At 59.3% G+C, this 54,803-nt stretch carries 44 protein-coding genes and 1 pseudogene (1 of these 45 only partly in view); 19 read left to right on the forward strand and 26 right to left on the reverse strand.

Translation table 11 applies throughout. From position 1 onward, the window contains the following. The 12 genes from P0N66_RS11360 to folE2 all read right to left on the reverse strand — a co-directional run. On the reverse strand, nucleotides 1-1,058 hold the 5' portion of the coding sequence (locus tag P0N66_RS11360; RefSeq protein ID WP_275805479.1) for a class I adenylate cyclase. It extends 919 nt beyond the left edge of the window; 1,058 of the gene's 1,977 nt are visible here — the first part of the coding sequence; the start codon lies at nucleotides 1,056-1,058; its stop codon lies off the left edge, out of view. 131 nt (nucleotides 1,059-1,189) lie between these two features. Further along, nucleotides 1,190-2,062: a dihydropteroate synthase gene (gene folP / locus P0N66_RS11365; protein WP_275805481.1), complete on the reverse strand. Its 873-nt coding sequence runs from the start codon at nucleotides 2,060-2,062 to the stop codon at nucleotides 1,190-1,192. Then, complete coding sequence (gene ftsH, locus P0N66_RS11370) at nucleotides 2,062-4,014, reverse strand: ATP-dependent zinc metalloprotease FtsH (RefSeq protein ID WP_275805483.1); 1,953 nt, start codon at nucleotides 4,012-4,014, stop codon at nucleotides 2,062-2,064. Before ftsH ends, folP begins: the two co-directional genes overlap by 1 nt. 138 nt (nucleotides 4,015-4,152) lie before the next feature. Further along, entirely contained in the window at nucleotides 4,153-7,374 is a 3,222-nt protein-coding gene (gene carB / locus P0N66_RS11375; protein ID WP_275805485.1) for a carbamoyl-phosphate synthase large subunit, read from the reverse strand. 82 nt (nucleotides 7,375-7,456) lie between these two features. Next, nucleotides 7,457-8,566 carry a glutamine-hydrolyzing carbamoyl-phosphate synthase small subunit gene (carA, locus tag P0N66_RS11380; protein ID WP_275805487.1) on the reverse strand — a complete coding sequence of 370 codons (1,110 nt, stop codon included), beginning with the start codon at nucleotides 8,564-8,566 and terminating at the stop codon, nucleotides 7,457-7,459. 140 nt (nucleotides 8,567-8,706) lie between these two features. Beyond that, nucleotides 8,707-10,101 carry a 3-deoxy-D-manno-octulosonic acid transferase gene (locus P0N66_RS11385; protein WP_275805490.1) on the reverse strand — a complete coding sequence of 465 codons (1,395 nt, stop codon included), beginning with the start codon at nucleotides 10,099-10,101 and terminating at the stop codon, nucleotides 8,707-8,709. Between the two features lie 219 nt (nucleotides 10,102-10,320). Next, nucleotides 10,321-12,315, reverse strand: a complete 1,995-nt coding sequence (locus P0N66_RS11390; protein WP_275805492.1) for a hypothetical protein — start codon at nucleotides 12,313-12,315, stop codon at nucleotides 10,321-10,323. After that, nucleotides 12,305-12,886 (reverse strand): HyaD/HybD family hydrogenase maturation endopeptidase, encoded by a 582-nt coding sequence (locus P0N66_RS11395; protein ID WP_275805494.1) that lies wholly within the window; start codon nucleotides 12,884-12,886, stop codon nucleotides 12,305-12,307. The genes P0N66_RS11390 and P0N66_RS11395 overlap by 11 nt, the downstream gene beginning before the upstream one ends. Beyond that, nucleotides 12,883-13,572: a Ni/Fe-hydrogenase, b-type cytochrome subunit gene (gene cybH / locus P0N66_RS11400; RefSeq protein WP_275805496.1), complete on the reverse strand. Its 690-nt coding sequence runs from the start codon at nucleotides 13,570-13,572 to the stop codon at nucleotides 12,883-12,885. The genes P0N66_RS11395 and cybH overlap by 4 nt, the downstream gene beginning before the upstream one ends. A gap of 46 nt (nucleotides 13,573-13,618) precedes the next feature. After that, nucleotides 13,619-15,322: a nickel-dependent hydrogenase large subunit gene (locus P0N66_RS11405; RefSeq protein WP_275805498.1), complete on the reverse strand. Its 1,704-nt coding sequence runs from the start codon at nucleotides 15,320-15,322 to the stop codon at nucleotides 13,619-13,621. A 105-nt stretch (nucleotides 15,323-15,427) separates the two neighbouring features. Continuing rightward, nucleotides 15,428-16,666, reverse strand: a complete 1,239-nt coding sequence (locus tag P0N66_RS11410) for a hydrogenase small subunit (protein WP_275805500.1) — start codon at nucleotides 16,664-16,666, stop codon at nucleotides 15,428-15,430. A 229-nt stretch (nucleotides 16,667-16,895) separates the two neighbouring features. Further along, nucleotides 16,896-17,630, reverse strand: a complete 735-nt coding sequence (gene folE2 / locus P0N66_RS11415; protein WP_275805502.1) for a GTP cyclohydrolase FolE2 — start codon at nucleotides 17,628-17,630, stop codon at nucleotides 16,896-16,898. Between the two features lie 112 nt (nucleotides 17,631-17,742). On the opposite strand from folE2, the gene P0N66_RS11420 reads away from it, so the two are divergent. From P0N66_RS11420 to P0N66_RS11485, 14 genes and pseudogenes are all read left to right on the forward strand, one after another. After that, nucleotides 17,743-19,554 (forward strand): ABC transporter ATP-binding protein, encoded by a 1,812-nt coding sequence (locus P0N66_RS11420; RefSeq protein WP_275805504.1) that lies wholly within the window; start codon nucleotides 17,743-17,745, stop codon nucleotides 19,552-19,554. Nucleotides 19,555-19,792: 238 nt separating this feature from the next. Then, nucleotides 19,793-20,686: a hypothetical protein gene (locus P0N66_RS11425; protein WP_275805506.1), complete on the forward strand. Its 894-nt coding sequence runs from the start codon at nucleotides 19,793-19,795 to the stop codon at nucleotides 20,684-20,686. Between the two features lie 93 nt (nucleotides 20,687-20,779). Then, nucleotides 20,780-22,534, forward strand: a complete 1,755-nt coding sequence (locus P0N66_RS11430; protein ID WP_275805508.1) for an NAD-dependent malic enzyme — start codon at nucleotides 20,780-20,782, stop codon at nucleotides 22,532-22,534. Between the two features lie 83 nt (nucleotides 22,535-22,617). Continuing rightward, a complete protein-coding gene (locus P0N66_RS11435) occupies nucleotides 22,618-23,169 on the forward strand; it encodes an acyl-CoA thioesterase (RefSeq protein WP_275805510.1) in 552 nt (183 codons plus the stop codon). Between the two features lie 225 nt (nucleotides 23,170-23,394). Then, a complete protein-coding gene (locus tag P0N66_RS11440) occupies nucleotides 23,395-23,985 on the forward strand; it encodes an ABC transporter ATP-binding protein (protein ID WP_275805512.1) in 591 nt (196 codons plus the stop codon). Next, on the forward strand, nucleotides 23,982-24,779 hold the full coding sequence (locus P0N66_RS11445) for an ABC transporter permease (RefSeq protein WP_275805514.1): 798 nt from the start codon (nucleotides 23,982-23,984) through the stop codon (nucleotides 24,777-24,779). The genes P0N66_RS11440 and P0N66_RS11445 overlap by 4 nt, the downstream gene beginning before the upstream one ends. 23 nt (nucleotides 24,780-24,802) lie before the next feature. Next, nucleotides 24,803-25,771, forward strand: coding sequence for a carbon-nitrogen hydrolase family protein (locus P0N66_RS11450; RefSeq protein ID WP_275805516.1), 969 nt, complete (start codon nucleotides 24,803-24,805; stop codon nucleotides 25,769-25,771). Nucleotides 25,772-25,915: 144 nt separating this feature from the next. Next, complete coding sequence (locus P0N66_RS11455; protein WP_275805518.1) at nucleotides 25,916-26,323, forward strand: RNA-binding S4 domain-containing protein; 408 nt, start codon at nucleotides 25,916-25,918, stop codon at nucleotides 26,321-26,323. A 218-nt stretch (nucleotides 26,324-26,541) separates the two neighbouring features. Then, nucleotides 26,542-27,117: pseudogene (locus tag P0N66_RS11460) on the forward strand (IMP cyclohydrolase); the annotation flags it as partial. Nucleotides 27,118-27,243: 126 nt separating this feature from the next. After that, a complete protein-coding gene (purN, locus tag P0N66_RS11465) occupies nucleotides 27,244-27,810 on the forward strand; it encodes a phosphoribosylglycinamide formyltransferase (RefSeq protein ID WP_275805522.1) in 567 nt (188 codons plus the stop codon). 52 nt (nucleotides 27,811-27,862) lie between these two features. Further along, a complete protein-coding gene (pyrR, locus tag P0N66_RS11470) occupies nucleotides 27,863-28,405 on the forward strand; it encodes a bifunctional pyr operon transcriptional regulator/uracil phosphoribosyltransferase PyrR (protein ID WP_275805524.1) in 543 nt (180 codons plus the stop codon). Nucleotides 28,406-28,407: 2 nt separating this feature from the next. Further along, the gene (locus P0N66_RS11475; protein ID WP_275805525.1) at nucleotides 28,408-29,787 is read left to right on the forward strand and encodes a sensor histidine kinase; all 1,380 of its coding nucleotides are present in this window, start codon (nucleotides 28,408-28,410) and stop codon (nucleotides 29,785-29,787) included. Nucleotides 29,788-29,884: 97 nt separating this feature from the next. Beyond that, the gene (locus P0N66_RS11480) at nucleotides 29,885-32,260 is read left to right on the forward strand and encodes a peptidase U32 family protein (protein WP_275805527.1); all 2,376 of its coding nucleotides are present in this window, start codon (nucleotides 29,885-29,887) and stop codon (nucleotides 32,258-32,260) included. Between the two features lie 154 nt (nucleotides 32,261-32,414). After that, nucleotides 32,415-34,325, forward strand: coding sequence for a flagellar hook protein FlgE (locus P0N66_RS11485; protein ID WP_275805529.1), 1,911 nt, complete (start codon nucleotides 32,415-32,417; stop codon nucleotides 34,323-34,325). A gap of 57 nt (nucleotides 34,326-34,382) precedes the next feature. On the opposite strand, the gene P0N66_RS11490 is transcribed toward P0N66_RS11485, so the two are convergent. Together P0N66_RS11490 and gltX are read right to left on the reverse strand one after the other, a co-directional pair. Continuing rightward, nucleotides 34,383-36,074 (reverse strand): glutamine--tRNA ligase/YqeY domain fusion protein, encoded by a 1,692-nt coding sequence (locus P0N66_RS11490; RefSeq protein ID WP_275805531.1) that lies wholly within the window; start codon nucleotides 36,072-36,074, stop codon nucleotides 34,383-34,385. A 2-nt stretch (nucleotides 36,075-36,076) separates the two neighbouring features. Further along, nucleotides 36,077-37,564, reverse strand: a complete 1,488-nt coding sequence (gltX, locus tag P0N66_RS11495; protein ID WP_275805533.1) for a glutamate--tRNA ligase — start codon at nucleotides 37,562-37,564, stop codon at nucleotides 36,077-36,079. Nucleotides 37,565-37,992: 428 nt separating this feature from the next. On the opposite strand from gltX, the gene P0N66_RS11500 reads away from it, so the two are divergent. Continuing rightward, nucleotides 37,993-38,325 (forward strand): hypothetical protein, encoded by a 333-nt coding sequence (locus P0N66_RS11500; RefSeq protein ID WP_275805535.1) that lies wholly within the window; start codon nucleotides 37,993-37,995, stop codon nucleotides 38,323-38,325. 131 nt (nucleotides 38,326-38,456) lie between these two features. Here P0N66_RS11500 and era read toward each other — a convergent pair whose 3' ends face one another. After that, nucleotides 38,457-39,389 carry a GTPase Era gene (gene era, locus P0N66_RS11505; protein ID WP_275805537.1) on the reverse strand — a complete coding sequence of 311 codons (933 nt, stop codon included), beginning with the start codon at nucleotides 39,387-39,389 and terminating at the stop codon, nucleotides 38,457-38,459. A gap of 206 nt (nucleotides 39,390-39,595) precedes the next feature. Here era and P0N66_RS11510 point away from each other — a divergent pair, with 206 nt between their 5' ends. Further along, nucleotides 39,596-41,644: a ribonuclease catalytic domain-containing protein gene (locus tag P0N66_RS11510; RefSeq protein WP_275805539.1), complete on the forward strand. Its 2,049-nt coding sequence runs from the start codon at nucleotides 39,596-39,598 to the stop codon at nucleotides 41,642-41,644. 283 nt (nucleotides 41,645-41,927) lie between these two features. Here the strand turns inward: P0N66_RS11510 and P0N66_RS11515 are convergent, their stop codons facing one another. The 6 genes from P0N66_RS11515 to ychF form a co-directional block, all read right to left on the reverse strand. Next, nucleotides 41,928-42,128 (reverse strand): dual CXXC motif small (seleno)protein, encoded by a 201-nt coding sequence (locus tag P0N66_RS11515; RefSeq protein ID WP_275805541.1) that lies wholly within the window; start codon nucleotides 42,126-42,128, stop codon nucleotides 41,928-41,930. A 1-nt stretch (nucleotide 42,129) separates the two neighbouring features. Continuing rightward, a complete protein-coding gene (gene pyrE / locus P0N66_RS11520; protein WP_275805543.1) occupies nucleotides 42,130-42,684 on the reverse strand; it encodes an orotate phosphoribosyltransferase in 555 nt (184 codons plus the stop codon). A gap of 41 nt (nucleotides 42,685-42,725) precedes the next feature. After that, complete coding sequence (locus P0N66_RS11525; protein ID WP_275805545.1) at nucleotides 42,726-44,180, reverse strand: HD-GYP domain-containing protein; 1,455 nt, start codon at nucleotides 44,178-44,180, stop codon at nucleotides 42,726-42,728. Beyond that, nucleotides 44,177-44,560 carry a response regulator gene (locus P0N66_RS11530; protein ID WP_275805547.1) on the reverse strand — a complete coding sequence of 128 codons (384 nt, stop codon included), beginning with the start codon at nucleotides 44,558-44,560 and terminating at the stop codon, nucleotides 44,177-44,179. Before P0N66_RS11530 ends, P0N66_RS11525 begins: the two co-directional genes overlap by 4 nt. Before the next feature lie 209 nt (nucleotides 44,561-44,769). Next, nucleotides 44,770-45,651, reverse strand: a complete 882-nt coding sequence (locus P0N66_RS11535) for a DUF4438 domain-containing protein (RefSeq protein ID WP_275805549.1) — start codon at nucleotides 45,649-45,651, stop codon at nucleotides 44,770-44,772. Nucleotides 45,652-45,855: 204 nt separating this feature from the next. Continuing rightward, nucleotides 45,856-46,950 carry a redox-regulated ATPase YchF gene (ychF, locus tag P0N66_RS11540; RefSeq protein WP_275805551.1) on the reverse strand — a complete coding sequence of 365 codons (1,095 nt, stop codon included), beginning with the start codon at nucleotides 46,948-46,950 and terminating at the stop codon, nucleotides 45,856-45,858. A gap of 234 nt (nucleotides 46,951-47,184) precedes the next feature. Between ychF and P0N66_RS11545 the strand changes: the two genes are divergently transcribed. Then, complete coding sequence (locus P0N66_RS11545; RefSeq protein WP_275805553.1) at nucleotides 47,185-47,640, forward strand: DUF721 domain-containing protein; 456 nt, start codon at nucleotides 47,185-47,187, stop codon at nucleotides 47,638-47,640. Here the strand turns inward: P0N66_RS11545 and P0N66_RS11550 are convergent. From P0N66_RS11550 to prmA, 5 genes are all read right to left on the reverse strand, one after another. Next, complete coding sequence (locus P0N66_RS11550; RefSeq protein ID WP_275805555.1) at nucleotides 47,629-49,107, reverse strand: methyl-accepting chemotaxis protein; 1,479 nt, start codon at nucleotides 49,105-49,107, stop codon at nucleotides 47,629-47,631. The genes P0N66_RS11545 and P0N66_RS11550 overlap by 12 nt on opposite strands. 135 nt (nucleotides 49,108-49,242) lie before the next feature. Further along, nucleotides 49,243-50,160 (reverse strand): hydrogenase small subunit, encoded by a 918-nt coding sequence (locus tag P0N66_RS11555; RefSeq protein ID WP_275805557.1) that lies wholly within the window; start codon nucleotides 50,158-50,160, stop codon nucleotides 49,243-49,245. 16 nt (nucleotides 50,161-50,176) lie between these two features. Further along, a complete protein-coding gene (locus tag P0N66_RS11560) occupies nucleotides 50,177-51,688 on the reverse strand; it encodes a nickel-dependent hydrogenase large subunit (RefSeq protein ID WP_275805559.1) in 1,512 nt (503 codons plus the stop codon). A 296-nt stretch (nucleotides 51,689-51,984) separates the two neighbouring features. Further along, nucleotides 51,985-52,710: a 16S rRNA (uracil(1498)-N(3))-methyltransferase gene (locus tag P0N66_RS11565; RefSeq protein WP_275805561.1), complete on the reverse strand. Its 726-nt coding sequence runs from the start codon at nucleotides 52,708-52,710 to the stop codon at nucleotides 51,985-51,987. Next, on the reverse strand, nucleotides 52,707-53,627 hold the full coding sequence (gene prmA / locus P0N66_RS11570; protein WP_275805563.1) for a 50S ribosomal protein L11 methyltransferase: 921 nt from the start codon (nucleotides 53,625-53,627) through the stop codon (nucleotides 52,707-52,709). The genes P0N66_RS11565 and prmA overlap by 4 nt, the downstream gene beginning before the upstream one ends. Here prmA and P0N66_RS11575 point away from each other — a divergent pair. Both P0N66_RS11575 and larB read left to right on the forward strand, forming a co-directional pair. After that, the gene (locus P0N66_RS11575; RefSeq protein ID WP_275805565.1) at nucleotides 53,626-53,826 is read left to right on the forward strand and encodes a hypothetical protein; all 201 of its coding nucleotides are present in this window, start codon (nucleotides 53,626-53,628) and stop codon (nucleotides 53,824-53,826) included. The genes prmA and P0N66_RS11575 overlap by 2 nt on opposite strands. A gap of 9 nt (nucleotides 53,827-53,835) precedes the next feature. Continuing rightward, entirely contained in the window at nucleotides 53,836-54,591 is a 756-nt protein-coding gene (larB, locus tag P0N66_RS11580) for a nickel pincer cofactor biosynthesis protein LarB (protein WP_275805567.1), read from the forward strand. The last annotated feature ends 212 nt before the right edge of the window (nucleotides 54,592-54,803 follow it).

Genomic DNA, 54,803 nt, shown 5'->3' on the forward strand with positions numbered 1-54,803 from the left:
TCCAGGGTTTTGAGAAACAGGCATTCCCGGATCAGATCCGCCCATTGTCGCATTAATTGCTCTTCAGCCTGCTGGTAAAAGGCAATGATTTCCCGGGCCAGCAGCAGGTAGGGATCAATTTCGCCAAGGTCCAGCATCTCCATGCGATTGGGGAGCTTCTCCGGATAGGTTACCAGCCTCTTGATTTTATCGGAAAAAAGGGCCGGTGAACTTTGCCGTTGCTGGAGCAGAAGTTCCAGGTAGGCAAACTTGATCACCGACTTGAAGGGGCTGTCCAGAGCCTTGTTCATCTGCCACAGGCAGGCCCCGAAAATTTCTTCCTTGGGAATGGAAGCCACACAACCCAGGTCAACGTAGTCGTCAGGGTTGATTTTTCGTTCCCGCACCAGGCGTTTGACCAGCCCGTGGTACTGTGCTTCTTCCAGGCCGGGGGGCATAAACCACCAGAGCAGAGGTTTGCCGGCCACCAGCACATGGGTACGGAAAAGTTCGTCTTTGAGCAGAATTTTCAAGGAGGTGCCGGCGGATTCTTCCTCGGCGGCGGATGCGAAGCGGTTCTCTCTGGTTTCCTCGATGTCCATCAGGAAAAAATGGGTTTCCACCCCTTTTTTGGCAGTCCACGCTTCAATGGCGGCGCATTTTTCCGCCATCAGTTCCATGCCCTTGTCCCCCAGTTGAGAGCGATGGACGCTGACCCAGTAATCACAGTCGGACTTGTCCGACTGGCCGATGGTACCTACGCTGCCGATGGTCATCAGAGAGCGGACGGCACAGAGGTTGCCGGGCTGCACTTTTTCTTCGCCACGGGGTACCGACTGACCGGGGAAAAAGCGATGGAAAAGCTCAAAACTGAAGGCGGCGGCGGGGTCGTAATTACAGATCCCGCCGGGTGCGCCCGGGTCGCAGATATAACCGGGCAGGTCGGGATGATTGACATGCAGCAGATAAGGCACGGCCGCAAAAATGATATTGCTTTTGTGGGGGTTTAACAGCACCGACTTGGCAATCCGCTCTTCGTTGTACCGGCGGTATCTGGCTATTTTTTCCTTGAGGCCCATGTTCAAATCTTGTCGTCAATAATAATGATGGAATTGCCCGAAACAGCCCAAGGGTTAGCCGGCAATACAGCCTCAAAAGGTCGTGATGTATCGCCCGTCCGGTGTACGTTGGTATCTATGGTGATTGCCTGTCAAGTCCCGGTTTCCCCGGAAGATTGACAGGCCAGGGTTACTTTAATGGCCTGTGCTGTGGCCTGGACGTCATGCACCCGGATGATATCGGCGCCCTTCAGTACGCACAGGGCGGAAATCACCGCCGAGGGCAGATCGCGCTGGTTTACCGGCAGGTCATCCAGCAGTTTGCCGATGAAGGATTTACGCGAATGCCCCACCAGCAAGGGCTGGCCCAGGGTACGAAATTCGTCGAGCCGGCGGATGATCTCCAGATTGTGGAACAGCGTTTTGCCAAAACCGATGCCGGGATCAACGATCAGCCGTTCCCGGGTGATACCGGCGGTGACCAGTTCCTCGATCCGGCTGGCAAGCATGGCCTTGATATCCGTGACCACATCATCATACTGGGGGTTGATCTGCATGTCGGCCGGGGTGCCCTGCATGTGCATGATGATCACCGGCCAGTCACCCTGGGCGGCCAGTCCCGGCATGGCCGGGTCAAGACGCAGGGCACTGATATCGTTGATGATGCTGGCTCCGGCCGCCAGGGCTTCGCGGGCTACCACCGCCTTGGTGGTGTCCACCGAGATGGGGATGGAGGCGTGCAGTCGGCGGACGGCCCGGATCGCTGGCAGCACCCGGGCCAATTCTGCCTCCGCCGTCACCGCCGGGGCAAAAGGACGGGTTGATTCGCCGCCGATATCAATGATGTCGGCCCCGTCATGCAGCATTTGCTCCGCCTGGCGACTGACGGTCGCCTCTGTGGTCCACCGGCCGCCATCGGAAAAGGAGTCCGGGGTTACATTGAGGATGCCCATGATCAGTGGGCGGCGATGGCCGCCGTTGGCGGTGGCAGCCACTGTAAACAGCGCCTCAGCAACCATGTTCATCACTGTGGTGGTTCGTTTTTTCCCGAACTGTCCGGTTGCGGTTCCGAGGCGGAATCGCTGGCGGTCGCCGACGTCGGCGAGACGTTGTTGGCTGCCCCTGTCCCGTCTGTTTCCGGAGACTCCTCGGCCTGCGGTGATGACGGGGCCGACGGTGGGGCCTCCCCCCGCTCCTCGCGGATTATCCGTTCAATATCTTCAAGCATCAGGGTTTCTTTGTCCAGCAGTTCCTCTGCCACCCGGTGCAGGATGGTCAGGTTTTCCTCCAGCAGGTCGCGAACCTTGTCTTTGGACTCCATGATCATCCGCCTTACTTCGTTGTCGATCTGGATGGCGGTTGATTCGGAATAGTCACGGTGCTGGGAAATCTCCCGGCCCAGGAAGATCTGTTCCTCCTTTTTGCCGAAGGTCAGCGGTCCCATGGCATCGCTCATACCCCATTCGCACACCATCTTGCGGGCCATGGCGGTAGCCCGCTCGATGTCGTTGCCCGCTCCGGTGGTGATTTCATTGAAGACCAGTTCTTCGGCGGTTCTGCCGCCCAGCAGAATACAGAGGTTGTTGAGCAGATAACTTCTGGGGTAGGTGTATTTTTCTTCCAGGGGAAGTTGCTGGGTCAGACCCAAAGCCCGGCCCCGGGGGATAATGGTTACTTTGTGCAGCGGATCGGTGCCGGGCAGCAATTTGGCCACCAGGGCATGCCCCGCTTCGTGGTAGGCGGTGATCTTTTTTTCCTCTTCAGTGATGATCATACTGCGGCGTTCGGAGCCCATCATCACTTTGTCCTTGGCCTGCTCAAGGTGTTTTTCGGTGATGATCTCGGCGTTTTCCCGGGCCGCCAGCAAAGCCGCCTCGTTGACCATGTTCTCCAGATCAGCCCCGGAAAAACCGGGAGTGCCGCGGGCGATTCGGACCCAGTCGACGTTGGTGTCCATCTGGGTCTTTTTGGCGTGCACCTTGAGAATCTGCTCACGGCCCCGTACATCAGGCGGCGGCACCGTAACCTGGCGGTCGAAACGGCCCGGGCGCAGCAGGGCCGGGTCCAGCACGTCGGGACGGTTGGTGGCGGCCACGATGATTACGCCCTCGTTGGCCTCAAAACCGTCCATTTCCACCAGCAATTGGTTAAGGGTCTGCTCTCGCTCGTCGTGGCCGCCGCCCAGGCCCGCGCCACGATGCCGACCCACGGCGTCAATTTCATCAATGAAGATGATACAGGGGGCGTTCTTCTTGCCTTGAACAAACAGATCCCGCACCCGGGAGGCGCCCACCCCGACAAACATCTCCACGAAATCCGAGCCGCTGATGGAGAAAAATGGTACCCCGGCCTCACCGGCGATGGCCTTGGCCAGCAGGGTCTTGCCGGTGCCGGGTGAGCCCATCAGCAATACCCCTTTGGGGATGCGGCCGCCGAGACGGGTGAATTTGCTGGGGTCTTTGAGGAAATCAATAATTTCCTCCAGTTCTTCCTTGGCCTCATCGATCCCGGCCACATCTTCGAACGTTACTTTGCTGGTCTGTTGATCCAGCAGACGGGCCTTGCTTTTGCCGAAACTCATGGCCTTGCCGCCGCCCATCTGCATCTGACGCATGAAGAAGATCCAGACCCCGATCAGCAACAGAAAAGGGAACCAGGAGATCAGCATGGTGAGGTACCATGGTGTTTCCGCCTCCTCTTCAACTTTGATATTAACTCCCTGGCGTCGCAACAGCGGGATCATTTCGGCATCTTCCGGGATTACCACGTTAAAGGTGCGTCCTTCCGGGCCTTTAGCCTTTATTTTGTGGCCCTGGATCAGCACTTCACTGACCGCTCCGGCCTCGACACTGGTCAGGAAGTCGGAGTAGCTCATCTCGCTTATTTCCGGCTGGGGCTGACTGAAGAGATTGAACAGCATGATCAGGGTCAGGCCGATGATCAGCCACATGGAGAGATTTTTATAGAAGAGATTCAAAAAACTGCCTCCGCTTGTTATCGGGGATTGTCTACTGGATACATGATCAGGATAAGTTAAGACAGCCGCCCGGGAAAGTCCAGTACTACCTTTGCTGGACTTTCCCGGTTAATTGATGCGCCCATTTTATGGGGTTGATTACATTTTTTGAAAATCCTGGATCGGTTTTACCCCCATGGTTTTTTCTTGCATGGTGCTGATTGCGCGGACCATGGACTCCGCCCCGGCGATGGTGGTGGTGTAGGGCAGGTGGTAGTCCAGGGCGGCCCGGCGGATGGTGTAGGAGTCCTCGGTGGTGCGGGTTCCCATGGAGATATTGACGATCCACTGGATCTCGTGGTTGCTGATCATGTCCAGCACATGCGGCCGGCCTTCGGAAATTTTGTTGACCTGGTTGCAGGCCACCCCCTGTTGGGCCAGGTGGTCGGCGGTGCCGGCGGTGGCTACCAGGGTGAAGCCCAGTTCGCTCAGGCGCCGGGCAATGGGTAAAATGGCCGGTTTGTCCGGGTGGCGGACGCTTAGAAAGACGGTGCCGGTCTGGGGAATTTTCTGGCCGGCGGCCAGTTGCGACTTGGCGAAGGCCAGTCCCACGCAGTCATCGATCCCCATGACTTCACCGGTGGATTTCATTTCCGGCCCCAAAATGGTATCGACATTGTCAAAGCGGTCGAAGGGGAAAACCGCCTCCTTGACCGCGTAATGTTTGATTTTAACCTCGGTGGTCAGCCCTAAAGAGGCCAGGGTCTCGCCCATCATCACCTTGGTGGCCAGCTTGGCCAGCGGAACCCCGGTGGCCTTGCTGACAAAAGGTACGGTTCGGGAGGCCCGGGGGTTGACTTCCAGCACAAACAGGTTGTTGTCCTTGACCGCAAACTGGATGTTCATCAGCCCCTTGACCTTGAGTTCGGCGGCCATGGCCTTGCTGGCGGTCTTGATTTCCTCAAGCATCTCCGGGGCCAGGGTATGGGGCGGCAAAACGCAGGCCGAGTCGCCGGAGTGGATTCCAGCCTCTTCAATATGCTGCATGATTCCGCCGATGATGGTGGTTTCGCCGTCGGAAACGGCGTCCACGTCTACCTCGATGGCGTCTTTGAGGAACTTGTCGATCAGGATCGGGTGCTCGGGTGAGACATCGACGGCATTGGCGATATAGTTATTCAACTCCCGTTCATTGTAGACAATACGCATGGCCCGGCCGCCCAGCACGTAAGAGGGACGGACCACCACCGGATAGCCGATCTTCCGGGCCACCGCCAGAGCCTCTTCGGCCTGACGGGCCAGGCCGTTGGCCGGCTGGCGCAGATTCAGTTTCTGCAGAAACTGCTGGAAACGTTCCCGATCCTCAGCCCGGTCGATGGAATCAGGTGAGGTGCCCAGGATCGGCACCCCGGCCTTGGCCAGCGGTACGGCCAGATTCAGCGGGGTTTGACCGCCGAACTGAACAATAACCCCTTCAGGCTTTTCCTTGTCAATGATATTGAGCACATCCTCCCGGGTCAGGGGTTCGAAGTAGAGCCGGTCGGAGGTGTCATAATCGGTGGAGACCGTTTCCGGGTTGGAGTTGACCATGATCGATTCCACTCCCAGCTCACGCAAGGCGAAGGAGGCGTGCACACAGCAGTAGTCGAACTCGATGCCTTGGCCGATGCGGTTGGGGCCGCCGCCTAAAATCATGACTTTGCGCTTGCCGCTTTCCCGGCCTTCATCTTCGGTTTCATAGGTGGAATAATAGTAGGGAGTGTAGGCCTCAAACTCGGCGGCACAGGTGTCCACCAGTTTATACACCGGCTTGCAGTTAAGTTTTTCCCGCAACTCGCGCACGTCGTCTTCCGAGGTGCCGGTGAGAAAGGCCAGTTGGCGATCGGCAAAACCACAGCGCTTTACCTTCTCCAGCAGCTCGCGGTTCAGCCCGGCAAAGCCGGTCCGGCGGATTTCGCCCTCCAGGGCCAGGATCCCGGCCAGGTGATTAAGGAACCAGGAGTCGATCATGGTTACCCGGTGCAGGCGTTCCACTCCAATCCCCCGGCGCAGGGCCTCATACAGTTGGAAAATGCGCAGGGAGCTGGGTTTGCGCAGGGCATTTTCCAGGTCGGTATCGTCCAGGTGGGTGAATTTTTCGAACTTGGGATCGGCGCCGAAGCCGCTGCAGCCGATTTCCAAAGAACGCAGCCCCTTTTGCATGGCCTCCTTGAAAGTGCGGCCGATGGCCATGGTTTCCCCCACCGACTTCATGGCGGTGGTCAGCAGGTCTTCGGCCTCGGGGAATTTTTCAAAGGTCCAGCGGGGGATTTTGACCACGCAGTAGTCGATGGTCGGTTCAAAAGCGGCGTAGGTTTCCCGGGTGATATCGTTTTGGATTTCATCCAAAGTGTAGCCCACTGCCAGTTTGGCGGCGATCTTGGCGATGGGAAAGCCGGTGGCCTTGGAGGCCAGAGCCGAAGAGCGGCTGACCCGGGGGTTCATTTCGATTATCATCAGTTCGCCGTCGGCGGGGTTGACGGCAAACTGCACATTGGAGCCGCCGGTCTCCACCCCGATCTCCCGCATGATGGCCAGCGAGGCATCACGCATCTGCTGGTACTCGCGATCGGTGAGGGTTTGGGCTGGGGCGACGGTGATCGAATCGCCGGTATGAACTCCCATGGGATCCAGGTTTTCGATGGAGCAGATGATCACCACGTTGTCGTTTTTGTCCCGCATCACCTCAAGCTCGTATTCCTTCCAACCCAGCAGGCTTTTTTCCAGCATTACCTCACTGTTGATGGAAAGATCAAGGCCGTGCTCACAGATCTCCTCCAGTTCCTGCTGGTTGTAGGCAATGCCGCCGCCGGTGCCGCCCAGGGTGAAGCTGGGCCGGACAATCACCGGAAAGCCGATCTCCACCGCCGCCGCCTTGGCTTCGGCGAGGGTGTGAATGATGACACTTTCCGGCACCTTAAGGCCTATCTTGCGCATGGCCTCGCGGAAGGAGTCCCGCCCTTCGGCCTTGCGGATTACATCGATGCGGGCGGCCAGCAGCTCAACCCCGTATTTTTCCAGAACCCCCATCTCCGCCACCCGGATGGCGGTGTTGAGGCCGGTCTGGCCGCCCAGGGTGGGCAGCAGAGCGTCGGGTCGCTCTTTTTCAATAACCTTGGCCACAAACTCGGGGGTGATCGGTTCAATGTAGGTGGCGTCGGCGATCTCCGGATCGGTCATGATGGTGGCCGGGTTGGAGTTGATCAACACCACCTGGTAACCCTCTTCCTTCAGGGCTTTAACCGCCTGGGTGCCGGAATAATCAAACTCGCAGGCCTGGCTGATGATGATGGGGCCGGAGCCGATGATCAGAATTTTTTTGATGTCGGTGCGTTTGGGCATGGTGATCGATTATCCTTAGGTCTTTATCATCAGGTTACGGGGCATGGTGAACAGGGCTTTCAGTGAGCAGCAAAAGCCATGGTCAACCCATCATCTTTACGAAACGTTCAAACAGGTATACAGCATCGTGGGGGCCTGGGGCGTTTTCCGGGTGATACTGGACGGAGAAGGCCGGCATTTTCCGGTGGCGGATACCCTCAACCGAGTTGTCGTTGAGGTTGATGTGGGTCAACTCCACTTCGTTTTTATCCAGGCTGGCCATGTCGACACAGAAACCGTGGTTCTGGGAGGTGATCTCCACCTTGCCGGTGGCTAGATCCTTGACCGGCTGGTTGATGCCCCGGTGGCCGAATTTTAATTTATAGGTGCTGCCGCCGTAGGCCAGACTGAGCAACTGGTTTCCCAGGCAGATGCCGAAAATCGGTTTTTTACCAAGCAATTCCCGGATGGTGTCGGTGACCTCGGCGATCCCGGCGGGATCACCAGGGCCGTTTGAAAGGAAAATGCCATCGGGTTCCATGGCCAGGATGGTGTCGGCATCGGTATGGCACGGCACCACCTGCACCCGGCAGCCATGGGCGGCCAGCAACCGCAGTTGGTTGTACTTCAGGCCGTAGTCGATGGCCACCACCTTATACTGCCCGGGGTCGGCGCTGGTAAAATTGGAACCGGCCACCGGGCCATTGCCGGTCCAGCCGTAAGGTTCCCGGCAGGTGACCTCCCGAGCCAGGTCCCGGCCCACCAGGCCCGGTGACCTTTTGGCCTTGGCCACCAGGGAGGCATGGTCCAGATCTTCGGTGGAGACCACCCCTTTCATGGCCCCGGCCTGGCGAATATGGCGGGTCAGGGCCCGGGTGTCGACTCCTTCAATGCCCAGAACGCCGTATTTCTGCAGCAGCTCCGCCAGGGTGCCGGTGGAGCGGAAATTGCTGGGAAAAGAGCAGTATTCGCGAACAATGAAGGCCTCCACCTGCACCCGCTCCGACTCCATGTCCTCTTCGTTGATCCCGTAATTGCCGATCAGAGGATAGGTCATGGTTACGATCTGACCTTTGTAGGAAGGGTCGCTCAGCAACTCCTGGTAGCCGCTCATGCCGGTGTTGAATACGACTTCGCCGGTGGTTTCACCGGCACCGGTAAAAGAGACTCCTTCAAAAACTGTCCCGTCTTCCAGGGCGATACATGCTTTCATCGGCGGTTTTCCCTTTTTGGTTAACTGTGGCGAGCTTGCTAAAAACCGCCACACATGTTGGTCGGTAACGTAACGCAAAAAAAACTGTCCCGGGATAGAACCGGAAAAAATATCTGCAATGCGTACCAGTTGGCGGTGCCCTAGCGACGCCGACAACTGCTGTTCTCTGAATAGAGTTGCTTTTTGATCAGTTCCGCCTGTTGTCGGGCCGCCCCTCGCAGGGTATGGGCGATATCGCGAGCCTTGTCGGCGGCGCGGTGGTATTCGGCGGGGCGGGTATGGAAGGCCATAATGCGTTGACAAATACCTTCATCGTCGCGGACCATGAAGCCACCGCCGCCGTTGATTAACAATTCGGCATCTTCCCGAAAATCTTCCATGTAAGGCCCGAACAGTACCGGTTTGCCCAAAGATGCCGCTTCAAGCAGGTTGTGGCCGCCTTTCCGCACCAGGCTGCCGCCGCAGAAAACGTAGTCGGCCACGCCGTAAAGAGCGGCCAGTTCGCCCATGCGGTCCACCAGCAGAACCAGGCTCCGTTTGCTCTGAATATCAGCGTTTTGCGCCGGCCGCCGGCCGGCAGTTGCTTCGTCGTTTTCGGAGGCCTTGAGCCGGTCGCTGTAGCGCCAGTATATTAACGCCCGTTGCTGAAAAAAGTTTTCGATCTCCGGTAGCCGCCGCAGGTGGCGCGGGGCAATGATCAGTACCAGGCCGGGAAGATTGCGCTTTAAACGCTGCCAGGCGGCCAGCAGCAGTTCTTCTTCGCCGGTGTGGGTGCTGCCGGCGACCAGTACTGGTTGCTCGGGGTGCAGGCCCAATCGGCTCCGCAGCTGTTCCGTTTGTTGCCGGGCCTCCAGCTCAAGTTTGTCGGCTGGCCCGGGGGCGGTCGGCCGCAGGTCATACTTAGCGTTGCCGCTCACTCGGATGCTTTCAGGGACAGCACCCAACTTGCGGAAACGTTGAGCGTCATCGTCACCGATGGCGGAAATGGCCCGAAAGCGGCCAATGGTTCGACCGATTAGAGGTGCAACCGGCCACGTCCGGTAACGACGGTACGATTTTTCTGAAAGCCGGGCGTTGAGCAGCAGGGGCCCGGCCCGGTGCAGCTCAGCCTGACGAATGATCTCCGGCCACAGTTCGGTTTCCAGGCCGACGTAGAGGTCCGGCGCAATCCTGCCCATGGCCTGGTGGCAGACTCCGAAAAGGTCCAATGGGGCGAAGATCGAAACAACTCCTGACGGCATAGTCTCACAGCTGAGTTGATGGCCGTGTCGGGTCAGGGTTGATACCCATATCTCGGCCTCCGGAATCTGACGCTCGATTGCCGGGATCAGGGCCCGGGCCACCTGTACTTCTCCCACCGAAGCAGCGTGCAGCCAGAGGCGTTGCTTTTTCAACGGCGGCAGAGGGGTACGAGGGTGAAACCCGAGGCGTTGCCGCCACTCATAAGCTTTGCCCCCCAGCGAATAAATGACAAAAAGTGGTGATATAACCAGAAAACATGCCCAGGCAATGATCTGGTAGATGAAATTAGCCAATTAATGACAGCCTTTTGCAAAAATTTCCCGATCGTGTGGTGCGTAACTGCGGCCCGGTGAGCGATAGGGCCAAATAACAGCTTGATTTGGGGTAACTTTGTTGGTCGATAAAGTGTTTCTTTCACGCTTGGCAAAATTGGACAATTAAACCCGTAATTTTGTCTTTCGTCAATGTCTTTAGGGGCTTTAGGTAAGAGAATTTTTTCATCGCCCGCCGGTTCACTTGAAAATGTCAAGGGCGTTTTTAAGAAGTTCCCGGCGTGCAGGGCTGGACGGGCGGGCGGCTGGCAACGGTGGGTGGTCCGAAGAGGAGGGTTGGTCCCAGAGGCGGCCGATGGTCGGCAGGCTGTTCAAGGGCACGGGAGGAGGCGGGAGCAGAAAATCGCTATTCCCCTGGCGGCGAATGGCTTGAAAAAATGCGGGATGCAGGCAGAGTGGAGTGCAAAGCGCCACTTGCGGGGCGGAACCAGGCGGGGTTTGCTCCCATATGCAGCGGGCCAGGCGTTCCGCCAGACTTTCCAGGAAACCCCGGCAGATAGCGGCGGGGGTGGCCCCGGCCAGGGCGTAGCTCATGGCGCTGCGGCACAGCAGGCGATGATCGAGCACGAAGCGATCCTCTTCCCGGATCAGTTCCAACTGCGGGCTGCGCCCTGGGGTGGTTTGGGCGGCCAGCTCGAGGAAACGTTGTTGCGCTGCCATGGGGGTGTCTGCCGGTTGGCCGCAAAGCAGCAGCAAAAGGGCGCACAGGTCGCCCAGGGCAGTGATCTGCAGGGGTGGTTCCAGTGCCTTGACAGCCTGCCGACGCTCGGGAAAATGCCGGCTGAAGTTGCCCCACAGACGCATGCCCTGGGGGTCGAGGCCGGCGATCTGGGCAATAATGGTACTGGCCTTAATGGGCTGGTAGTGGGCTGGAGATGAAAGGATGATGGCCGTCTCTTTTTCGGCTCGGGCCGCCAGCAGGGCCATGCCGTCGGGTTCAAAAGTCAGGGTGATGCCGAAAACCCGGCCGAAAGCCGGGGTGGTCGGGGTGGTGGCAAGAAAGCCGGCAAAGGCCTGGCGGTGCAAGTCGGGTTGGCTGGGCTGGTCAAAGGACTTTTCGCTCGCCACCGCCGGGTGGTTTTCTTCCAGCACCACCGTGGCTGAGCCGGCTCCTTGGCTAATGTGGTTGCCGACGGCGGACTTGGGCTGCCGGACGGTGACCCGGAAGCCGTCCGGGCTGGAACTGCCGGTAAGCTCGGGCGTAAAGTTGAGCGGCGCCAGCAGTGGGGTGATGGCCCGGGTGCCGCTAAGCAACCAGCATTGTCCGTGGTCGGTAAAGAGCAGCGGTCGTTGGTGGGCGGCCTGGATTTCCGTCAGGAACAGAAGCGGAACTTCAAGGTTTTGCAAATGACGGCTCAGGTACCAGTAGCCGAGATCGTCGGCCAGACCCACTGGCAGGGGGGCGGAAGGCAACTGGTAACTTTGCTGGGCATGCTCGCTGGGGTGCAGTATCACCAGAGGTTTTTCCCAGGCCGCCAGCCGGAGCAGTTCGTCATCACCGCAAAGCCAGTGATTGGGGATGGATCGCGGGTCGGTGATCAGCACTTGGAGCTGGTTGCGGGCCGTGGCAGGTTGGCTGGAGACCGTGGCGGTGCCGGTGGGAGAGATAATCGTCAGCGCCTGTCCTTGGGCCAGCCGGCCGGCGGCCTGGGCCAGGAACGTGTGCTGGGCCCGGGGGTCAGGCACGGCGGCGGTAGCCGGAGTTGGTTCAAATCGCAGCGGACCGGAGGGAGCAAGCTTTACCTGGCATGCTGCCGGGTTAGACCGGGAGCAGATTGCACAATGAATATTCAGCTCTGTCCGCCCGGCCTGGAAATGCTCCTCGGCCTGGCGCAGGCAGCGGGGGCAGGGAGGCAGCCTGAAACCTGCGGTCCAACCCGGTCCGCTCGGGTTGCCAGGCCGCGGTTGGGCCACGGAATTACCGTCATTGTCCTTTTCGTCGGCCGGCTGGATCCCACTTTGCGTCAGAAAGATCGAGAGAGGGATTTCCCGCCCCAGGGTTTCCGCCAGGACGGCCAGCTCTTCTTCCTCGCCGACGGCCAGCAAGCTGATTTCCCGATGGGGCTGAGTAAGTTGCAGAGGGGTTTCTGACTCGGATTGAAAACGGGCCAGAAAGTCGTGCAAGATGCTGTTTAAAGTTAGAGTACGGAAGAAAAAACGGATTTTATGGCCCACATGCACCTCCCCGGCAACAGTGGTGGGCGATTTCGGCGATGGGGGCAGCGGCAACCCTGGTGGCTTGATAGCCCCATTGGGCCAGGATATCCAGAGCCTTTTGTTCCATCAGTACGGCGGCCCGTTGAGCTTCCGGGCTGAGCTGGAAAGTGGTTTCGCTGATTATTTCGGGGACCGCCGCCAGGACGGTAATTTGCGGGATATCCCCGGCCAGTCGCATCATCGCCAGGGTCTGGTGCATCTCCACCTCATGGGCGCTGCCCCGGCCACTGAGCGGGGCCGGCACCTGCCGGTAATCAAAGCAGAACACCTCGCCGGGGGCGACACCATTGGCGGTGATGCTGTCCAGCAGCAACACCCGGCGGTAATCGGCCAGCAAAGGGATCAGGTGCGGTCCCAAGGTGCCGCCGTCGACAATGGCGAGGGGCAGGGCGGCGGGGTTTGAATCGGTGCTGAAACGATAATTGGCCTGCAACAGAGAGGCCAGGTGTACTCCCAGCCCCTCGTCGCCAAAGAGCACATTGCCCACCCCCAGCACCAGGGTTTTCGGTAACTCGTGCAAAGCGGTCAAACTTTAGGGGGAATCTTTTTGAAACTGTAGCCGCTGAACATGGGCTCGGTACTGCCGCCTGGGTTTATATTGGCCGACCAGTAAACCATGTAAAGGTGGATGGGGATAAAGATGAGCAGCAGCCACATTATAATGTAGTGCAGATTGCTCACCCCGGTCAGCCCGCCCAGCCAGACCGTCACCGGCCCCAGCAGGGTGCCCAGTACGCCGCCCAGGCCGTCGTGGTAATTGGCGGCATGCAGAATAAGCCCGGTCAGGACCTGGAACAGCAACAGCAGCATAAGGATCATGTAGGCCACGTGTTGCAGTGGCCCGTATGCCCCTTTGCGCTCAAAAGAGCCCAGCAGCAGATAATACTTAAGCTGTTTTCCCCAGGATGAAAGGCTCAAGGTGTCACGGAAGGAAGCCCGTTCGTAACGTCGGCTGTGTTCGTCGAAGAAGAAGAGAAAAATCCGCATGATCACGACAAACATCAGGCCAAAACCAAAAACCACATGCCAGAAACGGACCAGGGAATTCTGGAAGTTGACCGGTTCCAGGGCCGGGCTGGGGGTCAGAAAGGGTTTGGCCAGGTAGAAACCGGTGACTACCAGGGCAACAATCAACAGGGCTCGCAACCAGTGCAAACCGCGAACTTCGGCGGAAAAACAGTAGAGCTTGGCAAAAAATTCACGTTCGGTAATCATCTTGCCGGACCTCCATGGGAAGTTGTCTGCAGTTGGCGGCCGTCAGTCATCGTCCCGGCTCCACTCGGTAGCTGGCCAGCTCATTACCCTGGTAATCCATGACATGCACGGCACAGGCCAGGCAGGGGTCGAAGGAATGGATGGTACGGATTATTTCCAGGGGCTGGTTGGGGTCGGCCAGTTTGGTGCCGATCAGAGCCGCCTCATAGGGACCGTGTTGCCTGGCCCCGTCCATGGGGCTGGCGTTCCAGGTGGTGGGCACCACGCACTGGTAATTTTCGATCACCCCGTTTTTGATTTTTACCCAGTGCCCCAGCATGCCCCGGGGTACGTCGTTCAAGGCCCGGCCCTGATACTCCCGGTTACGGTCAATCACGTAGGGGGCGCAGGTTTCCTGGTCCACTTTGAGGTTTTCCACCAGGTTCATGAGGGTGGTCTTGCCGTGGTCGGCGATCAGTTTGGTTTGCAGCATCCGGCCGGCGGTGCGGCCCAAAGTGCTGAACAGGGCCGGCACCGGAACCCCGGTTTCAGCCAGGAAGTCGTCCACCACCGCGCGGACTTTTTCGTTACCCCGGGCGTAACCCACCAGCATCTGGGCCAGGGGGCCGACTTCCATGACCCGACCGTCGTAGCGGGGGGCCTTAACCCAGGTGTATTTGCCCTTTTCATCGATGATCTTGGCCCGCCCTTGCATGGTGTCGCCGTCCCGGAAGCCGGTGTAGTTGGGCTCGGTTTTACCCTGGTACGGGTGACGGCTTTGGTCGTCGTGGTACCAGGCGTGGGTGGCCTCTTCGGTGATCTTGTCTTCGTCCACATCGTGGGCCCGGCTTAGATCGCCGTCCAGGACCATGCCGCGGTCGAACAGCCACTCGTTGCGGCTGATCTGAAAATCACGAGCGGCGATAAAGTTCTGCACCCCGCTGCCCTTGAGGACGCTGTCTTCGCCGATGAAGGACTCGGCGGCCATCTTGACATCGGCATAATAAGCCCGGTTCATGAAATCGCTGACTTCGTCGAACTTGGTCAGGTACTCGCCCAGCCGGTTGGGGTTGAGCAAATCCATCACGCAGGTCACCCCGCCCACCACCAGCGACTGGGGGTGCGGCTGCTTGCCGCCGAAAATGGCCAGCATCTGGGCGGCGTTGCGCTGCACTTCCAGGGCTTTCAGGTAGTGAGACAGAACAATCAGGTTCTGCTCGGGGGTGAAATGGTAAGTTTTGTGGCCCCAGTAAGCGTTGGCAAAGGGACCCAGGTGCCCCTCCTCGACAAATCCCTTGAGTCTGGTCTGGACCGCCGTTAACTCGTCGGCGCCGGTGGCGATGGGGATTTCGGCATACTTGAAGGCCAGGTCCGATGCCTTGCGGGGGTCGGCCTCCAGGGCCCGGGTAATATCGCACCAGTCCAGCCCGTGCAGGTGGTAAAAATGGACGATATGGTCATGGAGAAACAGGGCCTGACTCATCAGGGTCCGGGTCAGGATGGCGTTGTAGGGCGGAGCGATGCCCAGGGCGTTTTCCACCGCTTCGATTCCCACCCGGTAGTGGGAATAGGTGCAGACTCCGCAGATGCGCTGGGTCAGCAGGCCGGCATCACGGGGATCCCGGCCCTTGAGAATAAGCTCGATTCCCCGCCAGAGGGTACTGCTGGCGTAGGCATCCTGGATGACGTTGTTGTCATCTACCATAACCTCCATCCGCAGGTGTCCTTCGATGCGGGTAATGGGATCCACCACGATGCGTTTGGCTGCCATAAGCGGTTCTCCTTAAGGTTCGCTGAAAATCCTTGCTGAAAATCCTTTTAATAAGGCGCAGCTGCTAGCTGCCGGCTATCAAGATTGGCCTGCCGGTGGAAAGCCTCAGGCGGAGTTTTTTTCTTTGCCGCTCTTTTTATCATCTTCCGGCGGCGGGTTGCGGAAGTTGCCCTTTATTACCGAATACACGGCATGGGCGCCGATACCGACCGCGGCGGCGGTGAGGAAGCCAAGGCCGATTTTGTCGGCGGTGGCGTCGGCGCCGCGGCCGCCAAATACCGTGCGGTAAAGCCGATCCTTGCGGGGTTCCACCAGCGGAGCCATGACATCCCAGAAATCCGGTTCGCTGCATCCCATGCAGCCATGACCGGCCTGGATCGGCCAACTGGTGCCCTGGTTAAACTTCTGCCGGGAGCAGTTGTTGAAGGTGTAAGGCCCTTTACAGCCGACCTTGTACAGGCAATAGCCGAGCTTGGCCCCTTCATCGCCGAAACGTTCGACAAATTCACCGGCGTCGAAGCGCCCTCGGCGTTCGCACAGATCGTGCACCCGCAGGCCGTAAGACCAGCGGGGGCGATTGTAAAGGTCCAGGGCCGGCAGGGAGCCAAACAGGATAAAATGCAGCAGGCTGCCCACCATATTTTTTTCGCTGGGGGGACAGCCTGGGATGTTGATCACCGGTTTACGGATGATCTCGCTCAAGGCCTTGGCTTGGGTGGGGTTGGGATAAGCGGCCTGCACGCCGCCGAAAGATGAGCAGGAACCGAAAGCGAAGATCGCCATGGCCCCGTCAGCGGCGGTGCGGCAGATATCCAGGCCGGTGTGGGCATGGGGGCCGATGGTCAGGAAAGTGCCGCCGGCGGCGGTGGGAATACCTCCTTCAACGATAAGCAGGTAATTGCCCCGGTGTCTTTCCTGGGCCCGGGCCAGGTTTTCTTCCGCCTGCCAGCCGCTGGCCGCCATCAGGGTTTCGTGGTATTCAAGAGATATATGGTTAAACAGTAAAGTGTCCAGGGTGGGGGCGTCGGTGCGGATAAAGCTTTCCGAGCAGCCGGTGCATTCGGCCATGTGCAGCCAGATCACCGGTATCCGGTTAAGCATCTCGGCGGCTTTGGCGGTCAGGGGAGCAAACTTGGCCGGCAGAGAGAGCGCGGCGGTCATGGCCACCGACCACTTCATGAAATCCCGGCGGCTTACACCTTGCCGGGCCAGCTTTTCACTCAGTTCGGGGCCGGCGTTGAGTGGACGGCGCCGATCAAGTTCTGCCAAACGTTTTTTGGCCTGGCTGGCCAGAGTGCTGAAACTGGGCCGGGATTGATCATCGTGCGGAGGATGCGAGCTCATAAGCCTTACTCCTTATCCTTGAGAGTGGGTGAATGAAGGTGCGGTGCCTAATGCCCGGGAATAAAGGTCGCCGATTGCCAGGCGACGCGTTATTAGTAAGGATTGTATAGGTTATGTGAAAACTTTGTCAAATTTTAAGACTAACAAAAAACCAAAATGGCAATTTTTTTTTGTGTTCGTGATCGGGGAGCTTAGATTTTCGTCGTGGATGGGCACCTGGTGGAGAAGTTTACAGGTCGTTGCTGTCCACGTAGGCGTAGGCGCTGTGCTTGTGGATGGACTCGAAGCTTTCCGCCCCCACCCCGAACCAGGAGATGGCCGGGTGCTGGGCCGCCAGTTCCGCCACTTTGCGGACCACGTCTTCGACGAACATGGGGTTCTGGTAGGCCGCCTCGGTGACGTATTTTTCATCGGGGCGCTTGAGCAGGGCGAAGACCTCGCAGGAACCGCCGGCCTCGGCCATGCTGATTAGCTCTTCCAGCCATATAAATTCCCGGTATTTCACGCTTAAGGTTATTTCCGCCCGCTGGTTGTGGGCCCCGCAGGCGCTGATTTCGCGGGAGCAGGGGCAAAGGGTGGTGGCGGGCACCTGCACGGTCAGCAGGAAATCCTCGTCGGGGCCGATGCCGCCGGTAAACCGGCAGGTGTATTCCATCAGACTGACGGTCCCGCTTACCGGGGCCTTTTTTTCCAGGAAATAGGGGAAGGTCATCTCCACGTGGGCCGAGTCCGCCCGCAGCTTATCCTTGACTTCCGCCAGCAGTTGGCGGAAAATCCGGTTGCTCATCTCTTCCTGGTAGCGGTTCAGCACCTCGATGAAGGTGGTCACGCAGGTGTCCCGGTACTGGCGGGGCAGGTTGGCCCGCAGGTCGATGGTGGCCACCGTCGGTTGCAGGCCGCCGGATTTCTCTCGCACGGTGATGGGGTAACTGATATCCTTGATGCCGACGCTTTGCAGTTCCATAGCAGTTTGCAGTATTCAAATTAGATTTTGGTCTTTTCCCGGGGGCACAGGCTTGCCTTTATACCCGGTTTCAGCCGTAAATGACAGACGAAAGTCGGATCCAGCCATTTCAATGAGCTCTGCCGCCCCGCCGCCATCAACTCCCGAAGCCGTCGACGCCGACGCCGATCGTTCCTCCTCCCTGGGAACCTATCTCTGGCGGATTTTCCCCTTTGTCGCGCCTTATAAGCGGCGGGTGGGGGTAGGACTGGTGCTCAACGCCCTGGCCCGGCTGTTTGATCTGCTGCCGCTGGTGCTCATCGGTTGGGTGGTGGATGTGATCAGCACCGGGGGGGAGGCCGCCGAACCGGGGCTTTTTGCCTGGTTCGGCCTGGCGGTGCTGGCGACCTTCCTGGCCCTGGCGGTTTTCCAGAGCATCAGCGATTATTGCCTGGATTCCATGGCCCAGAAGGTCCGTCACGACCTGCGGTTGGCGGTTTACCAGCGGATGCAGGGGTTGGACGCCGGCTTTTTCGAAGAACGGCAGACCGGTGACCTGCTGGCGGTGGCCTCCAACGACGTGGACAATCTGGAGCACTTTTTTTCCGATGTCACCACCAACGTGGTGCGCCTGGTGATCACCTTCGTCGGAGTCTACGGCTTTCTTTTCTGGCTGGACTGGCGGCTGGCCCTGCTGCTGATCGCCCCCTTGCCCTTTGCCATTATCGCCGTGCGTTTTTTTGCCGTCCGGGTGCAGCCCCAGTACCGCAAGGCCCGCCGCTCGGTGGGGGAAATCAACAGCATCCTGGAAAACAACATCCGCGGCATCGGGGTTATTCAGGCCTTTACCGCCGAGGCCGAACAGTTGCGGCTGGTGGCCGGGCGTTCCAGCTCTTACGTGGAAGCGGCCATTGCCGCCGCCCGGGAGCGGGCCCGCTTCATCCCCCTGATCTATCTGGTGGCCGGGATGGCCTTTGCCCTGCTGATCACCGGCGGTGCCTGGCTGACCGCCGCCGAACAGGGGCCCACCATCGGCAGTTTCACCACCTTTGTGCTCTTTGCCGTGCGCCTGGTCTTCCCCCTGTTTATCTTCGGCATGTTGATCAACCAGATTCAGCGGGCCGAGGCCTCGGCCCGGCGGATCGCCAAGCTGCTGGCCACCGAGTCCCGGGTGCGGGATCATCCCCGGGCCGCCCCCCTGGCCGACCCGCCGGAAAAGATTGAGCTGCGCGGGGTGGGTTTTGCCTACCGCCGGGAGCAACCGGTGCTGCGGCAGATCAACTTCGCACTGCGCCGGGGCCGGGTTCTGGGAATTGTCGGCCCCACCGGGGCGGGCAAAAGCACCCTGATCAAGCTGCTGCTGCGCTACTATGACCCGGGCAGTGGCGAGATTCTGATCAACGACCGGCCTCTGCCGCTGGTCAAACTGGCAAGTTACCGCCGCCATGTGGGTTACGTTTCCCAGGAGGCCTTCCTGTTTTACGGCACGGTGGCGGAAAATATCCGCCTGGGCTCGCCGGCCGCTGACCCGGCGGCGGTGCGCCGGGCGGCGCAGATCGCCGGGGCGGCGGAATTTATCGAGCGGTTGCCGGAGCAGTACGACACCATGATCGGTGAGCGGGGCCTGAAGCTTTCCGGCGGCCAGCAGCAGCGGGTTTCACTGGCCCGGGCGGTGCTGCGCGATCCGGCCCTGCTGGTGTTGGATGAAGCCACCTCGGCGGTGGATACCCGCACCGAGGAGCTGATCCAGCAAAACCTGCAGCGCCTGAAAGACGGCCGGATGACGGTGGCCGTGGCCCATCGTCTGTCCACCGTCCGCCAGTGCGACGAGATTTTGGTGCTGGTGGAGGGCACCATCGCCGAACGGGGCACCCATGAGGAACTGCTGGCCCAAGGTGGAGTCTATGCCGGGCTCTGGCGGGTCCAAAGCGGTGCTCTGGGGTAAACATCCAGCAGCACCGCACCTTGCGGCGATCGGCCCGGCTTGCTGCGTACCCGGGGTACGCGGCGCCGATCCGCTTGCCGTAATCTGCGGCACTGCTGGATGTTTGCCTGTTAAATTGGGTGGTTAGTGGTTTAATGGCGTTTGCTCTTTAAAGAAAAAAAGCTGTGTTGTCGATATGGTTTGGTGTTCGGGTTTCATTTTTTTGAACCTGCTTGTCAACCTTTTCGGGAGCCGGGTTATGAACTGTTGTCTGCCTGCCGGCAAGGCCTTGCCGGCCTCTGCCGCGCCATTTGCCGCCAATTATCAGCAGCAGGTTGCCTATCGGGAATTTGCCGCTTTCAGCCGCCAGGCCGCTATTTCTCTGACCACCGCCGAGGGCGATGTGGTGACCATCCGCAGCAGCCAGCAGCAGGGGCATGCCCTGGCCTACGGGCAGCAGGTTCAGGCCGGCGGGCATGCGCAGAGCCTGACCATGGCCGGGCTCGATCAGCAGGCTTTTGCCATCAGCGTGCAGGGTGATCTCAACGAAGAAGAGCTGCGTGATATCGAGCGTCTGCTGGGCGATCTTACCTCCATAGCCGGTGATTTTTTTAATGGCGATTACGAACAGGCCATGGCCGGGGCCCTCGTTTTGGGCGACATGGGCAGTATTGCCAAGTTGCAGGCCACCTTTATCCAGACCAGTATGATCAGCCAGCAGGCGGCTTACCGTGAGCGTGGCCCGGCGCTGCCGGCCCATGCCGGCTGGAGCCAGCAGCCCGAGCAGTTGCCGGCCGCCGACCTTTTTGATTACGGCCAGGTGTTGCAGGCTCGCTGGCAGCAGTTGCAGGAGTGGCTAGATGAACGCGCCACCGAAGCGGCGGAGGCCCGGCAACAGGTGGAAAAAGCCGGCTCGGGTCGGTCCTTTGATAACCCACCGCCTTCCCAGCAGATGCTAGAGCAGATCCAGGCCACCATGAGCCAGCACCCGCGACTTTCGCCTCTGGCCGGCTCCCTGGTCAACCTGGCCATCGACCGGGCCGCCGCCGAACACCTGGAAAAACACCCCGCCCTGGAGGCCCGCACCGCCCAAGCTACTGTCGACCTCAAGGCCTGCTTCGCCGAGCGTCTTAACGACTGGCTGCTGGCCTGAACAGTTACATTTTGACAAGCCCCGGTAAACCCGATACCTTGCGGCATCATTGCGTTTTTTTTATCGTCGCCAAGGCCTGCCGGGAGGGTTGCCGTGCCGCTTGAAAGTAGCTACCGCCTGCATTACAACGAGTTTGGCAACACCCGGGAAATCGAGATCCTGACCCGGGGGGCCGATGTCTACGACAATTCCTTCACCAATAAGGGCACTGCTTTTACCCGGGAAGAACGCGACCGTTTCGCCTTGCACGGCACCTTGCCGCCCAGCGTCCGCTCAATGGTCAGCCAGATGGCCAACAGCCGTCAGGCCTGTGAGGGGAAAAACAGCGACCTGGAAAAGTTTATCTATCTCCGTTCGCTGTTCGACCGCAACGTTGCCCTGGCCCACGCCTTGATCGCCAGCGATATTGAGCGCTATCTGCCCATCATTTACACCCCCACCGTGGGGGAGGCCTGCCGCCACTATTCCTCCATGTTCCGCAAGGCCCATGGGCTCTTTTTCTACCCCGGCAATATCGACCGGGCCGAAGAGATCCTGCGGCGGTTCGTGCCGCGCCAGATCCGGGTGGCGGTGGTTACCGACAACCAGGGCATTCTGGGTATCGGGGACCAGGGGGTGGGCGGGATCGCCATCTGCCTGGGCAAGTTGATGCTCTACACCCAGGGAGCCGGCATCGCTCCCTGGCACTGTCTGCCCATCTCCCTGGACGTGGGCACCGACAACCCGGAACTGCTTAATGACGACAACTACCTGGGCTGGCGGCATCCCCGTCTGCAGGATGATGAATACGTGGCCTTCGTGCAGCGCTTCGCCCGGGCCTTTAAAACAGTCTTTCCCCACGCCCTCTGCCAGTGGGAGGATTTTTCCAAGCAGAACGCCTTTGCCATCCGGGATACTTACCTGCACCAACTGATTTCCTTCAACGATGACATCCAGGGTACTGGCGCCGTGGCTCTGGCGGCCATTCTTTCCGCCCTGCGGATCAAAGAAGAAAAGCTGAGTGACCAGGTCTTCCTGGTGCATGGGGCCGGGGCCGGTGGCATCGGCATTGCCGAACAGATGGCCGTCGCCCTGCAGGGTGAGGGCCTGGATGAAGCGGCGGCCCGGGCCCGTATTTTCACCGTGGATCGCCGGGGGCTGGTCACCACCGACCGGGTACTGGAACCCTACAAAGAAAAATTCGCTCACGACCCGGCCGCCTTGCCCTGGCTGCGTCGGGAAGAGGATGGCTCATTGCTTAAGGTGGTCAAAAAGGCCGGGGTTACGGTGCTGATCGGTACTTCCGGGCAGGCGGGTTCTTTTGACCGGGAACTGGTTCAGGCCATGCTGGCCAACACCGACCGGCCGGTGATTCTGCCCTTGAGCAACCCCACCGGGCAGAGCGAGGCCCGGCCGGTCGATCTCGATCAGTGGAGCCGGGGCCGAGCCCTGGTGGCCACCGGCAGTCCCTTTGCCCCTTTGACCCGCCAGGGGAGCAGGGTGCGGGTGGGGCAGTGCAATAATGTCTTTGTTTTCCCCGGCGTCGGCCTCGGCATCCTGGCCGCCGGCGCGGCCGAGGTGCGGCCGGAGTTCTTCACCGCTGCCGCCCGGGCGGTGGCGGCCCAGGTTGACCCTGCCGACCTGTCGGCCGGCGTCTTGCTGCCCCAGGTCAGCGACCTGCGGCCGGTAAGCCGGGCGGTGGCGGCGGCGGTGGGGCAAAGTGCCATGGATTTGGGCGTGGCCGGCCCCTGCGCCTTCAGCACCTACCAGCACCACCACGACCCCGCCAGGCTGGCCCGCCTGATCGCTGAAATGCGCTGGCAACCCCGCTATCTGCCGCTGACGGCCGGCAACGTCACCTGCTGTTGATCAGAGCTCCGCAACCCAGATGCCGACGGATCGTCAACCCGGCTCTTTACCTTTGTCTAAAACAAAAAACTCCAGGAGCAGAAATGAGCGCAACCAACAACTCCAAACCGGAACAGCCTGCAAAGAGTGTGGACGAGAGCCGGGTGATCATGTCTCACATGATGTTGCCCCAGGATACCAACCCCGCCGGGATTGTCCACGGCGGGGTGGTGATGAAACACATTGACGACGCGGCTAGCGTGGTGGCCCTGCGCCATACCCGGTGCAACGTGGTTACCGCCTCCATCGACCGCCTGGATTTTCATAATCCGGTTTTCATTGGTAATCTGCTGACTCTTAAAGCCAGCCTGAACTTGGTAGGCACCAGTTCCATGGAAATCGGGGTTTGTGTGGAGAGCGAGGATTTGCAAACCGGAGAAATACGACATACCGCTTCGGCCTACCTGAGTTTTGTGGCCCTGGACGATAACTACCGTCCCCGCCCGGTACCGCCCCTGTTGCTGGTCAACGATGAAGACCGGCGGCGCAACCGTCAGGCCCAGGATCGTCGCCGGTCGCGCCTGGCGGAGAAGGCCCAGGAAGTGGCCTGCCGCACTGCGGAGAGTTGTCAGCTGCCGGTCGACACCCAACCTTAAACCATACAATTGTCGCCGTTGACCGGCGGGTAATGGCAGGTGAGTTGCAGTTTTTATGGTAACCTCCTGGCTTTTTGGTTTTGCGGGTTGAACCTGCCGCAGGGATTTGCTTTGACACCGTGACCGGCACTAATTAAAAAGAGGGCGGTTTTAAAAAGTCTTACCCATAGCTTGATACATTGCCATGGTCATCGGGTCCGGTGGTATAACAGAAGGGCGGAAAAAGTGCTGATCATAGAAGGCCTGCGGGTGCAGGAAGTTACTCTGGACCTGACCATAGCGCCGGGAGAAATTGTTTGTTTAAGCGGCCCGTCGGGTAGCGGCAAGTCGTTGCTGCTGCGGGCGGTGGCCGATCTGATTCCCCACCGGGGGCGGATAAGTTTCAACGGCGAGGAGTGCGCCGCCATGCCGGCCCACCTTTGGCGGCGTCGGGTGGGCTTGCTGCCGGCGGAGTCCCAGTGGTGGGCGACGACGGTGGGGGAGCATTTTCCCCGGCCGGTGCAGGCGGAACTGGCCGCCCTGGGCTTTGGCCCCGAGGTGATGGGGTGGCAGGTTACCCGCTGCTCCACCGGTGAGCGGCAACGGCTGGCGATTCTGCGTCTGCTGGCCCTGGCGCCGGCGGCCTTGTTGCTGGATGAACCCACCGCCAGTTTGGACCAGGAAAGTATCGGCCGGGTGGAAGGGCTGATTGACCGCTACCGCAAGCAACATCGGGCGCCGGTGCTGTGGGTCAGCCACGATCCGGCCCAGATGGCCCGGGTGGCCGATCGGCGGCTGCAGATTAACGGGACCGGGGTGGAAGAGGTGTCGGTGTGAACCTGATTGAGTTGAGCTATCTTGATCTGCTGCTGGCCTCCGGCCTGATCGTGGCCCTGGCGGCCATGTCGCTGCTGCTCCGGTTGCGGGTGGAGCGGCAACTGCTGATTGCCGCTCTGCGCACCACCGTGCAGTTGCTGCTGGTGGGGCTGGTGTTAAGGGCGCTGTTTGCCCATGCCACCTTGTCCTGGGTCGGCCTGATGGCCCTGGTGATGCTGCTGATTGCCGGTTACGAAGTGATGGCCCGGCAGAAAAGGCCTTTTGGCGGTGTCTGGGGCTATGCCCTGGGTACCGGGGCGATGTTTGTTTCTTCGTTTGCCACCACCGTTTTTGCCCTGCTGCTGATCATCGGCAACGATCCCTGGTATTATCCCCAGTACGCCATCCCGCTGCTGGGGATGATGCTGGGCAACACCATGACCGGGGTGGCCCTGGCCCTGGATCGGCTCACCGGTTTTGCCTGGCAGCAGCAGGCGGTGATCGAGACCCGGCTGGCCCTGGGCCAGGAGTGGCGGGAAGCCATGCGGGACAACATCCGGGAGAGTGTGCGCATCGGCCTGATTCCCATCATCAACGCCATGGCCGCCGCCGGAGTGGTGAGCCTGCCGGGAATGATGACCGGCCAGATCCTGTCCGGCACCGCGCCCATGGAGGCGGTTAAGTACCAGATTCTGATCATGTTCATGATCACCGCCGGCACCGGTTTTGCCATTTTACTGGCCACCTGGATCGGCGGCCGGCGACTGTTTGACGAGCGGCAGCGGTTGCGCCTGGATCGTCTTAAGTCCGCTTAAATTTTGGGAGGTTTGAGTTTCTGATGCTGCGATTGATTGAACGGGTTTTTTCCGATTGCGAGGATTGTCCCAGCGTGCTGCTGGCCAATATGCATGTTACTTCCGACGTGGAGCTTAATCTGGCCCGGATGGAGGAGGTGGTGCAGCTTGCCCATACCCATGGGGCCAATATCCTGATCTTTCCCGAGCTGTGCGTTACCGGTTATGTCTGGGAGGACCAGGGGCGGGGGGAGGTGGAGGAGTTGCTGGCCGCCGGTGAAAACAGCCGGATTGCCCCGACCATCAAGCGCATTCGCGACGGCCTGCGGGACGACGGCAAGGGGCTGGAGTACGTCTTTTACAACAATGTCCGGCGCAAGGATGACGGGCGCTACAACTCCACCTTCATCCTGCACCACAGCCTGGATTACAACCGGGAAGAGTTTATTTACGACAAGATTTTTCTCCCTCCCCTGGAGCAACTTTACTTCCAGCAGGGCACCGACCGGCGGCTGACCATTGAGACCAAGTGGGGCACCTTTGGCTTTCTGATCTGTTACGATCTCTGTTTTGTCGAGATGGCCCGTAAGTACGCTTTCAAGGACAAAGTGGATGCCATCGTCACCATGGCCCACTGGCGCTCGGAAGCGGTGCGGGAGTATGATCGGATGAACATCATGACCGACCATTACTACGGTTATCTATGGGATCTGATGAACTCCTCCAAGGCTGCCTACAACCAGGTTTGGAGCCTGGCCGCCAACGCCGTGGGGCACCATCAGGTAACCGGGGATTACTTCTGGGGCGGCAGCGGAGTATGGGCGCCTTCCGGGATGAAGCTGATCCAGGCCTCCAACATCACCGCCGAGCTGATCCTGGTACGCAACCTGGACCTGCGCGGCCAGCGCCGCAAGGAGCAGGATGATTTCGATTACCAAATAGACTTTGCCCGTTTCTTTAAGCCCATCGAAGAAGAGGGTTCATGCCCGCAGCAGCTACCGATAAAATCGTAAACGTGCAGCAGCACCGCACCTTGCGGCGATCGGACCGACTTGCGTACCTGGGGTACGCGGCGCCGGTCCGCTTGCCGCAATCTGCGGCACTGCTGCACGTTTACGGGCTTGGTGACGATCTTGGCGACGGCTGACGGGGGCAAAATGGACCCACAGAACGGCTCGGACAAAGTCAGAATCGATAAGTGGCTGTGGGCCGCCCGCTTTTTCAAGACCCGCAGTCTGGCGGCCCAGGCGGTTAACGGTGGTAAGGTGCACTTGAATGGCCAGCGGGTCAAGGCGGCCCGGCTGCTGGGGGCCGGTGACCGGCTGACGGTGCACAAGGGTGGGTATGAGTTTGTCCTCACCGTGCGACAGGTGGCCAGCCGCCGGCTGTCGGCTCCCCTGGCGGCGGGACTGTATGAAGAAGAGCCGGCCAGCCTGGCCCGGCGGCAGGAACTGATTGAACAGCGGCGCCTGGCCCGGCAGGTGGCGCCCCAGCCGCCGGCCGGCCGCCCCGGCAAAAGAGATCGCCGCCTGATTAAAAAATTTATTCGTAAAAGCGATGAATAGCCATCAAGGAATCGTCAAAGCTGCCTAACGCTGGGACGGACGCATGGCCTTCACCCCGTTGCAAATTTACCGATTGCCACGCTATCCTGCTTTTCCACTGTGCTCCCGCTGCTTACTGTGTTAAATTGCGGCCTGCGATTCGGTTCGAAACAAAAGGAACCATAAACTTTATTACCATTACCATGTAGTGATAAACTGTTGCGAAAGGAGAAACCATCATGGGCAGAGCACAACGGGCGCTGATCAGCCTGACGGACAAGAGCGGGATTGAAGAATTTGCCGGGGAACTGGCCAAGCTGGGCATTGAAATTCTCTCCACCGGCGGGACGGCCAAGAAGATGCGGGAGCACGGCATTGCAGTCAAGGACGTGGCCGAATTCACCGGTTTTCCGGAGATGCTCGACGGCCGGGTCAAGACCCTGCACCCCAAAGTCCACGGCGGCCTGCTGGCCCGGCGCGACAACCCCGAGCACGTGCGCCAGATGCAGGAGCACGGCCTGGAGCCCATCGATATCGTGGCCGTCAACCTCTACGCCTTTGAAAAGACCGTGGCCGACCCGGCCTGCACCCTGGATAAGGCCATCGAAAACATCGACATCGGCGGCCCCACCATGCTCCGTTCTTCGGCCAAGAACTTCCGGGATGTGACGGTGATCGTCGACCCCGCCGATTACCCCCAGGTGCTGGCCGAACTGAAAGAGCACGGCAACACCACCCTGAAGACCCGTTTCCGCCTGGCGGTCAAGGTCTTTGAACTGACCGGCTGTTACGATACCGCCATCACCACCTGGCTAAAGCAGGTTGATGCGGACAACGACCCCTCGCTGCAGGGCTAAGGTTGGGCGCGGCTGCCGGGCAGAAAGCGAGGTGGTCGGCAAGTTTGGTAAAGCGGGAGCGAAGCGCCCGCAGAGGTGAAAACAATGAATCTGGCGGTTTTACTTTCCGGCTCCGGTCGGACCCTGGACAACTTTCATCAGCAAATCAGTGAAGGCCGGATGGCCGGGCAAATCCGGGTGGTGGTGGCCAATACCGCCGACGCCCTGGGGCTGGAAAAGGCCCGTGGCTACGGCTATCCGGCCTTTCATGGCGAAAACAACGAGGCCATCAACCGCATCCTGGCCGACCACCCGGTGGACCTGGTGCTGCTGGCCGGTTTTCTCAAGCTTTACACGCCGCCTGAGCACCTGCGCCGGTCGGTGCTCAATATTCATCCCTCGCTGATTCCCGCCTTTTGCGGCGATGGAATGTACGGCATGCGGGTGCACCGGGCGGTGAAGGCCCGGGGGGTGAAGGTCAGCGGCTGCACGGTCCATTTCGCCAACGAGGTGTACGACGAGGGGCCCATTGTGGTCCAGCATTGTGTGCCCCTGGAAGATGAAGACAACCCGGAAGATATCGCCGCCCGGGTCTTTGCCGCCGAATGCCGGGCCTACCCCGAGGCGGTGAACCTGGTGGCGACCAAAGGGATCGACTATTTCTGGCCCTAGCAGCCAAACGTTTACTGCGGGTAGTCATCTTCGGCAACAAATGAGGTAAAACATGCAAAAAGTCAAAACTAGGCTGCTGGACGGAGACGATATTGATCGCACTCTTTCCCGTATGGCCATGCAGATTGTCGAGCATAATCATGGGGTGGAAAACCTGGCCATCATCGGCATCTACACTGGCGGGGTTTACCTGGCCCAGCGCATTCAGGTGCTGATCCAGGAGCAGTTTGGGATCAACCTGCCCACCGGCAGTCTGGATATTACCTTGTATCGCGACGACTGGAGCCTGGCGACCCAGAACCCGGTGGTAAAAAAGACCGCCATCGATTTTGCTCTCCAGGACAAGGCGGTGGTGCTGGTGGACGACGTGGTTTATACCGGTCGCACCATTCGCGCCGCCCTGGATGCCATCATGGACCTGGGGCGGCCCCGTTGCATTCAGCTGGCCGCTCTGGTGGACCGCGGCGGTCGGGAATTGCCCATTCAACCGGACTACACCGGCCTGGATGTCCAGGTGGGCATGGGCGAGCATGTCCATGTGCTGTTGCGGGAGCATGACGGGGTGGATGAAGTGGTGCTGGTACGCCAGGAGTAAAGATGAATGACGGGCAAGAAATAGAGGCCCTGGAGCGGGTGCTGGCCCGGGTACAGGAAAAAAATCGCAGTTACCGGCGCTATAATTTTTCCGAGGCCCAAAATGCCGTGTTGCGGGCCTTTTTCGACCTGGCCCAGGAATATGACTCCATGGATGACTTTTACCGGGTCTGCGTGGCCGTGCCCCGGGTTATGCTGGGTCTTAAAGTCCGCCTTTATCTGCTCAATGAACGCCGGGATACCCTGGAACTGCTCTGTGACAGTGAGTCCGGGGTGGTCAGCCCACCGGTGCCGGTTTCAGGGGAGATGGAGCTGAGTTGTCGCACCCAGGCCAGGGATTCCTCCCTGCTGGTGCCCATTCAGCGCAAAACCTCGCTCTATGGTGGTGGTGCTGAAAGCCGCTCGGTGGCGGATTTGGTCTTGGGACGACTGGAAATTGCCGGCGGTGCGGAGATGGATAAGGCGGTGCGTTTTTTCCTCCGTAAATACGCCAACCGGGTCGGTTACAATCTTCATAACCGGCTGATTGCTCAGCAGAATATCCGGCACCTCAAGTTCATCAATAACCTGGTGGCCGACATCGAGCACAACGTGATCACCCCCAATATGTACTTTCGCCACCTGTTCAACAAGTTGCGCAAAAGGCTGGCGGAGTTGGAGGAGGTGAGCCAGGAGTTTTCCCACATGCGTCAGACCGATCTTTGTGACGGTGAGGCTTGTGGCCTGGTGCAGCAGCGACTGGAGGCCATTTACGACGAGCTGGCCGCCAATCACCGGGAGATGCAGGAGCATTACAACAATTACAGCCTCTTTCTGGAAAGCCTTTTCCGGCGAGATCATTTTCGCAAAGGCCACTTGGTACTGCGCCCCCGGGCTTGTTCCGTTGAAAAAGAAGTGATCGCCCCGCAACTGGAACACTACGGCAATCGCCTGGTCAAGCAGGGCATCAAAATAGATCAGCCCAGAGACATGGCCGAAGAAGAGCTTCACCTGCGGGTGGATGTGGGCCTGCTTTCTCAGGTTTATGCCAATCTGTTTTCCAATGCCGTCAAGTACACCTCATCGGTGCACGACCATAACGGTGAGACAGTCAAGCTCATGGCCTACGGCCGGGAACATCTAATCGATTACTTCGGCCCCGGCAGAGACGGAATCAAGTTCAACGTTTTTACCACCGGTGAGCACTTAAGCGAGCGCGAAGCGCAGATGCTGTTCAGCGACGGTTTCCGGGGCGAGGCCGGCCAAGGTAAACCCGGCACCGGCCACGGGCTGGCTTTTGTCAAGCAGGTGGTGGAAATCCACGGCGGCGTGGTGGGTTATGAGCCCACCGTCATGGGCAATAACTTCTATTTCATTCTCCCCCTTTCTGCCGATGAATCCTGAACACCCACCGGGTGGCGTCCCTTCAAGCAGCGGGCCGGGTAAACGCGCCGCGGGATCGCAAGTCTGTGCCGCCAGCGGCAACGATGAACGATGCTCCATGGAACTGCTGGCCCCGGCCGGCAGCCTGGAAACTTTTGCCGCAGCGGTGGAGGCCGGGGCCGATGCGGTGTATATCGGGGCGCCCGCCGCCAACGCCCGAGCCCTGGCCCGCGATCTGCCGTCGGCGGAAATCGCCGCCATGATCGACTATGCCCATGGGCGCGGCGTGCGGGTGTACGCGGCCATGAACAGCCTGCTGAAGGAAGATGAGTTGGTTCAGGCCGTCGCCACGGTGGAAATGCTGGCGGGGCTCAAAATTGACGCTCTGATTATCCAGGACCTGGGGCTGCACCAGCTTTGCCGCCGTTTTTTTCCCGACTTGCGGCTGCATGCCAGCACCCTGATGGGTGCCCATAACAGTTTGGCGGTGCAACAGTTGGCCGCTATGGGTTTTGCCCGGGTGGTGCTGGCCCGGGAGTTGACTTTGGAAGAGATTACCGCCATCGGCCGGGAAACCAAAGTGGAGCTGGAGGTTTTCGTGCACGGGGCCATGTGTTTCAGTTACTCCGGCCTGTGTCTGTTCAGCAGTTACCTGGGTGGCAAGAGCAGCCTCCGGGGGCGCTGTGTGCAGCCTTGCCGGCGGGCCTACCGCTGGGCTGGAGAGCAGTCTGCCGGGCAGGCAAAAGGCCGGGGGTGGAGAAAGCCCGGCCGGGAAGAGCCGGCCGCCAAGGGTGCTTATCTGTTTTCCATGAACGATCTCGAGACCATGGAGTTGCTGCCGGCATTGCAGCGGGCCGGGGTGGGGTCGGTGAAGATCGAGGGGCGGATGAAAAGCGCCCAGTACGTGGATCGGGTGGTGCGGGCTTACCGGCGGGTGGTTGATGCCGTGGGCAATTCTGGCGCTGCCCTCTTTGACCACGTTTCCTCGCGCCCGGTCGCCCCGCCGGCCGGTTTAGCCGAGGCCCTGGAGGAAGGGCGAGCCCTGCTGGCGGAAGCCATGGGCCGCCGGACCGGGGCTGGTTATCTGCGCCAGCCGTTTAAAGATCTGGTTAGCCCGGGACACTCAGGCAATATCGGTCATTTTTTAGGGAAGCTCAGCGCCGCCAATGGCCCCTGGGGGCGGCTCAAACTGCGGCATCCACTGCGCAAAGGTGATCGTCTTCGGCTGCACCGCGAAATCGATGGCGAGCGGTCGGCTTTTACCCTGCAGGAACTCAGGCCGATGGGCAGCGGCCGGAGCGGGCCAAGCGGTAAAGAAAAAGCGAGCCGGACGAGAATTTTACCGGAAGCCAGGGTTGACCAGGAAATTGAGTTGCGCCTGCCGGTGGCGGCCCGGGCCGGTGACAGCCTGTATCTGGTAGATTTGGCCCAACGGCGCCGGCAGGCGACGCGATGTGACCTGACGGTTGCCGAGCGGCACCGGCGGCAGGCCGCGGCTTGGGAAAAAAGGCAGCCCAACCTGGAGATTGTAAGCTTTATCGGGGCCGGCAGTAGAATCGGTTCCGGCCGTGGCAAGGCCGGCGGCAAGGTCCGGGCCGCGGAAAACGCCGCCCGACGGGGAAGGGGGGAACTCCCTTCTTTGCCGCTGTGGTTACGCCTGGATGACCTGAAAATGCTGCCGCGGCGTTTGCCACCGGAAGTGGCGCAGGTGGTGTTGCCCCTTTCACCGCATAGCTGGCCGCAGTTGGCGTCGGCCGGGAAGCTTTGGCGTCCGTTGGGTGATCGACTGGTCTGGGCCCTGCCGCCTATTATCCTGGAAAATGACCTGCCTTTTTATCGTGAAAAAATTGCCGAGTTGCAAAGTAAAGGCTGTAATGCCTGGCAGCTTGGTCACCTTGGCCAGTTGCTGTTTTTTGCCGACCAACCCGAAATTGCCTCTGCTGCCGGCGGCGGCAAAAAAGGACGGCGGGGGGCCCCGTTGCTTTTACATGGTGACTATACCCTCAATATCCTCAACAGTCTGGCCGTCCGAGGCTACCGGCAGCTGGGTTTCACTTCGCTGCAGGCGGCCATCGAAACCGACCAGGACAACCTGCTGGCCCTGCTGGGCGGATTGCGGTCGTCGAGTAAAAAGAACCGTTCCAAAGCGGCGGCACCGTCTTTGGGGCTAACCCTGCATGGCCGCCCACCGCTTTTTACCTCCCGCCTGGATTCCATCCATTTCCGTTATCGGACCCCTTTTCTCAGCCCCCGGGGCGAGCGGTTCCTGTTGCTCCGGGAGCATGATCGGACCATGGCCCTGGCGGCGCATCCCTTTTCCCTCCTGTCGCGGGGCGGTGAACTGGCGACTTCCGGTCTTGCTTTCGGAGTGGTTGATCTGCGTTATCAGCAACTCAATCGCCAGGACTTGTCGCTGCTGCTGCGCCGGGCCGGCAAAGATGCCCGGCCAATTGCCGGGGCCGGCAGCTTCAACTTCCTGCACCGCTTATCCTGAACGTATAGTCCCGTTAAACCGTAAACGACAACTGAGCACAACCTCGGGCGGCAATATTTTCCCCGGCGGGGCTTTGTTTTGTTGGCACGTTATTTGCTGTAAAGCCTGGGCGAGAAGATTTTTAACTGATATCCGTCCCGGCAGGAGGGAAAATATGTCGCTGCACAACATGATGTTCAACGGAATGAGCGGAATCAACAGCATGGCCGGCAACATGGCGGTGCTGGGCGATAACATCGCCAATGTCAACACGGTTTCATACAAGAACGCCCAGACCACTTTCCAGAATGTGCTCACCTCATCCCAGCAGCATTTTGATGAAGTGGGCAACGGTTCCCAACTGCAGGCGATCAGTAAAAATTTCCGCCCCGGTCCCCTGGAGGAAACCACCAAAGCCACCGATATGGCCATTGCCGGAAAAGGCTTTTTTATGGTTAACGATGACGCGGGGGAAGTGCTTTACACCAGAGACGGTCAGTTTGATCTCCGGTTGGAAGATTATACCCCGGCGGGTTTTTATAACCTGGTAACTCCGGCCGGTTACCGGGTGCAGGGAGTTAACCTGGAAGATGGCGCTGGCAATGGGCAGTTGGGGGATGTTTTAGTGCGGCGGGAATCCCTGCCGCAGGCCACCGATAATGTAACCATGGCCTTGAACCTGCAAAGCAGCGGGACTGGTGTTGCCGACAGTACTCCTCTTTACGATTCCTGGAATGGTGCCGCCTCCACGCCCATGACCGCCGGAGCTTATGATTACCAAACCACCATGCAGGCCTACGATGACCAAGGGCAGAGCTTCAATTTGAATATCTTTTTTGACCAGACGGAAAACCCCCATGAACGGGAGTTTCTTGTCACCCATGATCCTGCCCTGGATCGTCGGCTGCTCCCTGACGGCAGCCGGTACAACAGTGGCCCGGAGCCGGAAAAAGGGGCCGGCGCCCTGCTTTATGGCAAACTGATCTTCAACACCACCGGTGAACTGCTTGATATCCAGACCTGGGAAGTGCCGCCGGACGGCAACCTGGAGCTGTGGCAGCAGGCCAACGGTGAAAACGGTGAAGAAAACGGTAATGGTGAGCTGGTTCCCAGTGAATACTGGCAGCAGCCAGATTCCGGCAGCGGTCTTTACTCCTTTGACTACAATATCAGCGGCATTGGTGACAACCTGAGTTCCACCATCGATTTCGGCACCACTTTGTCCCTGCAGGTGGCGACCAGCAGTGGGGTGCTCAAGGCGGGTGGTTCCGGTGCTGCCGCCCCCAACGTGCACGTCTTGAGTTCCTGGGATCAAGTCTATGATAGCAACGGGAAACGGGTGCAGGAAGGCGATACTTTGATTTTTCAGGGGTACAACCACCAGGGGGAGGAGGTGACCTCAAACTACGTGGTTGATTACGATCAGCGGGTGGAAGATTTGATGCTGCAGCTTGAGCAGGACTTCAACGCCACGGCCCTGCTCAGGAACGGTCGCCTGGAGCTGCATGCCAATGAACCGGGCGAAAGTCAACTGGCGGTGACGGCCGTCAATTACCTGGATGCCACCGGCAACAGTCCGGCGGACAATCCTGATCTGGCGCAGCCGTTTGGTGAAGAGGGGGCCGGTTTTGCCCTGGCGATGGGCGAAGATCTTATGCTGTCGCCGATTCGCACCACCAATTACGCCACCGCTTCGACCACCATTTTCCAGGACCAGAACGGTCATGGCTCGGGGGTGCTGCAGACCATTGCCATTAAGCCCGACGGGACCATTGTCGGCAACTACTCCAACGGTCAGAGTCACGATCAGGCCCAGGTAATGCTGGCCGACTTTGCCAATTACCACGGGTTGATCCCTGGCAGCCACAACACCTATCGCTCCTCTGCCGAGTCCGGCGATCCGGTGATTGGTACCCCAGGCAACGGTTCTTTTGGTCAGGTGCTGGGCAATTCACTGGAGGGCTCCAACGTCGACTTGGGCCGCCAGTTTGTTGATTTGACCATGACCCAGCGGATATTCCAGGCCAACTCCAAGTCCATCACCACCGCCGACGAGATCCACCAGACCCTGATGCGTCTTAAATAGCAAATCGGGGCACTGCTGCCCATTTGCTGCCCGCTTGTTGCCCCTTGCCGCTTGTCTCTATTTTCTGCTGATCTTTTCCCAGGTGTCGCGAAGGGTGGCGGTGCGGTTGAAGACCGGGTGGTCGGGGGTAGAATCCTTGGGGTCCGGGCAGAAGTAGCCCTGGCGTTCGAACTGATATGGATGGCCGGGCTGGGCATCGCGCAGGTTGGGCTCCAGGCGACAGTTTTTCAGGACCACCAAGGAGTCGGGGTTGACGAAATCCTTGAAGTCAGCCCCGTCGGCGGCAGCCTTTTCCGGGCTTTCGGCGCTGAACAGCCGGTCGTAGAGCCTGATTTCCGCCGTTATGGCCCGGTCGGCCGCCACCCAGTGGATGGTGCCTTTGACCTTGCGGCCGTCGGGGGCATTACCCCCCAGGGTGGCCGGGTCGTAGGTGCATCTTAACTCCACCACCTCGCCGGCCTCATTTTTTAACACTTCCTCGCATTTAATGAAGTAAGCGTAACGAAGCCGGACTTCGCGGCCCGGGGCAAGGCGGAAGAATTTTTTTACCGGCTCTTCCATGAAGTCGTTACGTTCAATGTAAATTTCCCGGCCAAACGGCAGGGGACGGGTGCCCATATCCGGTTTTTGCGGGTGGTTCTGGCCGGTCAGCTCTTCGCTTTGCCCGGCCGGGTAGTTGGTGATTACCACTTTTAAAGGCTCCAGTACCCCCATCACCCGGGGGGCGGTTTCGTTGAGTTCTTCCCGCACGCAGTGTTCCAGCAGACCCATGTCCACCAGGCTCTCTTTTTTGGCCAGGCCGATGCGTTCGCAGAAGTTGCGGATTGCCGCCGGCGGATAGCCCCGACGGCGAATGCCGGACAGGGTGGGCATGCGGGGGTCGTCCCAGCCCTGTACATAACCTTCGTTGACCAGTTGCAAAAGTTTGCGTTTGCTGACCACGGTATAGGCCAGATTGAGGCGGGCGAATTCGATCTGCCGGGGGCGGCAGGGCACCGGCAGATTGTCGACAATCCAGTCGTACAGGGGCCGGTGGTCGGCGAATTCCAGGGTACACAGGGAATGGGTCACCCCTTCCAGGGCGTCGGAGAGGGGATGGGTGAAGTCGTACATGGGATAGATGCACCACTGCTCACCGGTGCGGTGATGGGCCCGGTGCATGATGCGGTACAGCACTGGATCCCGCAGGTTGAGGTTGCCCGAGGCCATGTCGATTTTGGCCCGCAGCACTTTGGCGCCGTTGGGGAACTCTCCGGCTCGCATGCGGCGGAACAGATCGAGGCTTTCTTCGCTGGGGCGCTCCCGGTGAGGGCTGTTGGTGCCCGGTTCGGTTAGGGTGCCACGGCTGGACCGGATCTCCTCGGCGCTCAGCTCGCAGACGTAGGCCTTGCCGTTTTTAATCAGGTGTTCGGCGTATTCGTAGAGCTGTTCGAAATAATCCGAGGCATAATAAAGATGCTCCTGCCAGTCGAACCCCAGCCAGCGGACATCCTCTTTAATGGCCTCGACGTATTCGGTTTCTTCCTTGCTGGGGTTGGTGTCGTCGAAGCGCAGGTGGCAGCGGGCCGGGGTGAGCTCGCGAGCCAGGCCGAAGTTGAGGCAGATGGACTTGGCGTGCCCGATATGCAGGTAACCATTGGGCTCCGGCGGAAAGCGGGTGACCACCTCGGTGTGCTTGCCGGCGGCCAGGTCTTCGGTGATGATGGCCCGGATAAAGTCGGCGGGTACGAATTTGGCGTGATCGCTCATTTTTAACTCTCCACGACAAAATATTTTGCCGTCTCCCGCAGGCGGCAGATCACCTTGTCCCGTTCCAGGTGGGCAAAGACTTCGAACATGCTGGGGCCCTTGATCTGCCCGGTGATAACCGCTCGGGCACCGTTGATCGGCACGCCGGGTTTGACCCCATGGGCCTCGGCCAGCTCCCGGGCCACCCGCTCGGCCTCTTCCGGAGTGATCTCCGGCAGGGCCGCCAGCCGGTCGGCCAGTTCCGGCAGCCATTCTTTCAGTGGCGGATGTTTCAGCAGATTTTTCTGCAAGGCCTTGTCATCCACCGTGAAATCATCGGCAAACCAGGCCCGGCCCAAGGTGGTGAAGTCTTTCAGGGTATGAAAGCGCTCCCGGATCATCACCAGGGTTTTTTCAAACCACTCCTTCTTGTCTCCGTCGTAAGCCGGATCCCAGATTTTTTCCTGCTCCAGAAAAGGTTTGACCAGGGTTGCCAGCTCACTGACCGGTATGGTCCGCAGGTAATGGGCGTTGATGTTGATGGCCTTGGGGTCGGTGAAAAATTTGGGGTCATCCTTGCGGTAGTTGAAAATGGAGTTGGCCCTGCTGATCCCCTCCAGGGAAAAGGCCTCAATCAGCTCTTCTTGGGAAAAAATCTCCCGGTCATCGCCGGGCGACCAGCCCAGCAGCACCAGAAAGTTGACCAGGGCCCAGGAAATAAAACCCTGTTCCCGGTAAAAATGCACCGCCACCACCTCGCCGTGGCTGCGTTTGGAGATTTTGGCCTTGTTCAGGTCCAGGGTCAGCGGCATGTGGGCAAACACCGGCGGCTGGGCTCCCAGGGCCCGGTAGAGCAGGATCTGGCGCGGGGTGTTGGCCAATCCATCCTGGCCGCGGATGACGTGACTGATTCGGTCACGGATGTCATCCACCACGTTGCACAACAGGTACAGAGGCTGGCCATTGGAGCGGACGATGACGAAATCTTCAATATCCTGGTAACTGCGCTCAATGCCGCCACACACGGCATCCTTGAAAGCCACGGCACCGGCCTCGCGGGGTACTTTGAAGCGAATGACGAAGGGGGCGCTGGCGGCTTCTCTGGCGGCCACCTCATCGGGGCTTAAATCCCGGCAGGCTCCGTTATAGCGGTAGTCGGCCTTGGCCTTGACCGCTGCCTCCCGTCGGGCTTCCAGCTCTTCTTTGCTGCAGAAACATTTGTAGGCCTGGCCGGTGGCCAGCAGTCTGACCGCCGCCGCGTTATGCTCTTCAGCATGGTCGGTCTGAAAATAGGGGCCTTCGTCCCAATCAAGCCCCAGCCACTCCATGCCGTCAATGATGCCGCGGATGGATTCTTCGGTGGAGCGCTCGGCGTCGGTGTCTTCAATGCGCAGCACCATTTTGCCGCCGTGTTTTTTGGCAAACAGCCAGTTGTAAATGGCGGTTCTGGCGCCACCGATGTGCAGATACCCGGTGGGGCTGGGGGGAAAACGAACGCGAACCTCACTCATGCCACAGATCTCCTGAATATTTTTTTGTGTTCATGCAATAACCAGCCACAAGATGATGGACGGCAACGCAAAAAACAAGAGTTGCAACGTGATCCCGGTCGGTGCCGGGGGTGTCAGTGGCAGCGACAAATTTGATCGCCGGACAATAAATCTTGTGATACTCGAAGTAAAGGCACCAAGCCTTGCAGCGTGGCAAAATAATGTGCGCAGGTTATAGCGTTTTTTGTCGCAATGTTCAATGAATGACTGCGGCCCTGGCGGATTTGTTTTTTTAAAGCGGACGGCGATTTCGGTTATTTGCAATTGTGACTTACTTGTTGTATGATCATAAGAAAAGGTGAATAGCGTCAATGCCCGCCGGTCAGTACAGGTGGTGCCAGGTGGCGGCGAGTTTCCGCTGCGGCGGGACGAAAATAAGGAGGTGCGCCATGATCCTTGACGTTAACAGTGGCATAAATCAAGGCCAGATGCGGCCGGAACGGCCGGATGTCAGCCCGGTGCCCGATAATACCAACCGGGCCCAGCCCGAGCGCAACGAGGCCGGCCGGACCAGTGAGATGACCCCCGGGGTGGTGGCCGAGTTTTCCGCCTCCGCCATGGAATTGGCGCGGACGGTCACCGATCCCGAGCAGCCCGCCGACACCACCCGTGGTGATGACAACATGGAGCGGGAAAACCGCGGCGTAGCCCAGGCCAACCGGGAAGAGCAGGCCCGTGAGGTCCGGGAACCGCAGCGCCGGACCATCGACGTTATGGTGTAGTTTAGTGCGGGTGGCCCCGCAGTCTGCAGTGCTTTTATCACCGGCGGCATACCTGCAGTGTATGGCCGCCGGTTTTTTTTGTCTGCCCGCCTTTCTTCCCGGCTTATCATTTCCCCAGCCGTGAATTTGTTTCAGTCTTCCTGGATTCCCAACTCCCGCAGTACCCTCAGGTTACCGGTCCAGTTTTTCTGGACTTTCACCCAGAGCTTCAGCAGCACTTTGGTGCCCAGCATGGCCTCGATCTCCCGCCGGGCCGATTGACCGATCTGTTTCAGCATTTGTCCCCGGTTGCCAATGATAATTCCCTTCTGGGAATTTTTCTCCACCAGGATAGTGGCGTCGATGGTGGTCAGCGGGGTGCCCCCCCCCGGTTCTTCCCGGAAGCGGTCGATCATTACGGCGGTGGAGTAGGGCAGTTCATCCCGGGTGAGCAGCATGATTTTTTCCCGGATAATCTCGCTGCAGATAAAACGTTCGCTGGCGTCGGTGGGGATGTCTTCGGGGAACAGCCGTGGTCCCTGGGGCAGCAGCTTGCTTAATTCATCAAGCAGGGTCTCCTGACCATCCCCGTCCAGGGCGGAGAGGGGAATGATGGCGGCAAAGGGATAAACCTCCTGCCAGGCGGCGATGATGGGCAGCAGCTTTGCCTTGTCCACCCGGTCAATCTTGTTGCAGAGCAGCAGGGTGGGGAGGTTGGCGCGGGCCAGCAGCCGGCCGGCCTGCTGCCGCTGCTCCGGGCGGCTGTCTGCTTCCGGGGAGCTGACGTCGATCATGTAGGCCACCGCATCTACTTCGTTTAAGGTATTGCGGGCGATCTTGACCATTTCACTGTTGAGGCGGCTGCGAGCCTGGTGCAGGCCGGGGGTGTCCAGGAAGACGATCTGGCGCTCCGGCTGGTTGAAGACCCCCAGTACCCGGTTGCGGGTGGTTTGCGGCTTGGGTGAGACGATGGATATCTTCTGGCCCAGCAGGTTGTTGAGCAGGGTGGATTTACCGGCGTTGGGGGGGCCGACCAGGGCGACAAAGCCGCAGGTGATTTTTTCCGGTGATGAATCGGCAGTCATAAATTTGTTCCTTTAACGATTGTTGACCTTAACTTTCCAATCTACCCGCTTTGCTGTTTTTTGTCCCCCTTCTTTGCTGGACGGTTCGGAGGATGGTCAAAATTGGCCGTGTTGGACGCCGAGCTGTTTTAAGTGACAAGTCCACTGATTCCTGTTAGAGGGAAAGGCTTGTTTTTGTCCCCGTTAACCCGATCATCGGATGGTTTATGGTTTATCCTGGAAATATCGTTGAGTATGTCGAGCAAGGTAAATTTATCTGCGGCGTGGTGGTGGAAGTGGCCGCCAACCGTTTGCGTGTTTTCAATCAGAATGGTCGTGAACTGAACCTGCCCCGGGCCCGGGTGGTGCACTGTTCCGGGTACCCGTTGCCCGCCGGCCTGTCCCGGGATGAGCAGCGCCATCGGTTACAGGAGGTTGACCGGCAGCGGCGGGAGTTGACCGACCAAATCGAAATCGAAACGGTCTGGGAGTTGGCGGCGGCCGAGGCGGATCAGTTTTTCACCCCCCTTTTCCTGGCCCAACTCAACTTCGGCGGCGAGGCCGATGATGACCAGGTGGCGGCCTTCCTGCGGGCGGTGTTTATCGACCGGCTTTATTTTAAATACAAGGATGGCCAGGTGATGGCCCATCCAGCCGAAGTGGTGGAGCAATTGCGGGCCCGCCTGGAGCGGGATCGACAGCGGGAAGCCCTGCTGGCCGACGGTGCCCGCCGCCTGCAGGCTCTGTTTGCCGCCGACGTGAGCCAGGTTGAGCCGCCGGCCGCCATCCGTGGCGATGGTGAAACGGTGGCCACCGATGAAGTTGCCTGGCCGGAACGCCAGCGTTGTCTTGATCTGTTGCAGGACTACTACCTGCTGGCCAATGACGCCGAAGAAAGCGAACTGGCCCGGGAGCTGCTCAAGCGTTCGGGCCTGACCCGGCCCCACGATATTTATCATCTGCTGGTGGCGGTCGGCATCTGGCAGGCCGATGAAAATATCCCCCTGTTGCGGGCCGGGGTGCCGGTGTTTTTCAGCGAGGAAGAAATGGCGGCGGCGGAAGCTTGCCGTGAGCCTGACACCGACACCCTGCTGGCCCAGGGACGCCACGATCTGCGCCATTTGCCGGTGCTGACCATCGACGGCAAATCCACCCGTGATCTCGATGACGCTCTGCACCTGGAACGCCAGGGGGAAAACTTCGTGGTGGGCATCCATATCGCCGACGTGGCCCATTACGTCAAACCCGGCTCACTGCTGTTCAAAACGTCGATGGAGCGAGTTACCTCGCTTTATTTTCCCGAAGGCCAGGTGCCCATGTTGCCGCCCCGGCTGTCGGAAGATCTGTGCAGCCTGGTGGCCGGCCGGGATCGTCCGGCCATGAGTTTTATGGTCACCCTGACCCCGGATGGTGACATTGTCTCTTCCCGGATTGTAGCCAGCGTGGTTCGGGTGGCCCGCCGGCTGAACTACGAAGAGGTGGATGAACTGCTGCCCAGCGATGGTGACCTGCAGGATCTGCTGGCTTTAAGCCGGGCCCTGCGCCGCCGCCGTATTGAGGCCGGCGCTTTGTTGCTGCCCATCCCCGATGTCAATATACGCCTGGATGATGCCGGCAACCCCGAGGTCAGTTTGGAAGATGTGGATATTCCGGCCCGCCTGCTGGTCTCGGAGATGATGGTGCTGGCCAACATGTTGGCGGCGGAGTACGTGGCTCAGCAGCAGGTACCCGGCCTGTTCCGCAGTCAGGATGACCCGCATCAGCGGCTGGTGCATGGATACGAGGAGGATATCTTCACCATTTGGCGTCAGCGCAAACAACTAAAGCCCGGCCAGCTGCTGACCCGGCCGGAACGCCACAGCGGGGTTGGGGCGGCCAGTTACACCACCATCACCTCACCCATTCGGCGCCTGCTGGATCTGGCCATGCAGCATCAGGTGCATGGGCTGGTTGCCCGGCAGGGAGCGGTTTTTGCTGAACCGGACATGCTGGATCTGGTGGCCGCCATCAACACCACCCAGGGACGGCTGAATCAGGTCAAGCGAGAGCGCCAGCGTTACTGGCTACTGAAATACTTGCAAGGCAAAGTCGGTCAGCGGGTGGATGTTCTGGTGGTGGCTCGGGGTCCAAGGCGGGTAACGGTGGTACTAACCGACTGTCTGCTGGAAGGCGATCTCCCTCCCGGTCGGGGACTGAGCATCGAGGCGGGAGACGTGATTGCGGTCAAGATCGCCAAAGCCGATCCCCTGGACGGTATCCTGCGCCTGGAATGGTAAGTAAACGGACAGCAGCACCGCATCTTGCGACGATCGACCCGGCTTGCGTACTGATGTACGCGGCGCCGGTTCGCTTGCCGCAACCGGCGGCACTGCTGTCCGTTTACTTGTGGTAACGGGCTGATTTAATAAGAAAAAAGGCGTAGACGGCAGAGGCAGGGCTGGCAACAAACAAAAAACGCGGCGCAGTGCCGTCGCAAGCGGCAAGCAGCCCGGCGCCGCGTACATCAGGTACGCAAAGCTGGGCTGATCGCCGCTTGCGGCGGTGCTGCGCCGCGTTTTTTTAGTCGTAGATGATGCTGTTCCAGCGCTCCAGAATTGCCTCGGTCTGCGCATCGAGGCGGTGGGCCACTTCGTGGATCTGAAACTGCCGATGGCATTGCCCGCATTCCATGCGCACCCGGCCGCAGGAGCGCATGATGGTCAGCTGGCCGTCGTCGCACTGGGGGCAGATCATGGTGGTGGTGGTACCGGAGGTAAACATCTCAGTCCTGCAGCAGGGTTTGGCGGGTGAAGATAGCCTGCAGCTGGTGGCCCTTGTCGGCCAGGGCCTCGGCGCCGCCTTCCTCGCGATCGACAATGGTGGCCACCAGGCCGACTTTGTAGCCTTGTGCTTCCACCCGGTCGATGACTTTCAGCAGGGTGCCGCCGGTGGTGACCACGTCTTCCACCAGGGCCACCACCGCTCCTGGCGGCAGGTTGCTTTCTCCTTCCAGGTAGGCCTCGGTACCGTGCTGTTTGGATTCCTTGCGGACAATGAAGGCCGGAATTGGCGCCTTATCAAGCCAGCTCACCAGGGAAACCGCAGTGACAATGGGGTCGGCACCCAGGGTCATGCCGCCCACCGCCTGGATCTTTTCCGGGTTTTTGCTGATCATCTCAAATAGCAGCTTGCCGCAAAGATATCCCCCTTCGGCGTCCAAGGTGGTCTGCTTGCCGTCGATGTAGAAATCCGATTCCTTTCCCGATGATAATTTAAAAGTGCCCTGACGGTATGATTTTTCTCGGATAATCTGCTGCAGGCGCTGACGATCATTCATGCTGGTCCGTCCTTGAAATAGCTGGGTTTAATGTGCAACCGTTAGGTTATACTGCTGCTGCCGGTTGGCGGCGTTGTCACAAATTCGGTCAGTTCCTTTAAAAACTGGTTGAGGTTCTGCAGGGCATCGAATTTGAGGGTGGCGCTGACCTCGCCGAATTCGCTGCCCGGCATCTTGTCTTGTATGGCCTGGAGCAGGGCCAGCACCACATTGCGGTCAAACTGTTTGTCCACATCGCTGCAGAGAATCTTGAGGGCGGTCTCCACCGGCATGGCGTCGCGGTAGGGCCGTTTGGAGGTCAGGGCGTCGAAGACATCGGCTACCGCGATGATTCGGCCGAACAGTGAGATCTCCGGCCCGCTCAGGCCCATGGGGTAACCGGTGCCGTCCAGGCGTTCATGGTGCTGAATGGCACCCTGGATAATGTTGTTGGCCAAATGGATGGGCTGCAGGATTTTATCGGTGAAAACCGGATGCTGTTGAATATGGTAAAATTCTTCGCTGGTAAGCTTGCCCGGCTTGCCTAAAATTGATTCGGAAATCCCGATCTTGCCCAGGTCGTGCATGTAAGCCGCGATTTCCAGGTCGCTGAGCTCTTTGCTTGGCAGGGCAAGCTGTTGCCCAATAGTCACGGCATATTTGGCCACTCGGAAAGAGTGGCCGTGGGTGTATTCGTCCTTGGCGTCGATGGCGGCGGCCAACGCCTTGACCGTGTTGAGGTAGAGATCCTGCAGACTGTCGTAAAGGCGCAGGGTTTCAAAAGTGGGGGAAATGATGTTTTCGATTATACCGACAAACTTCTTCTCGTATGCGGTGAACGGTCGTTGGTCGGCGGGCCGGAGGAAAAACATCTGGCCACTGATGCGCCCGTCTTTTTCCCTGATGGGTAGGTAGAGCATGGACTTGCCGTTGGCCAGGGAGCAGATGATGGGCTGTTCAATATTCCGAGGCTTGCGCAGACAGTCGCATTCCTGCAGTTGTCTCTCTTCCGCCAGGGTGATGTTGAGCCGCACTTCCACTTCATCATCCCATCGGCCCCGGGTATGGATCAGGGCCTGGTCGGCGTTGATGGCCGTTGAGATTTCCTGCAGAATAATCTGGTAACACTCCTCCAGATCCTCAACCCCGATGATTTTTCGGGCCACCTTGCTGAGGAAGTTGAGTTGGCTGGAAAGAGCCAGCATTTCCTCGGAGGTTTCACGTAACTCCTCTTCCCGTGCCAGTTGGCTGTTGATGGCGGCCAGGCAGTAAGAGATGTGTGGTTCGCTGGCGGTCAGGGCCGCCTGGTCGGCGGCAGTGCAGGTTAAACCGCCGATGTTTTGCGGGTAATTAAAAGTGTAAGAACGGGTGGCCTGGCCGCCTGGCAGGCCTTGGGAGAGCACGGTTTGGCCATGGCTGTCCTGAACTGTTACTGCCAGGTTGAGTACGTCGCTGAGATATTGCAATGACAGGTTAAGAAACTCCGTGTCAAAAAGGTGGTCAAAAATGGAACTCATGGGGTCGCCGCATCGGGATTGAGAATTTTGTTGATGGCTGTCCCCAGTTCTTCCTTGCAGATGGGTTTGTTGAGAAAGCCGTTGCCGCCAACCTCTTGCGCCTCGCGAATGTTTTCCTCACTGCCCAGGGAAGTAAAGAAGATCACCGGAATCGCGGTGGTTCGGTGGTCGGCTTTGAGCCGGCGGGTGGCTTCAATGCCGTCCAGTACCGGCATTTCAATGTCCATGATGATCATATCCGGGTCGGCGGCCAGGGCGGTTTCTACACCAACCTGGCCATTTTCCGCCGCGATCGCCCGGTGCCCCAACTGCTGCACCAGCTGGCTGACAATACGCCTGATCATGGCGGAATCGTCTACAATCAAGATGGTTTTGCTCATGAAAACCGCAGCTCCCTGCTCATGATGATAAAACTCGACGCCCCGGGACCAAGGGGTAAACCTCAAAAGGAGAGGCGGATGCGAGGAGGGCAGCCACCAAGACACCGGCTGCCACGATGATCTCGGCTTTCTGCCTTATCGGCCGTGCAGTATAACCTTAAAGCGGGCTGCAGGCAAAAAAAACTTGCCCTTTTGGCAGGGACGGTGGCTTAAAGTTTTGGCAGGTAATGGGCCAAGTTGGCTTTATCATCGATTACCGGCTCAATTTCACCGCCCCCGGCGGCCATGACCACCATCACCCCGGGGCCATGACCGGCCAGTACGCAATCGGAATGGACGATGATGCCGATGACCACGCCGCCGCTGCGGTAGATGCGACCATAAGAGGCATCGGCGTCGATAATGGCCACCAGGTCCCCCAGGCGCAGATCCTTTAATTGATATTTTTCCACCGTGGGGCGGTCAAAGAGCTGGATATCATAATCGCCACTGTTGCTGTGGGGGGAACCGATGCCTGAACCCATGATCGCCGCCGGTACGCGATGGGTCACAGGTACCAGAAGCTTGCCGTTTTTCCCCTTTTTTAGGGGCAGTTTGGCCAGCAGGTCAGGGTCGAGGTTAATGATTTTTATACCCGGAAAGTCAATCAGCCGCAGTCCGCAACCAAAAGCCTTGATCTGAATTTTATCGCCGATTACCAGTTTTTCCAGCACCTCGGGCGGGAAATCAAGCAAGACATGTTCAATCCCCCCGTGTTTGCCGGTAACCCGGCCTTTTTCGCCCTTGGCCTCGCCGCTTACCACCGTGGCCGGGTTACCGGCGCAGGAGTACAGGTTGAGGGCCCGGTTGGGGCCGGGCTGGCCCTGAAACTGGGTGAAGTTGCTGATGGAAACCCCGGGTTCGACATGGTCGGCAAACAGCCCGCAGGCCCGGTCGCCGATGCGCAGATTATAAGTAATACCCCCGACTCCAGGGTAGATGTCGGAGTGGCCTTCAGGGTTGATCCGGTAGGGGTTGATGCCGCCCAGCGGTGAGGTGATCTCGCCGATCACTGACTGACACACCAGTTGCTCCCGGTTGGTTTTCAGCATGGTTTGCTCCCGGTCATGGTTATTGTTTTTGGGGTTTAAAAAGGCGGGGCTAACAGCCCGTTGAAAAACGGGCTGTTAGCGGCCCATGGATGGGCCGCCGAATTAATTGGCACTGAAAGTGGCAATTAATTCGTGAGGTTGGCCAAAGCCATCTTTGGCCAACCGTTAGATAAAAAAGCCAGGGATGGCTTTTTTATCAGACTGCTAAACGTTGAAGCGGAAATTCATGCAATCACCGTCCAGGACCACGTAATCCTTGCCCTCCAGGCGCAGCAGGCCCTTTTCCCGGGCTTTGGCCTCACTGCCGCAAGCGATCAGATCTTCACAGGAAATCACTTCGGCCCGGATGAACCCCCGTTCAAAGTCGGTATGGATTACCCCGGCGGCCTGGGGGGCTTTCCTGCCCTGCGGAATGGTCCAGGCCCGGGTTTCCTTTTCGCCCACCGTGAAGTAGGTGATCAGCCCCAGCAGTTCATAGCCGTTGCGGATCAGGCGGTGCAGGCCCGGTTCGCTCTGGCCCAGATCATCCAGGAAGTCCCGGCGCTCGGACTCTTCCAGGTGGCTCAGCTCTTCTTCGATGGACCCGGAGATCATCACCACCGAGGCCCGTTCCGTGGCCGCCGCCTGTTTTAACTCTTCCACCCAGGGATTGCCGCGGTTGATTTCCGCTTCCGAGACGTTGGCCACATAGAGTACCGGCTTGGCGCTGAGCAAAAACAGCTCTTTCATCAGCTCCCGGCCGGTATCGTCAAGCTCCATGGTGCGGGCCGGCTGTCCCTGGTCCAGGTGTTTTTCCAAAGCCTGCAGAAAGGCCTGTTGCTCCTTGGCTCCCTTAAGCCCGGACTTGATCTGGGTCGCACTTTTATCAAGACGCTTGCGTACTGTTTCCAAATCGGCGAGAATCAGTTCCGTGTTGATTACCTCACGGTCCCGCAGGGGATCAATGGAGCCGCCGACGTGGACAATGTTGTCGTCGGTAAAACAGCGGATTACGTGGGCGATGGCATCCACTTGGCGGATATGTCCTAAAAACTGGTTGCCCAGGCCCTCGCCTTTACTGGCGCCGCTGACCAGGCCGGCGATGTCGACGAACTCCATCTTGGCGTTGACTTTATTTCGGGTCTTGACCATGGCGGCCAGCCGGTCCAGCCGCTCATCGGGGACCGGCACCATGCCCACGTTTGGTTCGATGGTGCAGAAAGGGTAGTTGGCCGATTCGATCCCTGCCGCGGTGAGGGCGTTAAAAATGGTGGACTTGCCCACATTGGGCAGGCCGACGATGCCGCAACGAAATCCCATGATATTATTTCCTTAACTTGGTTAGAATGATCTTTTAACAAAACCCCCTCTTAATAATGGGTTCTGTCCCAATGGGCAAGGTAAACGTGCCGTGGGATAAACTTGGTTTATAGTAAAACCAATCCAATAAATGACTTCGCAAGAAGTCATTGTCGTGCCCATGAATTTTTGGCGGATGCATCAACAGGGAGAGGATGAGTGAGGGAAAGCAGTAAGATAGGCCGTGTGGGAGAGATGCTGACAGGTTTGGCGGGGAACCGTAACTGGCGGTCCCGTCTGGCCCAGCACCAGGTTTTTTTGTTCTGGGCCCAGGTGGTGGGGGAGGAAACCGCCGCCGTATGCCGGCCGGAGGTGATCCGGGATTCGGTGCTGTGGGTGCGGGTGGCGGACCCGGTTTGGGGGCAGCAATTACAGTATGAAAAAAACGCCATCATGGAGGCGGTTAATCGCCGTTTGCCCGGTGAGCGCCAACTGACCGGCTTGCGTTTTCGGTTTGATCCGGCGTTGGCCCATGAGCTGGATCGGGAGCAGCAGGCCCAACCCCAGCCGCCGCCGTCGCCCAGGGCGATTGATCCAGACCGGGAGGCCAGATTCAAGGAAATCATCGCCGGGATCGAAGACTCCCAGGCCCGGGCCAACCTGTTGCGGCTTTGGCGGCACTCGGAAAAGGGCGGTAGGTCAGGACAATAACTTCTGTTTTTCTTTTCCTTCCTCCTTCCTTTTTGCCGACAAGGCCGCCCGGTTGCCGGATTTTTGCCCCTGGATAAGAGTGATCAGGGTTGCCACACAATGGTTGAGCTGTTCGGCCTGCTCCTCCATGCTGCCGGCCAGCTGTGACTGTTGCTCGGCTTCGGCGGCGTTGTCCTGGGTTGACTCGTCCAGTTCCTGGATGGCTTTGGAAATCTGGCGAATACCTTGGGATTGCTCTTTCGAGGCGGTGGCGATTTCCTCCAGAATAGCGGCGGTTTTTTGGGCCCGGTCGGCGGCGTTTTTAAACGATTCGTCGGTGTTGCCCACCAGTCGCGAACCCCGCTCAATCCGGTCGTTGGTGGTGGCCAGCAGAGCCGTGGTCTGGCGGGCCGCCTCCGCCGCCCGCATGGCCAGGTTGCGCACCTCGTCCGCCACCACCGCAAAACCCGCCCCGGCCTCGCCTGCCCTGGCTGCCTCCACCGCCGCGTTCAAGGCCAGCAGGTTGGTCTGAAAAGCAATTTCATCAATGGTTTGGATGATCTTGCTGGTTTCTTCGTTGGCGCTGGTGATCTCCCGCATGGCCTCGGTCAGTTGCCCCATGGCCTCATTTGCTTCGGTCATTACCTGATTGGCTTCAGTCATCAGGCTGTTGGCGGAATCAGCACTGTCGGCGTTTTTGTTGGTCATGGAGGCCAGTTCCTCAATGGAGGCGCTGGTCTGCTCCAGGGCCGCCGCCTGCTGGGAGGCCCGGTCGGCCACGGCCTGGCCCGATTCGGCGGATTGGTGGGCGCTGTGGGAAACCTCGCCGGTACTCTCCTGCAGATCTTCGATCACCGCATTGACCGGCCGGCTGACCAGGCGGTTCATGACCAGGCCGATGGAGGCGCTTACCAGGGCCAGCAGGGTAACGCAGCCAAAGACCAGAAACAGGGTCAGGTTGCGCAGGGTGTCATTCAGCCGACTGAGGTCGTAACTCAGGGCCAGAGTGCCGCCGGACTCACCTTCCCGCCAGTCAGTATGGCAGCGAATGCAGTCCGGCACCACCGGTTGTGGGCCGTAGAGCCGCAGGTAATCTCCCCGGTGCTCTTCCACCATTTTCATGTTATCCAGTTCTTGCCTGGTGGCTGGCGCCAGTTCCCGCTCCGCCCGGTTGCCGTCGGTGGAAGAGAGATTGAGCCGGCCAGCCGGGTCGTAGAGGGAGGCGTCGATGATGCCGGTAATCTCATTCTGACGATAGAGCAGCTCCAGGAATGTCTTCATCTGTCCTCGTTCCAGGGAACCCTTGACCCCTTCCTCGAAAGAATCAAAAAGGGTGTAAACCGAGTTCAGGTAATTGGTTGAAAGCCGCTGCTTGACGAAAGTATGTAGAAAGATGGTCCCGCCGATCAGGGCGATGGCCAGAACGATCAGTACGGCGGTCATGACGCGGGCGATGACGGAGCGTTGGTGGGTGGCGTTGCCTGGCATGAATGGTTCTCCGTGAACTGCAACTTTGGTCAGCGCCGCTCAAAACTGCGGCGCTGACGGGGCGCATTTGCTGATTCCTTGTTTTCGTTTTACCGCCCAAAATCTTTGGCGGGTTTTTGCGAGGCCATCATTAGGTTAGCGGTTACGACCTTTCCCCTCGGACAGTCGGTAGAAGGGCAGATCTTTTTTGCGGGCAAAATTGGGGGAGGCGCAGCCGATGCAGGGAGCGTTGGTGTCCACGCACCAGGTGCGACCGCCGTTCCACCAGCGGGTGGGGCAATCAGCGAAGGTTATGGGGCCCAGACAGCCAAGTCTGAACAGACAACCGCGATCACCCAGCTTTTCGGCAAATATTTCCTCCTGGAAATCATAATAGCGGGGGCATAGTTCGTGCAGCCGCCGCTCAAAAAATACCCGCGGTGAACCGTTGATCATGCTGGGGTTGCCGGCTAAAGCCAGATGGGTGATGGTGTGCCAGACCCAGTCCGGGTGTATCGGACAGCCTCGGATATTGATCACCGGCTGGGTGAGGTTGCGTTTACGGTAGAATTCCGCCAGGCCGATGGCGCCGGTGGGGTTGCCTTCTGCGGCGGGAATGCCGCCGTCGCAGGCGCAGGAGCCGATGGCCACCGCGCCGCTCATGGTGTGGGCGGCCCGCTCCAGGTAATCGGCAAAAGGTTTATGGTCGATGATACAGGCCTCTGGCATGTTTTCCGGAATCGCCCCCTCGATGGCCAGCACGTAGTCGCCGGCTTCGCCGTCGATGAAAGAGTTGATCAGTTCCATGGCCTGGGCCCCGGAAGTGGCGGAAAGGTCGGTGTGAAAAACCAGTTGGGAGTAGTCGGTGATCATGCTCACCGGGGAAGGCGATTCGGCCTGGAGCAGGGAAATGGAGCAGCCGGTGCAGGAAAGCCCCTGCAGATAAAGCAGTTTGGGTACGTTGCGTGGGTCGATTTCATTCAGGGCCGCTTTAGCCGGTTGGCTCAAGCCCTTGGTGCCGAAGGCGGCGGCCAGGGCGGCGGCAAGCTTGATAAATTTTCGGCGGTCAAACATGTGTTTTTCTCCTTCCTCAATGTACCGCACAGGCCAGGCAGGGATCGAAAGAGCGGACGATGCGCTTGGACTCGATCTGCTCCTCCGGATTGTTGACTCTGGTGCCGATCAGGGCGGATTCCATGGCCCCGGGCTGACCCTGGTCGTCACGGGGCGAGGCGTTCCAGGTGGTGGGAACCACGCATTCATATTTGGCGATTTTGTAATTTTCAATCCGGATGTAATGCAGCAGGGCGCCCCGGGAAGCCTCGGTGGCGCCGAAACCCTCCGCCGAGGCAGGTGGATCGATGGCGGCCATGGTGGGTTGGCCAGGCGCCAGACGTTGACTTTCGGCCAGGAGAAAATCGGCCAGCACCGCCGCCAGAATAGCCCGGCTCAGGTGCCGGCCCAGTACCGAATTGAGTTGGGCGGGGCGGATGCCGGCCTGGCTGGCGAAACGATCCACCAGTTCCTTGACGGTCGGGTTGTGCCCTTGGGTGTAATCCACCAGCACCCGGGCTGCCGGCCCCACTTCCAGCATTTTGCCGGCATAACGGGGGGCCATGATCCATGAATAGGCGTCGCGTTTGTTGGGCTGGGGGGTGATGGCGGCGTCGCGGACCTGCAGGTTGGTGGGGGAGGAGTATTTGGCGTTGTTGACATCCTGGCGAATCTGGTTGAAATCCACCGCTGTTACTTCGCCGTTGAACAGTACCCCCGGTGCCAGCAGGCGCCGGCTGTCGGGCTCGGGGCCCAAAGGCATATGGCCGTAAGAGAGGAAACCGCCCTGACTGCGGCCGATATCCCAGTATTCGGGAAATGCTCCGGCTACTGCCAGGACATCGGGAATATATTTGTGATGAATGAAGTCGCGCACCTCGCGGATCAGTGACTGGTATGGAACAATCAGGTCGATACGGGCCTCCTGGGTGCAGCCGCCGGGGAAGATCGACGTGGCGTGGGGGAACTTGCCGCCGAAGATGGCCGCCGCCTGGTTGGCCTTTTGTTCCATCCGCATGGCTTCCAGGTAATTTTTTATGGCCCCCAGGTTGGCATCCCGATTGTTGAGGTATTTGCCGGAAAGCCGGGGTAAAAAGGGCGCCGCCGGGTAGCGCTTGCCGGAATCAACCTCGGCCTTTACCCAGTCGCGGACTTTGCTCAGTTCCGGATCTTTGCCGGTGTATTCCAGCACTGCGGTGATATCGACATAATCCAGGGCGCAAAGTTGATAGAAGTGCAACAGGTAATCGTACAGATGGTTGGCGCCCTGGATCAGATTGTGCAGAATACGGCCGTTGGGGGGGACGTTCAGCCGATAGGCGTTTTCCTGGGCGGTGGAAGAGGCAATGGCGTGGGCGTAAGGGCAGACTCCACAGATGCGTTGGGTGATCTGCTGAGAGTCCAGGGGGTCGCGGCCACGGAGAAAAATCTCAAACCCCCGGAACATCTCGCCTTCACAGCGGGCGTCGATTACTACCCCGTTTTCCACTGTGGTTTTTACGTTCAGGTGGCCTTCGATCCGGGTGATGGGGCCGATATCAACATTCATCCACAGTTCTCCCCAATGTTTTAGGATGGTGGCGCTCTTCTTGTGGTTAGTCAGCGCGCGTTGCAGGAAGGAGATTACTCAAAATACAAACAGCAGAACGGTACAGGGAACCCTCCTCTGGATTTAAGCGTAACGAGCCGGCGATTACGTGCACAGCAGGCAACTGGCGGTACGGAAAACATAACTACTACTTGTTTTGCATAATTGTCAATATCAATTAATGGGAGTTGGTGGTGAAGCTAGTTTTTTTATGAAAAAAAATTGTTAGCCGGGTGGACTGGCAGGTTTTGAGGGGGTCAGTTTAGATCGCTGAAAATATATTGCAGCAGGGCGATGATTACGATGGCCGCAGTTTCCGCCCGCAGAATGCGGCGCCCCAGGCCGACGGGCAAAAAACCGGCCTGCCGGGCGCTGGCGATTTCATCCCGGTTGAAACCGCCTTCAGGTCCGATTAAAACCATGATTGAGTCCGGCGGACTGAATTGCTTCACAATGCTGCTTAACGGGGGGGCATCCGGTTCTTCCCAGCAGATCAGGCGCAGGTCGACATCGGCCGCTGTGGCCAGCAGTTCATGGAAGGTTTGCGCCGGGTGACAAGCCGGGGGCCAGGGTTGGTTGCACTGTTTGCAGGATTCGTGGATTATTCGCTGCCAGCGCTCCAGTTTGTCGGTGCCGGGAGGCGGGGTTTTGGTGTGCTGCGAGGTATAGGGCCGCAGGGAGCGCACCCCGAGTTCAGTGCATTTTTGTACCACCAGGTCCATTTTTTTGCCCTTGAGCATGGCCTGTCCCAGGTGGATGGCCAGGTTCTCCGGCGGGGTGTTGATGGCTTTCAGCAGATCCAGTCTGGCCAGGCCCGGGTCGATATGGGCGATCCTGGCCTGGTAAACCGTGCCCCGGCCATCAAAAAGTTCCACCTGGTCCCCGGCGGTCAGGCGCAGCACCTGTAGGTGGTGGGCGTCACCGCCCGTCAGGGTGGCTTGCTGCCCCTCGACGGCCTTGGGGTCAATAAAAAAACGTCTCATGACTGAGCTTCGACTACTTTCTGGCATAGTAAAGCGGCCCACTCCCCCTGGTGGGGTTGCTGGCGGATGGTCAGACCAAGCTCTTGAAACCTGTGGCTGATTTCGGCCTCCTGCGCTCCGGCCAGAATGCCGGCCAGGATCAGGTGACCGCCGGCCTTTAGCAGGCGCACCAGGTCAGGGGCCATGTCCAGCAGCACGTCGGCGGTGATGTTGGCCAATATGGTCTGAAAAGGTTCGGTCAAATCCTTGAGGGGGGTCAGGCTGGCCTTAATAACCCCGTCCAACTGGTTTTTTTCACTGTTAAAACGGGTAGCCTCAACCGCCAGCGGGTCGTTGTCGATGGCGATAACTTTTTCCGCCCCCCACAGGGCCGCAGCCATGGCCAGAATACCGGTGCCACAGCCGGCATCCAGAACGGTGGCCGGTGGTTTGGGGTCGGCAAATACCAGCTTGAGCAGGTGCAGGGCCAGTCGGGTGCTGGCGTGATGGCCGGTGCCAAAGGCCTGTCCGGGATCCATTTCGATTACCTGTTCTCCGGGGGCGGGGGCATAGGTTTCCCAGGTGGGCTTGATGATCAGACCGGGGGTAACGGCCAGCGGGGTAAATTCTTTTTTCCAGGCAGCATTCCAGTCTTGTTCGGTGATGACCTCGCTTTGGGGCGGGGGAATCTCGATCGCCGGATCCTGGTGGCGCAGATATTCAAGGTAATCGTTGATGGCCTGCAGGCAATCGTTGAGGCTGTCGTCCTGTTCCAGGTAGACACTGATCTCCTCCCATGGGGAGTCCTGATCAAAACCGGTGAAGCCATGTTCCACGCCGCCGGCGCTGCAGGAGGCCAGCAGGGCGGACACGTTGTCGGCCTGTTCAGCCGGGCACTGGACGGTAAGCTTGAGCCAGGTACGGGGGGAGCTGGTCATGGTGCTGGGCCTGGTGGTCGAATTGATCTGTGTGGTCACCCGTGCCACTAAGCGGCGCGCGGGTAATCGCCGGGGTGTTGCTGCCGACTTCAGCTTTCTGGTGAATGTACCGGAAGCGGTTGCGGAAGACAACCGAAACCACCTCGCGGCCACGTCGGGATGGCGCTTGTGCTTTACGAATCAGGGTATTTGTTGTTAAAGTAGGAACATGAAAAAAGAAGATCTCGCGCAACTGCTGGCCGAGGTTGCGGCCGGTCGCTGTCCGGTGGAGCAGGCCATGGATACACTCCGGCACTGGCCCGGGGAAATGCTGGGTTGCGCCCACCTTGATCACCAGCGGCGCCTGCGTACCGGGATTCCGGAAGTTGTTTTCGGTGAGGGCAAGAGTGCCGAACAGGTGGCGCAAATCATGCGCAGGATGCTGGCCCGGCAGGAAACAGTGCTGGCCACCAGGGTTGATGTCGCCAAGGCGGCGGCGGTGATCGATCTGGTGCCTGAACTGACATACCACCCGGCGGCCAGAATGCTGACCGCTAACCTGCCGGAACTAAGCGATCGGGATCGCCGGGGCACCATTCTGGTGATTTCCGCCGGCACCTCTGATGAGCCGGTGGCCGAAGAAGCCGTTATCACAGCCACTGCTTTGGGCAATCCGGTGGCCCGGCTGTATGATGCTGGAGTGGCGGGTATTCATCGGCTGCTGGGTCAGCGTCAGGCCATGGATGATGCTTCGGTCCTGATTGTGGTGGCCGGCATGGAAGGGGCATTGCCCAGCGTGGTTGGCGGCCTGGTGAGCAAGCCGGTGATTGCCGTGCCCACCAGTGTCGGGTATGGGGTTGGTCTTGGCGGGATTGCCGCCCTGCTGGGGATGCTCAACAGTTGTGCCCCGGGAGTGACGGTGGTCAATATCGACAATGGTTTCGGTGCTGCCTGTGCGGCTCACGCTATTAATGGTAGGGTGTGAACCCCGATGGGGGGGGGTTGCTAAAAAAATGCTAAAAGGCGTTGACAAGCGAAGAGAGGGCGGCTATCTTGCCGGCCTTTCCGGGTCACCCGGGAGAGGCCGGCTGGCAGGCGCCGGCGGCCGAAAAGTTTTGCCACCGATCACAAAAAACGATTGACACGGCAAGCAAGACTGAGTATAAAACGAACTTCTCCGGCGGGTCACCCGCCGGT

This window comes from Desulfurivibrio dismutans, from assembly GCF_029210385.1.
GTDB classification, from domain to species: domain Bacteria; phylum Desulfobacterota; class Desulfobulbia; order Desulfobulbales; family Desulfurivibrionaceae; genus Desulfurivibrio; species Desulfurivibrio dismutans.

Excerpts from the sequence above, each read along its gene's own strand:
- prmA (WP_275805563.1), bottom strand. The coding sequence starts at position 53,627 with ATGACCAGCTCCCCCCGTACCTGGCTCAAGCTTACCGTCCAGTGCCCG.
- P0N66_RS11485 (WP_275805529.1), top strand. The coding sequence starts at position 32,415 with ATGTCGCTGCACAACATGATGTTCAACGGAATGAGCGGAATCAACAGC.
- P0N66_RS11515 (WP_275805541.1), bottom strand. The coding sequence starts at position 42,128 with ATGTTTACCTCCGGTACCACCACCACCATGATCTGCCCCCAGTGCGAC.
- P0N66_RS11565 (WP_275805561.1), bottom strand. The coding sequence starts at position 52,710 with ATGAGACGTTTTTTTATTGACCCCAAGGCCGTCGAGGGGCAGCAAGCC.
- cybH (WP_275805496.1), bottom strand. The coding sequence starts at position 13,572 with ATGATTACCGAACGTGAATTTTTTGCCAAGCTCTACTGTTTTTCCGCC.
- carA (WP_275805487.1), bottom strand. The coding sequence starts at position 8,566 with ATGAAAGCATGTATCGCCCTGGAAGACGGGACAGTTTTTGAAGGAGTC.
- ychF (WP_275805551.1), bottom strand. The coding sequence starts at position 46,950 with ATGGGATTTCGTTGCGGCATCGTCGGCCTGCCCAATGTGGGCAAGTCC.
- P0N66_RS11550 (WP_275805555.1), bottom strand. The coding sequence starts at position 49,107 with ATGCCAGGCAACGCCACCCACCAACGCTCCGTCATCGCCCGCGTCATG.
- P0N66_RS11480 (WP_275805527.1), top strand. The coding sequence starts at position 29,885 with ATGGAACTGCTGGCCCCGGCCGGCAGCCTGGAAACTTTTGCCGCAGCG.
- P0N66_RS11490 (WP_275805531.1), bottom strand. The coding sequence starts at position 36,074 with ATGAGCGATCACGCCAAATTCGTACCCGCCGACTTTATCCGGGCCATC.
- pyrR (WP_275805524.1), top strand. The coding sequence starts at position 27,863 with ATGCAAAAAGTCAAAACTAGGCTGCTGGACGGAGACGATATTGATCGC.
- P0N66_RS11510 (WP_275805539.1), top strand. The coding sequence starts at position 39,596 with ATGGTTTATCCTGGAAATATCGTTGAGTATGTCGAGCAAGGTAAATTT.
- folE2 (WP_275805502.1), bottom strand. The coding sequence starts at position 17,630 with ATGGAACTGCAAAGCGTCGGCATCAAGGATATCAGTTACCCCATCACC.
- P0N66_RS11475 (WP_275805525.1), top strand. The coding sequence starts at position 28,408 with ATGAATGACGGGCAAGAAATAGAGGCCCTGGAGCGGGTGCTGGCCCGG.
- P0N66_RS11455 (WP_275805518.1), top strand. The coding sequence starts at position 25,916 with ATGGACCCACAGAACGGCTCGGACAAAGTCAGAATCGATAAGTGGCTG.
- P0N66_RS11530 (WP_275805547.1), bottom strand. The coding sequence starts at position 44,560 with ATGAGCAAAACCATCTTGATTGTAGACGATTCCGCCATGATCAGGCGT.
- pyrE (WP_275805543.1), bottom strand. The coding sequence starts at position 42,684 with ATGAATGATCGTCAGCGCCTGCAGCAGATTATCCGAGAAAAATCATAC.
- P0N66_RS11500 (WP_275805535.1), top strand. The coding sequence starts at position 37,993 with ATGATCCTTGACGTTAACAGTGGCATAAATCAAGGCCAGATGCGGCCG.
- larB (WP_275805567.1), top strand. The coding sequence starts at position 53,836 with ATGAAAAAAGAAGATCTCGCGCAACTGCTGGCCGAGGTTGCGGCCGGT.
- era (WP_275805537.1), bottom strand. The coding sequence starts at position 39,389 with ATGACTGCCGATTCATCACCGGAAAAAATCACCTGCGGCTTTGTCGCC.
- folP (WP_275805481.1), bottom strand. The coding sequence starts at position 2,062 with ATGAACATGGTTGCTGAGGCGCTGTTTACAGTGGCTGCCACCGCCAAC.
- P0N66_RS11405 (WP_275805498.1), bottom strand. The coding sequence starts at position 15,322 with ATGGCAGCCAAACGCATCGTGGTGGATCCCATTACCCGCATCGAAGGA.
- gltX (WP_275805533.1), bottom strand. The coding sequence starts at position 37,564 with ATGAGTGAGGTTCGCGTTCGTTTTCCCCCCAGCCCCACCGGGTATCTG.
- purN (WP_275805522.1), top strand. The coding sequence starts at position 27,244 with ATGAATCTGGCGGTTTTACTTTCCGGCTCCGGTCGGACCCTGGACAAC.
- P0N66_RS11410 (WP_275805500.1), bottom strand. The coding sequence starts at position 16,666 with ATGAGCTCGCATCCTCCGCACGATGATCAATCCCGGCCCAGTTTCAGC.
- P0N66_RS11535 (WP_275805549.1), bottom strand. The coding sequence starts at position 45,651 with ATGCTGAAAACCAACCGGGAGCAACTGGTGTGTCAGTCAGTGATCGGC.
- P0N66_RS11575 (WP_275805565.1), top strand. The coding sequence starts at position 53,626 with ATGGTGCTGGGCCTGGTGGTCGAATTGATCTGTGTGGTCACCCGTGCC.
- P0N66_RS11555 (WP_275805557.1), bottom strand. The coding sequence starts at position 50,160 with ATGTTTGACCGCCGAAAATTTATCAAGCTTGCCGCCGCCCTGGCCGCC.
- P0N66_RS11420 (WP_275805504.1), top strand. The coding sequence starts at position 17,743 with ATGAGCTCTGCCGCCCCGCCGCCATCAACTCCCGAAGCCGTCGACGCC.
- P0N66_RS11525 (WP_275805545.1), bottom strand. The coding sequence starts at position 44,180 with ATGAGTTCCATTTTTGACCACCTTTTTGACACGGAGTTTCTTAACCTG.
- P0N66_RS11435 (WP_275805510.1), top strand. The coding sequence starts at position 22,618 with ATGAGCGCAACCAACAACTCCAAACCGGAACAGCCTGCAAAGAGTGTG.
- P0N66_RS11545 (WP_275805553.1), top strand. The coding sequence starts at position 47,185 with ATGCTGACAGGTTTGGCGGGGAACCGTAACTGGCGGTCCCGTCTGGCC.
- P0N66_RS11450 (WP_275805516.1), top strand. The coding sequence starts at position 24,803 with ATGCTGCGATTGATTGAACGGGTTTTTTCCGATTGCGAGGATTGTCCC.
- carB (WP_275805485.1), bottom strand. The coding sequence starts at position 7,374 with ATGCCCAAACGCACCGACATCAAAAAAATTCTGATCATCGGCTCCGGC.
- P0N66_RS11425 (WP_275805506.1), top strand. The coding sequence starts at position 19,793 with ATGAACTGTTGTCTGCCTGCCGGCAAGGCCTTGCCGGCCTCTGCCGCG.
- P0N66_RS11560 (WP_275805559.1), bottom strand. The coding sequence starts at position 51,688 with ATGAATGTTGATATCGGCCCCATCACCCGGATCGAAGGCCACCTGAAC.